Origin of the sequence: Photorhabdus cinerea, assembly GCF_011189575.1 — a bacterium.
GTDB classification, from domain to species: Bacteria; Pseudomonadota; Gammaproteobacteria; order Enterobacterales; family Enterobacteriaceae; genus Photorhabdus; species Photorhabdus cinerea.
Genome location: NZ_PUJW01000008.1, coordinates 57,672 through 115,342, shown reverse-complemented (window position 1 = coordinate 115,342; position 57,671 = coordinate 57,672). Strand labels below are relative to the sequence as shown.

Sequence of the window (57,671 nt, the reverse complement as noted above, 5' to 3'; positions counted from 1 at the left end):
AAAAATTTATGCAATTTATGCTGACTCCGGCTTTCCAACAGGAAATCCCAACCACTAACTGGATGTATCCAGTCATTGATATCCAGCTCCCTGAAGTGTATTCGCAATTTTCAGTACCAAAAAAATCGCTGCAATACAGCGCGGAAGAAGTCGCCAAACACCGTAACAAATGGATTCGTGCATGGCAAAGCGCTGTCAGCCACTAATTGCCGGATGGCTGCTGCCGGGGGCTATCGCCTCCGGTCTTTTACTGTTGGTCGCCTTGCTGGCGTTCGGTACACTTTGGTTTAACGCACCTGAAGGTAGCTGGCACCTACTGACAGAAGATAGCTATTTGTGGCATGTCGTACGTTTTACATTCTGGCAGGCTTTTTTATCAGCGCTGTTTTCTGTTATTCCGGCTATTTTTCTTTCCAGAGCGCTTTACCGACGCCATTTTCCAGGCCGAACCTTGTTTCTGCGCCTGTGTGCTATGACACTGGTTTTACCCGTACTAGTCGCTTTGTTTGGCATTCTGACTGTCTATGGCAAAGTCGGCTGGCTGGCGCAGTTCTGCGAATGGATCGGCATTGATTACCATTTCACACCTTATGGTTTACAAGGGATTTTGCTGGCACATATCTTTTTTAATATGCCACTGGCAACACGACTTTTACTGCAATCACTGGAAAACATTACGGTGGAACAACGGCAGCTAGCGGCTCAGTTAGGTATGAATGAATGGCAACATTTCCGTTTTGTTGAATGGCCTTATCTGCGCCGCCAGATCCTGCCAACTGGTGCACTGATTTTTATGCTCTGTTTCGCCAGTTTTGCCACTGTACTTGCTTTAGGTGGCGGCCCTGCTGCAACAACTGTCGAACTGGCAATCTATCAGGCGCTAAGCTATGACTACGATCTTAACCGTGCTGCTTTGCTAGCCTTGATTCAGCTTACCTGTTGCCTTGGCCTTGTGCTCCTCAGCCAGAAGCTTAACAGCGCTCTGTCTGTCGGCTATAGTAACCAACAGCAATGGCGTAATCCACAAGATACTTTGCCGAGAAAAATCTGTGATAGCCTGTTAATTATCGCGGCCTTATTACTGCTGGTACCACCATTACTAGCTGTCGTCGTGGATGGTCTAAATAGTGGGATATTTAACGTATTACGCCAGCCTGCATTGTGGCAGACATTTATCACATCAATCGTCATTGCTTTAGGCGCAGGGTTTCTGTGTGTTTTGTTCACTATGATGCTGCTGTGGAGCAGCCGCGAGCTATACCTGCGTCATTCCCCCCGTTGGGGACAAGCGATGGAAATGAGCGGCTTGTTGATCTTGGCTATGCCCGGCATCGTGCTAGCAACTGGGGTCTTTCTGTTGCTTAACGACACCGTTGGCTTGCCTCGTTCGCCCTATGGTCTGGTGATTTTAACTAACTCGCTGATGGCAATCCCTTATGCACTGAAAGTTCTAGACAATCCGATGAAAGATTTGGCAGCCCGCTATAACCCTCTGTGTCGATCCCTGAATATTCAAGGAATTAACCGACTGCGCTGGATTGAACTAAAAGCCCTGAAAATCCCGCTGGCACAAGCTTTAGCCTTTGCCTGCGTCCTCTCGATTGGTGATTTTGGCATTGTTGCGCTGTTTGGTAATGAAGATTTCCGTACACTGCCCTTCTATCTGTACCAACAAATAGGGGCTTACCGTAGTCAAGATGGCGCAGTCACCGCCTTATTGCTGTTATTATTATGTTTTATGCTGTTTAGTTTACTTGAACGCTTACCAGGACGACGTAATGCTTAAACTTGAGAATCTGACTTACACCTATGAACATCTGGTGATGCTGTTTGACTTGCAGATTCAGGCTGGGGAGCGTATCGCCATTCTTGGGCCCAGTGGAGCAGGTAAAAGCACATTACTGAATCTGATCGCCGGTTTTCAAACAGCAGAAAAAGGCTCTCTATGGCTGAATGGGGAAAATCACACCAATACGCCACCTTCTCAGCGCCCCGTATCCATGTTATTTCAAGAAAATAACCTCTTCTCTCATCTAACGATTGAACAGAATATTGGGTTGGGATTACATCCCGGACTACGTCTTAATAGCAAACAGAAACAGACGTTACAGCAAATAGTCTCCCAAGTTTCGTTGGAAGATTGCCTTACTCGTTTGCCTGCTCAACTTTCTGGTGGACAACGACAGCGGGCAGCATTAGCGCGTTGTTTAGTGCGCCAGCAGCCAATTCTGTTACTTGATGAGCCCTTTTCTGCTCTTGATCCAGCACTGCGTAATGAAATGCTGGTATTGCTGGAGCAAGTTTGCAATGAACGCCAACTTACTTTGCTGATGGTTTCACATAATCTGGATGATGCCGCCCATATAGCTGACCGCGCTTTATTAGTTGTTGATGGCAATATTCATTATGACGGATTAACAAATGCACTGGTTGCCGGCGCTGTTCCTGAAGCGACTATTTTGGGTAGGAAGGTCGATTCTAATTAGTCGTTACTAATGCCATCGCTATCAGAATAAATGATATATAAAGGGCAGGGAAACCGTCCGCACCGACTGGACGCCTCTGGCGCAAGATTTCCAGAAGCAACTGTATTCACTGATTTTTCATCAGCAACCTTATCGGGAATTTATTCGTCGCTATATTACCAGTACCCTAGAAGGAAAATTTGATGATAAACTAATCTACCGTAAAAGGTTGCGCCATAAACTGTCTGACTATCAGCGTAATGTACCGCCACATGTAAGAGCGGCAAGGCTAGCAGATGAATATAATCTGTAACATAACCGGCCTTTGCAGTATAAAATGGTGGCTGGATAGAATATGTCATGACGCAATCCGGGCCAGAACCATTGGAAAACCTGCATTCATCACCAGATTATGATCACTATATCAATAAACAAATTCAGCCTATCGCTGATGCTATCCTGTCAATTTTACAGGATAATTTTACAACTTTGTTCACCAAACAGATAGTCATGCCTTTTAGCTAATCACTATTTAGTTAATTACTATTTTTTGCAGGTGACGACTGGCTTTGCTTCCATTAACATATCGCCCCTTTAACGAGTGATAAGGGGATTGACGGGGCATCTTTGCTATCTGCCCATTATCTCCGTTAGATCAAATAAAAAGCTGTCGTCCTTCACCTTCAATAACATTTATCTAACAGAAACTGAGTCAAAATTTATGCCATTTACCCTCGGTCAACGCTGGATCAGCGATACAGAAAGCGAACTTGGATTGGGAACCGTTGTTGCATTGGACGCACGAATGGTCACTTTGCTTTTTCCTGCCAGCGGAGAAAACCGCCTTTATGCTCGCAATGATTCCCCTATTACCCGTGTGATGTTTAACTCAGGGGATGTTGTCACCAGCCACGAAGGCTGGCAACTCAAAGTAGATGAAGTCCAACAAGAAAATGGCCTACTTATTTATACAGGTACACGCCTTGATACCCTGGAAGAAAATGTCACTCTGCGCGAAGTATTCCTCGACAGTAAACTCACCTTCAACAAACCACAGGATCGCCTGTTTGCTGGTCAGATTGATCGGATGGATCGCTTTGCCCTGCGCTTTCGTGCCCGTAAATATCAAAGCGAGCAATTTAAACTTGCTGAAAGCGGTCTGCGCGGTATTCGCGCAAGCCTGATCCCTCATCAGCTCCATATCGCTAACGAAGTAGGCAAACGCTATGCTCCAAGGGTGCTGCTGGCTGATGAAGTTGGCTTAGGTAAAACCATCGAAGCCGGGATGATCATCCACCAGCAATTGATGGCTGGTCGTGCTGAACGTATTCTGATTATTGTGCCAGACAGCCTTCAACATCAATGGCTGGTCGAAATGCTACGCCGTTTCAATTTACGCTTTGCCCTGTTTGATGACAGCCGCTATACCGAAGCACGACACGACAGTGATAATCCATTTGAAACAGAACAATTGGTACTTTGCTCACTGGATTTTGTCCGCCGCAATAAACAGCGTTTTGAGCATATGCTTGAAGCCAGTTGGGATCTTATGGTGGTGGATGAAGCTCATCATCTGGCCTGGAGTGAAGATGCACCAAGCCGTGAATATCAGGTCATTGAGCAATTGGCTGAACAGATCCCTGGTGTGCTGCTGTTAACTGCAACCCCGGAGCAATTAGGGCAGGAAAGCCATTTTGCCCGCCTGCGCTTGCTTGATCCAAGCCGTTTTCATGATTATCAGGTTTTTATTGACGAACAACAAAAATACCGCTCGGTTGCTGATGCTGTCACTTTGCTGTTATCAGGTGAACAGCTCAATAATGACCAATTAAATCTAATGGGTGAGCTGATCAGTGAACAAGATATTGAACCTCTGCTGAAAGCAGCCAACAGCAACGGTGATGATAGTGAAACTGCACGCCGCGAATTGATTTCCATGCTGATGGATCGCCACGGTACCAGCCGTATTCTATTCCGTAATACCCGTAATGGCGTGAAAGGTTTCCCTCATCGGGAACTACATCAGATAAAATTGCCCTTGCCAACACAATATCAAACAGCCATTAAAGTCTCCGACATTATGGGTGCTAAAAAATCGCTGGAATCTCGCGCCAAGGATATGCTTTACCCAGAGCAAATCTATCAGGAATTTGAAGGCGAAAACGCCACCTGGTGGAACTTTGATCCTCGTGTAGAGTGGTTACTTGGTTTCCTGATGGCAAATCGTGATGAAAAAGTACTGGTAATTTGTGCTAAAGCAACCACTGCTCTGCAACTGGAACAAGTATTGCGTGAACGCGAAGGTATTCGTAGCGCTGTTTTCCATGAAGGATTATCATTGATTGAACGTGACCGTTCCGCCGCCTATTTTGCTTCTGAAGAGGATGGTGCTCAGGTGCTACTGTGTTCCGAAATTGGCTCAGAAGGTCGCAACTTCCAGTTCGCCAACCAGTTAGTCATGTTCGATTTACCATTCAACCCAGATTTACTGGAACAGCGTATCGGACGTTTGGATCGTATCGGCCAAAGCCGTGATATCCAGATCAATGTGCCATATCTGGAGAATACCGCCCAAGCTGTCTTGATCCGCTGGTATCACGAAGGTCTGGATGCATTCGAGCACACCTGTCCGACAGGCCGTACTATTTACGATCACTATTATGAAACTCTGCTGAACTACCTTGCCAAGCCGAATGAGCAGGAAAAATTTGATGAATTTATTGATCAATGCCGCCAACAACATGAACAACTCAAACAGCAATTAGAACAAGGTCGTGACCGACTGCTGGAAATGAATTCCAATGGTGGAGAGCATGGTTTGCAGTTGGCAGAAAAAATTTCAGAGTATGACAATGATACGGAGTTGGTGAGCTTTTCTCTCAACTTGTTTGATATCGTTGGTATCAATCAGGAAGATCGCAGTGACAACATGATAGTGTTAACACCCTCTGATCATATGCTGGTCCCGGATTTCCCAGGGCTGCCACAAGATGGCTGTACTATTACATTTGATCGGGAGCAGGCGCTGTCTCGTGAAGATGCCCAGTTTATCAGTTGGGAACACCCGATTATCCGTAATGGGTTAGACTTGATCTTGTCTGGTGATACCGGTAGCTGTGCTGTCTCTCTTTTAAAAAATAAAGCATTACCCGTTGGAACGCTGTTGGTAGAGCTAATTTATGTGGTTGAAGCTCAAGCACCAAAACATCTACAATTGACCCGTTTCCTTCCCCCAACCCCACTGCGGATACTGATGGATTTGAAAGGCAACAATCTGGCTGGTCAAGTAGAATTTGAGAGTTTTAACCGCCAGCTTAATGCAGTAAACCGCCATACCGCGAGTAAGCTGGTTAATGCCGTGCAAAAAGAAGTTCACGCTATTTTGCAACAAGCAGAAGGTTTAATAGAAACACAGGCTCAATCATTAATCGAACAGGCGAAGAAGGAAGCTGATGAAAACCTCACTGCTGAACTTTCCCGTCTGGAAGCGCTGAAGGCAGTCAATCCAAATATTCGTGATGATGAATTGGAAGCAATTGAATCCAATCGCCAACAGTTACTGCTTAACCTGAATCAGGCAAGCTGGCGTCTAGATGCAATCCGCCTTGTTGTTGTTACACATCAGTAAGAAAAATTAGAGATACTCGGATTTAGTGCGGGATGGAATGAACGCCATTCCCGCATTTTCCCTGATACCCTGATTTCAATGAGCAAGATACTGTCTTTTACCGGAGTCTCAATGGAAGCTTATAACCCACCCACCGATCCCTGGCTACATGTGCTCTATCAGGATCAGCATATCATTGTGGTCAATAAACCCAGTGGACTGCTCTCTGTTCCCGGACGGGCTGAGGAACACAAAGACAGCATTATGACTCGGATACAGCAACAGTTTCCGGCTGCGGAATCTGTTCACCGGCTGGATATGGCAACCAGCGGCGTAATGGTAGTTGCATTGACCAAAAATGCAGAACGTGAACTGAAGCGCCAGTTCCGTGAACGGGAACCGAAAAAAACTTATATTGCACGCGTTTGGGGATGTCTGAAACCGGAAACCGGCATAGTTGATCTCCCTCTGATTTGTGACTGGCCAAACCGACCAAAGCAGAAAGTTTGTTTTGAAACCGGAAAATCAGCGCAGACTGAATATGAAGTACTCGCTTACGAAGATCAAGCCACCAGGGTGAAACTCTCGCCAATAACAGGTCGTTCACATCAGCTCAGGGTACACATGCTGGCACTTGAGCACCCGATTCTGGGAGACCGGTTTTATGCTCATCAGCAGGCAAGAGCAATGGCACCTCGCCTGCAATTACATGCACAGGAGCTATATATCACCCATCCGGCCTATGGAACTCCAATGCATTTTCAGTGCACAGCCGATTTTTAATCAGTTGACAAATACAGTAATCGAATCTAATGAAGCCAATATCAAGCACAAAGCCACGCCGAACCCTCCCAAGAGAATACGGATATTTGCCATTTTTTGCATCCCTCTTTAGTTAAAGCCAATAAATCATAAAATTTTCTAATATTTTAGAGAAATAAGAAATAAACTCAATGATCATAGGGGACTTTATTCCCCTATGCATTTAATAAAATGTTTTTTAAAAAGAAAAATTGACTACTTAAAACCTTTTTCTTTTTTAATAAGATCATACGCAGCCTGAATTGACTGGGCTTTTTGTTTAGCAATTTCCATCATTTCCGGTGGTAAACCTTTTGCCACTAACTTATCTGGATGATGCTCACTCATCAATTTACGATAGGCACGTTTGATTATCGTCGCATCATCATTTTCACCTACACCGAGTACCTTACAGGCATCTGCCAATGTTGGCCCCTGAGTTGCTCTCCTATAGCCGTCATACTGTTGTTGCCACTCTTCACCACCACCGAAATTGCGGCCACCTTCCATCATGGCAAGGAATTGTTCAAACTGGTGACGAGAGATCCCAAGCTCATCAGCTATGATAAACAGTACTTTCCTCTCATTCGGATGCAACTGACCATCAGAAAATGCAGCCTGTAACTGAATTTCTAAAAACATCCGAACTAAATCAGACCGACCAAAACAGGCACGACGTAATTGTCTCAATGTCTCACGCAAAGGAAAATTGGGTTCTTTACCCTCACGAAAAGCTTGCTGGGCCGCTATTCGGGCTTGCCCGTGAAGTTGCATTCGGTCCATTAACCGGCTGGCAAGCTGGATATCCGTTTCAGTTACCCGTCCTTTTGATTTAGTTATATGCCCCATCACTTGAAAAGTACTGCTGAAAAACAGCATCTGACGGGACTGATTATTTGCAAAAAACCCCTGGCTTCTGCGTACACTGGCCCTATCAAACATATGACCGATAAATAAACCAATGACAATACCCCAGAAACCGGCTCCAGACGTAACACCAAAGATCAGCCCAATCAGTTTTCCCCAATAATGCATATACTCCTCAATTCATCAATGCCCTGAGTGTAGTTTTGCATTATCATACTATTCATTCAGCTCCGTGCCTAACGGCAAGATAAGTAAAGGTGTGACTTTACACTGGCGCATATTCATTGAGTGCGCTAGTCTCTTGAGGTTTGCCGGCACAATGCCACTGATGACGGAACCGCATAAATATCTATGAAGAAATGTTATCCAACTTTGCTGGCCACAACGGTATGGGCCGCACTTTACAGTCAGCATGCACATGCTGATCTCGCAGCACAATGTATGCTGGGTATACCTGTTTATGATCAGCCAATAATTAATGGCGATCTAAATCAATTACCTGTCAATATTCTGGCAGATGATTCACGTGCAGATTATCCGCGCTCTGCTGAATTCATTGGTAATGTCAATATTAAACAAGGCAATAAAACGCTGACCGCAGATAAGGTACAACTCGATCAAACAGAAGATGAAGTTCCATTAAGGACCGTTACGGCAACGGGTAATGTTCATTACAATGATCCCCAAATTATTCTAAAAGGTCCACGCGCCTGGTCTAATTTAAATAATAAAGATACAGATGTTGATCAAGGTGATTATCAGATGGTCGGGCGTCAGGGACGCGGCATCGCAGATAAAATGAAGTTACGCGATGCAAACCGTTATACCATTATGGATAACGGTACTTTTACTTCCTGCCTGCCGGGTAATGATAGCTGGAGCGTTGTTGGCTCTGAAGTCATTCTCGACCGTGAAGAAGAAGTGGCTGAAATATGGAATGCCCGTTTCAGAGTGGTTAATGTTCCGGTATTTTACAGTCCATATCTTCAATTACCGATCGGTAGTAAACGCCGCTCCGGTTTTCTTATTCCTAACGCCAGCTATTCCAAAAGTGACGGCGTTGAATTTCTGCTGCCCTATTACTGGAATATCGCACCAAATTATGATGCTACGATTACACCTCACTATATCAGTCAACGCGGTTTAAAACTGGATAATGAGTTCCGTTACTTAACTAAAGCAGGTACAGGTACGCTTGCTCTCGATTGGCTGAATAATGACAACCAGTATATTAAAGATAAAAATGCGAGAACACGTACCACCAGAGAGAGTGATAATCGCTGGTTATTTTACTGGAATCATAGTGGTGTCATGGATCAAGTATGGCGTTTTAATATCAACTATACCAAGGTCAGTGATCCTGAATATTTTTCTGATTTCTCTTCTCAATATGGTTCCACCACTGACGGCTATGCCACACAGAAATTCAGCCTGGGATATGCTCAACAAAATTGGAATGCCACATTATCAACTAAACAGTTCCAGATTTTTTCTAAAGATACCAGCAGAAAAGCCTACAGAGCCGAACCACAGTTGGATCTGAATTATTATAAAAACAATCTGGGGCCATTTGATCTGCGTGTTTATGGTCAGGCAGTAAAATTCACTAGCGTAGGTAAAAATAACCCAGAAGCCACCCGTTGGCATTTGGAACCATCAGTTAATCTGCCACTCTCCAATGGTTGGGCAAGTATCAATAACGAAGTTAAGCTGATGGCAACCCACTATCAGCAAGATATTCCCAAGGCCAGTGAAAATACTAAATATAAAGAATCTGTTAATCGGACTTTGCCACAGTTTAAAAGTGAAGCCAAAATGGTGTTTGAACGTTCAATGTATCTGAACAACGATTACACCCAAACACTAGAACCGCAGGTTCAGTATCTGTATGTACCGTATAAGAATCAGGATAATATCAACAACTTCGATTCATCTTTACTGCAAACTGACTATACCGGCCTGTTCCGAGATCGCTTTTATGGTGGCCTAGACCGCATTTCATCTGCTAATCAAGTGACTACCGGCCTCACTACCCGAATTTATGATGAGGGTTTAGTTGAACGTTTTAACCTATCGTTAGGTCAAATCTACTACTTTGAACGCCCACGCACCGGTGAGGAAAATATCATTAACAGTAAAGACAGAACAGGTATGATGACCTGGGCAGGTGATACTTACTGGAAAATTAATGATTCCTGGGGTTTGAAAGGCGGTATACAGTACGATACCCGTCTGGACAGCGTAACGATGGGGAATACAATACTGGAATATCGCCGTGATGCAGACCGGCTTGTGCAGTTGAACTATCGTTTTGTTGACAGAGATTATATCCAAGCCACAGCTAAAAATGCTCCAGCTTTCCAGCAAGGGATTTCTCAAATTGGTTTAGTTGCAAGCTGGCCGTTAAATGATCGCTGGGGTTTAGTTGGCTCTTACTACTATGATACCAAGAAACAGCAACCAGCAAGTCAGTTAGTGGGCTTGCAATACAACACTTGTTGCTGGGCAGTTAACGTCGGCTATGAGCGTAAGATAATTGGCTGGAAAGATGATAATAGCGAATATGACGACAAATGGTCATTTAACTTTGAACTCAGAGGCTTAAGTAACAATCATAGTCTGGGTAGCCAGAAAATGTTGCAGTCTGGCATCATGCCATACCAGCGTGCATTCTGATACTAATAACACTTTGATATTAAACACTATAAACCCGCTAACGCGGAACTTACATATGATGGAAAAAGTATGAAGAACTGGAGAACTCTCATTCTCGGATTGATGTTTTCAGTGAGTACTGCCTTTGCTGCACCTCAACAAGTGGATAAAATTGCTGCGGTTGTTAATAACGGGGTAGTTTTGGAAAGCGACATCAACAGCCTCTTACAGTCCGTTAAGCGGGATGCACAACATGCAGGCCAGCAAATACCGGACGAACAAACACTACGTCATCAGATCCTTGAGCGACTGATTATGGATAATATCTTGTTGCAAATGGCAAAGCAGATGGGGAGCACTATTCCTGATCAGGCTCTGGACTCTACCATTGCCAATATTGCAGCCCAGAACCACATAACCGTGGATCAGATGAAACACCGTATCGTTACTGACGGAATGAATTTCGATACTTATCGTAATCAGATTCGTAAAGAGATGCTGATAGCAGAAGTGCGCAACAATGAGGTTCGCCGTCGTGTCACCATTCTGCCTCAAGAAATCGATACCTTAGCTCAACAAATTAGCAACCAAAATGCTAATGATACTGAACTGAATATCAGCCACATTCTTATCCCGTTGCCAGAAAATCCTGATCAGGCACAAATGGAAAAAGCCACTGCTGTGGTACACAAAATTATGTCTGAGCTTAAGAATGGCGTTGACTTTGGTAAACTGGCTATCACCTATTCCGCTGATCCACAAGCCCTGAAAGGCGGTAATATGGGTTGGAGTAAGCTTCAGGAACTGCCAACCCTGTTTGCTGCGAAACTACAATCAGCCCAGAAAAACGCCATCGTTGGTCCAATTCGTTCCGGTGTGGGTTTCCATATCCTCAAGGTAAATGATATCCGGGGCGGTAATACAACAATCGCCGTCACAGAAGTTCATGCTCGCCATATTCTGTTGAGAACTTCTCCTGTCATGACTGATGATCAAGCGCGCGCCAAATTGCAGCAAATCTCCAGTGAAATTAACAGTGGAAAAACTGATTTTGCCGATGCAGCAAAAGAATTTTCAGAAGATCCAAGCTCAGCATTACGTGGTGGTGATCTCGGCTGGAGTACACCTGATATCTTCGATCCTGCTTTCCGTGACGCGTTAATGCGACTAAATAAAGGTGAAATCAGCCAGCCGGTCCATTCGTCTTTTGGCTGGCATCTGATCCAACTGCTGGACACCCGCAAAGTTGATAAAACAGATGTCGCTCAGAAAGATCGTGCTTACCGTATGCTGTTCAACCGTAAATTTACTGAAGAAGCACAAAGCTGGATGCAGGAACAACGCGCCTCAGCTTATGTGAAAATTTTAGATGGTAGCGATGCACAACAATAAACCTATTGTTATTACCCCCGGCGAACCTGCCGGGGTTGGACCCGATTTAATTGTCGCTCTTGCTCAGCAAAGCTGGCCAATACAATTGGTCGCCTGTGCAGATCCAAATCTACTTTTGGGCAGAGCCAAACAACTCAATTTTCCTTTACAGTTACAAGAATATTCTCCGGATAAAACGCCGGAACCGCAAACTGCCGGAACATTGACAATATTGCCAGTCCCTCTTCATGTTCCAACAGTCGCCGGTGAATTGAATCGGGAAAATGGCAGATATGTTACTGAAACTCTGGCAATAGCCTGCGATGGTTGCCTAAATGGGGAATTTTCAGCGTTAGTCACAGGACCGGTTCATAAAGGGAATATCAATGATGCAGGTGTGCCTTTTATCGGCCACACTGAATTCTTTGCTGATCGCAGTGGATGTCAGCGGGTTGTCATGATGCTTGCTACCGAAGAACTTCGGGTTGCTCTGGCAACAACTCATCTACCCATTGTTGATGTGCCAAAATCCATTACTTTCGATAGCCTGCGAGAAGTTATCACGATCCTTAACCATGACTTAAAAACGAAGTTTGGCCTGGCAAAACCCTGTATTTATGTGTGTGGTTTAAATCCCCATGCAGGAGAAAGCGGTCATATGGGGCATGAAGAGATTGATGTCATTATCCCTGCATTAGAAAGTCTGAGGGCAGAAGGCATCGTTCTGGAAGGGCCTTTACCCGCAGACACTTTGTTTCAACCCAAATATCTTCAACATGCAGACGCCGTTCTTTCTATGTATCACGATCAGGGGCTGCCCGTGTTAAAATACCAAGGTTTTGGCAGAGCTGTGAATATTACGTTGGGCCTGCCATTTATCCGCACTTCTGTCGATCATGGCACAGCATTGGAATTGGCTGGTAAAGGTCAAGCTGATGTGGGAAGCTTTATCACCGCATTGAATTTAGCAATTAAAATGATACAAAACAGTAATGAATAACAGAGTCCACCAAGGGCACTTTGCCCGTAAACGCTTCGGGCAAAACTTTTTAACCGATCAGTTTGTCATTGATAGTATTGTTGCAGCTATCAATCCACAACCAGGCCAAGCAGTGTTGGAAATTGGCCCTGGTCTTGGTGCATTGACTGAGCCGGTTGGAGAGCGCATGGATAAAATGACTGTGGTTGAGCTTGACCGCGATCTGGCGGCGCGCCTGCAAGTTCATCCACAACTAAAAGATAAACTTACCATTATCCAACAAGACGCAATGACCGTTAATTTTGGCGAACTGTCTCAGCAAAGAGGGCTGTCGCTGCGGGTCTTTGGTAATTTACCTTATAATATTTCTACACCATTAATGTTCCACCTTTTTAGCTATACTGATGCTATTGCTGATATGCATTTTATGCTGCAAAAAGAGGTAGTGAACCGTCTAGTAGCCGGTCCCGGCAGTAAAGCCTTTGGACGTTTAAGTGTCATGGCCCAATACTATTGCCAGGTTATCCCGGTGCTGGAAGTACCGCCAACAGCATTTACTCCCGCACCTAAAGTCGACTCAGCCGTTGTACGTCTGATACCGCATAAAAGCATACCTCACCCGGTCAGAAATATTCGTATGCTGAGCCGGATCACCACACAGGCTTTCAACCAAAGGCGTAAAACTATCCGTAACAGCCTGGGTGATCTTTTCACTGTAAAACAACTCACCGAGTTTGGTATCGACCCAAGTACACGTGCAGAGAATATTTCTGTTGAACAATACTGCAAAATGGCAAACTATCTATCGGAACAACCTGAAATGCAGTCATAACAGGAGTCAATCATGATTAATGCGCCCAGAGTTTCCATTCAGGTACAAAGTGTTTATATAGAAAGCCAGTCGTGTCCCGAACAACAGCGTTTCGTTTTCGCCTATACAGTCACTATCCGTAATCTTGGGCGCGAATCGGTTCAACTGCTTAACCGTTACTGGCTAATTACCAACGGTGATAACCACCAGACTGAAGTCCAGGGGGAAGGAGTTGTTGGTGAGCAGCCGGTAATCCCGCCAGGCACCGAATACCGTTACACCAGTGGCGCTATATTGGAAACGCCTTTGGGTACGATGGAAGGCCATTATGAAATGGTCGATCACCATGGTGATTTATTCCGCGTTGACATTCCAGTTTTCCGACTGGCTATTCCAACTTTGATTAATTAATTATGTCTACATATCTCGTCGGTGATATTCATGGTTGCTCTCGTGAATTACGTGCTCTATTAACTAAGGCCAATTTTGATCCCAATAGAGATACGTTGTGGCTGACAGGCGATTTAGTTGCCCGTGGCCCAGATTCTCTTGATGTTCTTCGGTATGTTAAACAGTTAGATTCAGCCGTGAAAGTGGTATTAGGTAATCATGATCTCCATCTATTAGGCGTTTATGCCGGGATTAGCCGTAATAAACCCAAGGATAAGCTCAATGAATTACTATCTGCCCCAGATGCCGATGAGTTAATTAATTGGCTACGTAAACAACCATTATTACAGATCGACGATAACCTGAAATTGATCATGACTCATGCGGGACTCACACCTCAATGGGATCTGGAAACCGCTAAAATGTGCGCCCGCGAAGTTGAAACTATGCTCAGCAGTGGCAGCTATCCTCTGTTTCTCGATTCAATGTATGGAGATATGCCAAACAACTGGTCACCAGAACTCTCTGGGTTGGCACGTTTACGTTTCAGTACTAACGCATTGACGCGCATGCGTTACTGCTTTCCTAATGGTCAATTAGATATGGTTTGCAAGGATAGGCCCGAAAATGTTCCTGCGCCCCTGAAACCTTGGTTTAAGCTACCACAGCAGATCCCAGTAGAGTATTCTATTGTTTTCGGTCACTGGGCATCACTGGAAGGTCAAGGAACGCCGGACAGATTTTATGCATTGGATACAGGCTGTTGCTGGGGAGGCGAACTGACAATGCTGCGTTGGGAAGACAAACAATATTTTACTCAACCATCGTTGTCAGCAATAAAATAGCATTAAGACCGGACACGCCGTGAAAAAACTCATCGGCGTGTTTTATCAATCAGATACGGCGCTGTAAAATCTCAAAACAGTAGCTGTGAGAATTCAATTCATCTGCATCATGGTATTCAGTGAATTGAGAATCCCATTCATCCGGTTCATAGTCAGGAAAATGCGTATCACCTATCACTTCTGCATCAATATGGGTCAGATACATACGGTTAGCCAATGAGATAAATTGGTCATAGATTTTACCGCCTCCCATAACCATAATTTCTTCTGCATCACCCGCTACAGCCAGCGCCTCATCAACTGAACTTACCCAAGTTACACGCTCATCATCCCCTGGCTGATTACTCAACACAATATTGAGTCGCCCTGGTAACGGGCGGCCTATGGACTCGTAAGTCACTCGCCCCATGATGACTGGTTTATTCAATGTATTACGTTTAAACCAAGCCAGATCCCCTGGCAGATTCCACGGCATTGTATTATCCATGCCGATGATCCGATCCATAGCTAAAGCAGCGATCAAGCTGATATTCATTAAGTCACCTTATCGGCAAATAGTATAAAAATTGATGACACTATACGGAAAGGGATGTACCCAGTCGATAGGATCAACGCTTTCTTAAGCATAAAAAATTAATTTATACTTAATTTGTTACTTAAGACATTCATTAATCTAAATAATAACAAATCTAATATTAACTATGGGGTACATTATGCTGGACACTGTTAGTCATATTAATCCAGAGTGCACCGGTACGCTGCGGATTAGCTAAGATTCAGAAGATATTGATAAACTGCTTGGCGTTGTTTTGATTGGTTTAGATGTCAAAGTAGCTCTGGGATAAAGACATTCATTCCCTTACTTTCAGGGCCAAAAAATAGATTACTTACATTTTCAATGAATAAAAAAAGTGCGCTTAATGAGACGCACCTTTTTATTACTGCACTTAATCAGAATACAAATTAATCATCAATCTGCGCATGCATTTCCTGTACAGAGATGACTTGCTCTGTCGGATCTTCACTCAGTGCCATTGCGGTCGCAAAACCACCATTCAATGTGGTGTCATAATGCACTTTATATTGCAATGCACTACGACGAATAAGCTTGGAATCCTCAATCGCCTGACGACCTGCGGTAGTGTTCACAATATAGGTATATTCGCCATTTTTGATTCTATCCTGAATATGCGGACGTCCTTCATGAACTTTATTCACCAGACGAGGATTGATACCTGCTTCACCCAACACAATCGCCGTACCATGAGTCGCATCCAGTTCAAAACCCTGTTTCAACAATTTAGCGGCCAAATCCACAACCCGACCTTTATCACCTTCACGCACTGACAGAAGTGCTCTGCCACTTTGCTGCATTCTGGAATTACACCCCAACAATGCTTTTGAGAAAGCTTCCGCAAAAGTACGACCAACGCCCATGACTTCTCCGGTTGACCTCATTTCAGGGCCAAGAATTGGATCTACACCAGGGAATTTGTTGAAAGGTAATACAACTTCTTTCACTGAATAGTACGGCGGAATAATTTCCTCAGTGGCGCCCTGTTCAGCCAGAGACTGACCAACCATCACACGAGCAGCAACTTTCGCCAGTGGTAAACCAGTCGCTTTAGATACAAACGGTACAGTACGAGCAGCACGAGGGTTAACTTCAATCAGATAAACTTCGTCCTTCTTGACTGCAAACTGGACATTCATCAAGCCTCGGACACCCAACTCAAACGCCAGTTTTTCTACCTGTTGACGCATGACATCCTGAATTTCCTGACTCAATGTATAGGCAGGCAGTGAACAAGCTGAGTCACCAGAGTGAACACCTGCCTGCTCAATATGTTCCATAATGCCACCAATCAGCACACGCTCACCATCACAGATAGCGTCAACATCCACTTCCACTGCATCATCTAAGAAACGATCAAGCAGTACCGGAGCATCATTGGACACACTTACCGCAGTCTGGAAGTAACGGCGCAGGTCAGCTTCATCATAGACAATTTCCATTGCACGGCCACCCAGAACATAAGATGGGCGAACCACCAATGGGTAACCCAGAGCATTTCCCTTCTCGACTGCCCGTTCAATCGTCGTCACCGTAGCATTTTCAGGTTGTTTCAGACCAAGGCGATTTACTGCCTGTTGAAAACGTTCACGATCTTCAGCACGGTCAATCGCATCCGGGCTGGTACCAATAATTGGAACACCCGCTATCTCCAATTCACGAGCCAGTTTCAGCGGAGTCTGCCCACCATACTGGACAATCACGCCTTTTGGTTCTTCAACGCGCACAATTTCAAGCACATCTTCCAAAGTCACGGGTTCAAAATAGAGACGATCTGAAGTATCGTAATCCGTTGAAACTGTTTCCGGGTTACAGTTCACCATGATGGTTTCATAACCATCTTCACGCAGTGCCAGTGATGCATGGACACAACAGTAGTCGAATTCGATCCCCTGCCCAATACGGTTAGGACCACCGCCCAATACCATTATTTTTGGCTTGTCACTATTTGGATTGGCTTCACACTCATCTTCATAAGTGGAATACATGTATGCGGTATCGGTCGCAAATTCTGCCGCACAGGTATCAACTCGTTTGTAAACCGGATACAAATTATATTTATGGCGCAGTTTGCGGATCTCTTTTTCAGCCACACCGACCAGTTGCGCCAGACGTGCATCAGCAAAGCCTTTGCGTTTCAAATGACGCAGGAAATCGACAGTCAGGCTGTTAATTCCCTGCTCAGCCACTTGCTCTTCCAGTCGCACCAGCTCTTCAATTTGCACCAAAAACCAGCGGTCAATATCCGTCAGATTGAACACACCATCAACAGACATACCGGCGCGGAAAGCATCGGCGATATACCAGATACGCTCAGCACCAGCATCTTTCAATTCGCGGCGAATTTTGGTCAATGCTTGCGGATCATCCAGGCTGACTTTCGGATCAAAGCCGGTTGCCCCCACTTCCAAACCACGCAACGCTTTTTGCAGGGATTCCTGCTGAGTGCGCCCAATCGCCATCACCTCACCAACAGATTTCATCTGAGTCGTCAGGCGATCATTGGCACCGGCAAATTTCTCGAAATTGAAACGAGGAATTTTAGTCACTACGTAATCAATAGAAGGTTCAAAGGAAGCTGGCGTGCGACCACCAGTGATATCATTCATCAGTTCATCAAGGGTATAACCTACCGCCAGCTTGGCGGCAATTTTGGCAATCGGGAAGCCTGTCGCTTTCGAAGCCAGCGCAGAAGAACGGGAAACGCGTGGGTTCATTTCGATGATAACCAAACGGCCATTTTTCGGGTTCACCGCAAACTGTACGTTAGAACCGCCGGTTTCCACACCGATTTCACGCAATACCGCCATCGAAGCGTTACGCATGATTTGGTATTCTTTATCGGTCAGCGTTTGTGCCGGTGCGACGGTGATGGAATCGCCAGTGTGAATCCCCATAGCATCGAAGTTTTCAATCGAGCAGACGATGATGCAGTTATCATTTTTATCACGCACCACCTCCATTTCATACTCTTTCCAGCCAATCAAAGATTCATCAATCAATAGCTCGTTGGTTGGAGAAAGATCTAAACCACGCTCACAAATTTCTTCAAATTCTTCGCGGTTATAAGCGATACCGCCACCACTTCCTCCCATAGTAAAGGAAGGACGGATAATACAAGGAAAACCGACTTTATCTGCAACGGCCAGCGCTTCTTCCATTGAATGGGCAATACCAGAACGCGGGGTTTCCAAGCCTATCTTTTTCATTGCCATATCGAAACGGCGACGATCTTCCGCTTTATCAATCGCATCTGCGGTTGCGCCAATCATAGCCACGCCAAATTCTTTCAAAACCCCTTGACGTTCCAGTTCCAACGCACAGTTCAGCGCAGTTTGTCCACCCATGGTTGGCAAAACCGCATCAGGACGCTCTTTTTCAATGATTTTACGTACCACTTCCCAGTGGATCGGCTCAATATAAGTGGCATCCGCCATTTCTGGATCAGTCATGATGGTGGCAGGGTTTGAGTTCACCAGCACAACACGATAACCTTCTTCTCGTAACGCTTTACAAGCCTGTGCACCTGAGTAGTCGAACTCACAAGCCTGGCCGATAACAATGGGGCCAGCACCCAAGATCAGGATGCTTTCAATATCCGTACGTTTTGCCATTTTATTTGCTCCTGATTACTTGGCGTTATGACGACGATTTTGCTGGCAATACTGTTTAATCAGTTTGATAAAGTGATCGAACAATGGTGCCGTTTCATGTGGTCCAGGGCTGGCTTCCGGATGCCCCTGAAAACTGAATGCAGGTTTATCTGTTCGATGAACTCCTTGCAAAGTGCCATCAAACAGAGATTTGTGGGTAACCCGCAGATTTGTCGGCAATGATTTTTCATCTACAGCAAAACCGTGGTTCTGTGCAGTAATCATCACAACATTACGATCAAGATCTTTTACCGGATGGTTGCCACCGTGATGACCAAATTTCATTTTCATTGTTTCAGCACCACTGGCCAGTGCTAGTAGTTGGTGTCCAAGGCAAATACCAAAGATCGGAATATCTGTCTCAAGGAGAGTTTTGACCGCTTCAATTGCGTAGCTACAAGGTGCCGGGTCACCCGGTCCATTGGACAGGAAAATACCATCTGGATTAAGTTTCAGTACATCTTCAGCCGGTGTTTGAGCAGGAACAACGGTCAGACGGCAGCCACGATCTACCAGCATCCGCAAGATATTGAGTTTTGCACCAAAGTCATAAGCAACGACATGATAAGGCAGCTCCTGTTCCTGTTTCTCTTTTGGTAATCCGTCTGCCAGAGTCCAACTTCCCTGTAACCACGGGTAAGCCTGTTCCGTTGTCACTTCTTTTGCCAAATCCATTCCTTGCAGTCCCGGAAATATTTTGGCCTTTTCCAACGCAACCTCAGCATCAATCTGCTTACCTGCTATAATACAACCATTCTGTGAACCTTTTTCTCTTAACAAACGAGTCAGTTTACGCGTGTCGATATCCGCTATCGCCACAATATTATGGCGCTTAAGGTAATCAGAAAGGGTTTCTTCGCAGCGGAAATTACTGGTTAACAGTGGTAGATCACGAATCACCAGCCCTTGAGCCTGTACTTTTAATGATTCTTTATCAGCTGAGTTAACACCGACATTACCAATATGGGGATAAGTAAGAGTGACAATTTGGTGGGAATAGGAAGGGTCTGTGAGAATTTCTTGATATCCGGTCATTGAGGTATTGAAAACCACTTCCCCCACTGCCGCCCCTTCTGCACCTATGGCGCGACCATGGAATTGGGTTCCGTCTTCCAGAACCAATATAGCTGACTTAATCAAAACACCCTCCAAAGAATAATTATTCGAAATTATCGCATATTAATTCAGATTTACTCCTCAAAATCAATGCCAAAGCTGCTTTTTAAGCAAAATTTTGGCAAATTGCGCGCATTCTAATGATGAGAGGGGTGGTTGTCTACAAAAAATGTTACTTTTCTTATTTTTTTGCACCTTCACTAGAAAAACTAATAAAATAAGACTAAAAATAGAAGTAAAGTTAGTTGATAAAACGATTACTACCATAGAAGATTTAATTTTCAAATAAAAATTTATAAATCATCATAAAAAGGAGAAAAAAGAAGAAAACAAAGGGTAAAAACAAGGTATAAATGAATAAAATAAACGAAAAATCAATATAATCAAACAAAACAATAAAAAATCGCATAATTTAAAAAATAATCATGCGATATCAATCAGTTACAAAAAAAAATTTAAAGTAAATCGAGGTTTAAAACATCTTTCATATCAAAAAGACCGTTGTTTTTACCATTTAGCCACAATGCCGCCTTTACCGCTCCATTTGCAAACGTCATCCTACTGGAAGCCTTGTGAGTTATCTCCACTCTCTCACCAATATCTGCAAACATAGCGGTATGTTCACCAACAATATCTCCGGCACGGATAGTAGAAAAACCGATACTTTTCAGATCACGTTCACCAGTATAACCTTCACGGGCATATACAGCACATTCTTTGAGATCGCGCCCTAAAGCATGGGCAATAGATTCTCCCATCGCCAACGCGGTGCCTGATGGTGCATCTACTTTGTGGCGGTGATGAGCTTCGATAATTTCGATATCAGTATATTCACCCATCACTTTCGCCGCTTTTTCCAGTAGCTTAAGCACCAGATTTACACCAACACTGAAATTTGCTGCAAATACAATCGGGATATCAGCCGAAGCATCTTTAATCGTCTGCTTAGCTTCGTCATCAAAGCCCGTTGTACCAATAACTATCGCTTTACCATGCTGACGACAGATTTCAAGGTGTGCAAGGGTTCCTTCCGGGCGGGTAAAATCAATAAGAACATCAAAATTATCAACAACATTTTTCAAGTCATCACACACAGTAACACCTGTATGACCAATACCCACCAATTCTCCAGCATCCGCACCAATCAAAGAAGAACTAGAACGTTCCAGAGCTACACCAAGAACTACCCCACTCAACTGATGGACAGCCTGAATTAACTGACGTCCCATACGTCCACCAGCGCCAACAATAGCAACACGAATATCTGTATCAGTCATAATCCCTCACTATGAATAGCCTTTTTCCTGATTTAACACAGGCGCTCAATCAGATGAATGAATGTATTAAGTAAAATGTTTACACGCTGCCTTACTCTTATCTGTCGTCAGATTACTTAACTAATCTCTTTAACTTCGACACGCAGCTCTTTCGGCACTTCGAAAACAATATTTTCTTCCCTGCCATGTAATTCCTCAACCGAATCAGCGCCAAGATTTTTCAGGCGATCAATCACTTGCTGAACTAAGATATCCGGTGCGGAAGCACCTGCTGTCACACCAATCGTAGAAATGCCAGTAATCCATTCCTCTTTTATATCATCAGCAGAATCTATCAAGTAAGCTGGCTTACCCACCCGCTGAGCTAACTCAGCAAGACGATTAGAGTTAGAAGAATTCTTCGAACCAACAACCAAGACAACATCTGCATCAGATGCCAGATCCCGTACCGCTTCCTGACGGTTAGTCGTTGCATAGCAGATATCATCTTTCCGAGGACCCACAATGTTTGGGAATCGTTCATTAAGTGCATCAATCACTTCTGAAGTATCATCAACAGATAATGTTGTTTGCGTCATAAAACACAGGTTATCTTCATCTTTGACTTTCAGATTCCATACATCATCAGGAGACTCAACCAGATACATTCCACCTTCAACATTGTTGTACTGACCCATTGTTCCTTCAACTTCTGGATGCCCGGCGTGACCAATCAGAATAGCTTCTTTACCTTTCCGGCTTGCTCTGGCCACTTCCATATGGACTTTCGTCACTAGAGGACAAGTCGCATCGAACAACATTGTCAGATTACGGGAACGCGCTTCAGCACGAATAGCCTGTGAAACTCCATGAGCAGAAAAAATCAGAATTGCATCATCGGGTACTTCTGAAATTTCTTCAATAAAGATAGCCCCCCGCTCGCGCAGGTTATCTACAACATAACGATTATGAACAACCTCATGGCGAACATAGATCGGCGCGCCATATAATTCCAGAGCGCGTTCTACAATACTGATGGCGCGGTCAACACCGGCACAAAAGCCTCGGGGATTAGCCAGCAATATCTGCATGGTTTTCCTCCAACTGTGGGTCAATTTCCAGCACTTCAATTTCAAAAGTGATGTTCTGATCTGCCAGCGGATGATTAAAATCAACAGTAACAGATTCTTCTGCCACTTCTTTCACTATGCCTGGCATTTCACTGCCATTCATTGCCGTAAATAGCATTATAGTTCCAATTTCAGGAATACCTGTTTCGGCAAAATCACGCGGAGTAAAATATTGGATCAAATCAGGATTTGGTTTACCAAATACAGCTTCACCAGCCAAAGTGAATGTATGTTTATCACCCTCTTTTAGCCCGGTAAGCTGCTGTTCCAAAGACGAAGAAAGCGTTCCATCACCCAGGCGGAATAATGCAGGTTTGCCCTGATTATGGGTGGAATCAGCCATAGAGCCATCTTGCAGCTTTAAAGTGAAATGCAGTAAAACCGCACTGTGCTCTTGTACCTGCTTTGACATATTATTCAGAACCTATTTTATTTGTCATTCTTTGCCATAAAAAGCGAATTTGGCTAGTGCTTAAAAAAAGCACTAGCTTTTACATTTTAATGCAGCCCAAAAAGAATCACTCTTACGCACTATAGTGTACGACTTGGTTTTCGCACACTGCTTAAATCCAAATTATCCACTAAAATAGACTGTTATCCTGCATTGACCTTTTTTTCATCTTGGCTGAAAAAGCTATCAATAATAACTAATGCAGCCCCGATACATATCGCCATATCAGCAATATTAAAGGTTGGCCAATGCCAGTCGCCGACATAAAAATCGATAAAATCGATGACAAAACCATGAACCAACCGGTCAAACAGATTACCCAATGCTCCACCAATAATTAGGGCATAAGCGATATTACTCAGTTTCTTCTTCGCACTGGAGCGATACATCATTACCGTTAACACAACTGAAATACCAACAGCAATTAATGCAAAGAACCAACGCTGCCAGCCGTCCTTATCTGCAAGGAAACTGAAAGCTGCCCCCAAATTCTGGGCATAAGTTAGATTAAAATAAGGTATCAGTGGAACAGATTCATACAGATGAAAATGCTTAAGCACTAACTGCTTACTACTCAGATCCAAAACCAATACCACAACAACTAACCAAAGCCAGCGAAGGCCAGTGGAGCAAATGGGTCTATTCATCAGGCAAACTTACGCTCTTCGCCGTTACCGGCAACATTAGTTACACAGCGGCCACAAAGTTCTGCGTGCTCCGCCACCAATCCCACATCTTTAGCGTAATGCCAGCAACGAGGACATTTTTCACCATCCGCTTTACGGAAAGCAATTTTCAAGCTACCAATTTCGCTTTGCTGTGCATCTTCACCAGCTAACTCATAACCAGCGACAGAAACCTGAGAGGTCAACAGAACGAAACGTAATTCATCCCCCAGACTGTTCAGTTTGTCTGCCAGTTCATTATCTGCATACAGAGTCACCGCGGCTTCCAATGAGCTACGGATATGCTTGTCTGCACGTGCCTGCTCCAATACTTTATTAACTTCACCACGAACAGCCAGTAGATCAGCCCAGAAAGTATCATTCATTTGCTCGCCTGTGGCCAGACCAAACAAGCCGTCATACCACTCTTCTGTAAATACATACTGAGCGCGTTTGCCAGGCAACTCATTCCAAACTTCATCCGCCGTGAAGGAGAGAATAGGCGCCATCCAGCGAACCAGTGCTTCTGCAATATGATACAAAGCTGTTTGGCAACTGCGACGAGCTAAGCTATCGCTCTTAGCTGTGTATTGACGGTCTTTAATAATATCAAGATAGAATGATCCCATTTCCACGGAACAGAATTGCATCAAACGCTGAACAACCGTGTGGAAATCATATTCCTCGTAGCATTTAGCAATGTCTGCCTGAGCCGCCTGAGCACGACCTACAGCCCAGCGATCCAGCACAGCCATCTCTTCTGGCTTAACCATATGCTGTTCAGGATCAAAGCCATTCAAGTTTGCCAGCAGGAAACGTGCCGTGTTACGGATACGTCGATATGCATCAGCAGAACGTTTGAGGATCTCATCAGATACCGCGATTTCACCAGTGTAATCGGTAGAGGCAACCCATAGACGCAGAATATCCGCCCCTAATTTATCCATCACATCCTGCGGACTGACTGTGTTACCGATAGACTTAGACATCTTACGGCCCTGACCATCCACAGTGAAGCCATGCGTCAATACCTGACGATAAGGCGCGTTGCCTTTCATTGCAGTGGAGATCATCAGAGAAGACATAAACCAGCCACGGTGCTGATCTGAACCCTCAAGATAAATATCCGCCGAGTTACCCTGGAATTCAGAACGGGCATCAACAACAGACGAATGAGTTGATCCTGAATCGAACCACACATCCAGCGTGTCAAAGATTTTGACATAATTAGCGGCGTCATCACCCAACAGTTCGGCTGGGTCCAGATCCCACCACGCCTGAATGCCATCAACTTCAACACGTTTTGCAACTTCTTCCATCAGCTCGATAGTACGTGGATGAAGTTCTTCTGTCTCTTTATGGACAAACAGGGACATCGGCGTGCCCCAAGTACGCTGACGTGAAATACACCAGTCAGGGCGGTTTTCAACCATTGCTTCAATACGAGCTTGACCCCAGCCAGGAATCCACTGGACCTCTTTGATCTCTTTCAGAGATTGTTTGCGCAGACCATTTTGATCCATGCTGACAAACCACTGCGGCGTGGCACGAAAAATGATAGGTGTCTTGTGACGCCAGCAGCAAGGATAACTGTGCTGTAATTTTTCCAAATGCAGTAATGCATTGTTTTCACGCAGGATATTCAAAACGACATCATTTGCCTTAAAGACAAATATGCCATCTAAAGAAGGATAAGTCCCAGACAGATAGCAACCGTTCGGCCCAACCGGGTTTGCTACTTCCAAACCATATTTCTGACCAAGAACGAAGTCGTCCGGGCCATGACCTGGTGCAGTGTGAACAGCACCGGTACCCGCATCCAGTGTAACGTGATCGCCCAGTACAACAGGTGAATCAAAGCCCATAAACGGATGTTTGAAGCGTAACAGTTCCAGCGCAGAACCTGCACAATGGCCCAACACTGTCCACGAAGTAATACCTGCACGCTTCATCACACTTTCGACCAAATCAGCTGCCAGAATCAGACACTCACCTTCAATCTGTACTAATTGATAGTCAAATTCAGCATGCAGAGCGATTGCCCGGTTAGCCGGCAACGTCCATGGTGTGGTTGTCCAGATAACCAGAGATACTGGCTGACGCGATGCCTGCACACCAAATTTCTCACAGACAGCAGCCACATCAACGGCGTTAAAACGTACATCAATAGACGGAGACGTTTTGTCGTAATACTCAACTTCTGCTTCAGCCAGTGAAGAACCACAATCAGTACACCAATGAACAGGCTTGGCTCCTTTCAACAGGTGACCATTGGCAATAACACGGCTCAACGCACGAATGATGTTGGCTTCAGTCTTAAAGTCCATCGTCAGATATGGACGTCCCCAGTCACCTAATACCCCCAGACGGATAAAGTCTTCTTTCTGACCTTCGATCTGCTCTTTGGCATATTTACGGCACTCGGCACGGAATTCAGCGGCAGAAAATTTTTCCCCTGGTTTACCAATAATCTGCTCAACCTTAAGCTCAATGGGTAAACCATGGCAATCCCAACCGGGAACATATGGGGAATCATACCCCTCCATCCCTTTGGATTTAATAATAATATCTTTGAGAATCTTATTGACTGAGTGACCAATATGAATGCTGCCATTCGCATAAGGAGGGCCATCATGCAGAATAAATGTTTTTTTACCGGCTTTTGCTTTACGAATTACCTGATACAACTCATCTTTGTACCAACGTTTTAGCATGTCTGGTTCGCGCTTTGCTAAGTCTCCGCGCATTGGAAACCCTGTTTCTGGTAAGTTCAGGGTATTTTTATAGTCACTCATTCGATTCTCAATTCCAATTTTCCGCTAAATACATGACACTGGCTGCTGTTTAAAGAATTCCTTCGCAGCGACCAAATCATTAGCAATTTGCTGCTTGAGTGCATCAAGGGAAGCAAACCGCTGCTCATTACGCAGTTTTTTGCGTAACACCACATCAATATGACGCCCATACAGATCCATTTGGGTATCAATCAGATGTACTTCAAGTTGTTGGCCCTGACCAGAGACGGTTGGACGTGTACCAATATTGGCAACACCCGGTAAAGGCTTATCTCCCAGGCCATAGACTTCAACGACATAAACGCCTTGTACAGGAGCGACTAAACGTTTTAATGGCAAATTAGCTGTTGGAAAGCCAATAGTACTCCCCAGCCGTCTACCATGAACGACCCGGCCACAAATACTATATGGATGTCCCAACAATGTTTCAGCTAATACCAAATCATCATCTTGCAGTGCCTGACGGATAGCGGTGCTGCTGATCCGCAAACCACTATCACAAAAACTTTCGCTGTTGGTCACGTCAAAACCGTATGTTTCACCGGCTTGCTGTAGAAAGGCAAAGTCCCCACTGCGGGATTTGCCAAAACGAAAGTCATCTCCTACCGCCAGAAACTTAACACCCAATTTTTCCACGAGCAACCGCGAAACAAAGGCTTCTGGCGTATTTGCCGCAAAATTCCTGTCAAATTTCACACATAATAAATAATCCACTCCACACTGGGCGAGATATTTGGCTTTATCCCTCAATCTCGTCAGACGCGCAGGGGCATTAACCTTGGCAAAAACTTCCAGAGGTTGTGGCTCAAAAATCATGATCATTACCGGTAATCCCAGACGCTGCCCTTCGCGTTTTAAGTGCTTCAATAGTGCTTGGTGGCCTCTATGGACACCATCAAAATTACCAATCGTCAGCACGCAACCATGGTGACGCGCCCGGATATTACATATACCGCGAATTAGCTCCATAGCTGGCTCAATATCCTGAAAATGACCAAATTATACCTTGTACAAAGCTCAAGGTTAACCCGCCATCATAAGATGGTTTAAATTAATCACCATGATTCATACAACAAAAACGGGCAAGAATCCCGTAAAATATTCATTTTATTTCTTATCTAGACTATTCAATGAGATTTTTATTGTGAAAGACTGTATTCCAGCTAAGTAAGCTGATAAAATCCTGCGCCATCACAACGAAACAAGTGCCGCGGTACAACGGCGCTTATTTGCACAAATCCATTGACAAAAGAAGACCGAACAGGCATATTCCTCGGCCTTTAATTGTCCTCGATAGAATATATTTGGGAGTTGGACCTTGGCTAATATCAAATCAGCTAAGAAACGCGCTATACAGTCTGAGAAACGTCGTCAGCACAATGCTAGCCGCCGTTCTATGGTGCGTACCTTCATCAAGAAGGTAGATGCTGCTATCGCTACTGGTGATAAAGAAGCTGCACAGAAAGCATTCAATGACATGCAACCTATTGTCGATCGTCACGCTTGTAAGGGTCTGATCCACAAAAACAAAGCAGCACGTCATAAATCTAATCTGACAGCTCGAATCAACGCAATGCAATAATTTGCGTTTATTTGAAGCACTAAAAAACCGGCCTTTGCCGGTTTTTTCGTATTTGCAATCATCTATCAGTTATTCTTTAAGTACGCTTCTTAGGTGGCACATTAAACAAAGCAGAAAAATCTTTATTACACACCCTTTGAACAGCCGGATGTTGAATCATGCGTTCAGCAAAAATCACATAATACTCTTCTTGTACTGCATCCAACCGACCAATTTCAGCAATGTCATTGTCAGCAAAAATATCATTAGTATACAAAGACGGCGCAACGAAAATCGCATTATGGTACATACCAAACGCCTTCATTAATGCGGCATCGTCAAACTCACCCAAAACTTCAACCTGAAGATTTTTATTCCGAATCCAAGTCAACAATTTACGCCCCAACATAGAGCGACGTCCTGGAACCAACAAACGACGTTCTTCCAAACATTCAGGAAAAGGCTTTTCCGGGATCGGCTGCCGACAGAAGAAGCTAATGCTACATTCACCCAGTTTTACTGAGAACAATCCTTCCTGCTGGGAAGAATCCACCGGGCAATCAGACAGTATCATATCGAGTTTGTGCTGGCTAAGTTGTTCAAGTAACAATTCATGGGTTGATTCAAAACAACGTAAATGGATCTGCTCATGTTCCACAACCGCAGTTTTCAATACCTGGCTAACCAAACGTTTAGACAGTGCATCCGCAACACCAACATCAAACAAAAGGTTGGATTCACGGCTGTAGTTAACGATATCTAACATCTCCTGACTCAGCATAAACATCTTATCTGCATAGCGGAAGATAAGTTGCCCCAGTTCTGATGGAACCAATCCCCTGCCCTGACGTTTGAACAGCTTCCCTCCTAATCGCTCCTCCAGCGCCTTTATCTGTCCTGTAATCGTCTGAGGTGTTAGATAAAGGGCTTCTGCCGCCCCAACCACAGAGCCTTCCTTGCAAACATGCCAGAAATAATAGAGATGATTAAAATTCAGATGTGACACCCGCATACGTTTTTCCTTATGTATCGCTTTCGTCTGGTAGACAACGCCAGCCATACATTACTAATTCACCGTCTCCCGGCGATTTTCTGTTTTTTCACTACATAAAATATCCGCGATACAATTTTAGTTATTGTACCGCGAGTACAAAAATGATGAGTCAGTTCGGAATTTTCTCTAAAAACGTAGAACTTCATTCGGTTAAATTAATGAATTTATCACCACTCTGCCATCACTTTTTCTTTGGTAAGACCATCCGTAATAAGCCATACCCCATCATAGCCGCTATTGTTGAACCCATCAGAATCCCCAAGCGGGAATAGGTACTGAAAGATTTATCTGCGTCTTCGAAAGCCAATCCTGAAATGAAGATAGACATCGTAAAACCAATGCCACAAAGAACGGAAACAGCGAATATCTGTTTAAGATTAATCTCTTGTGGCAGCTTAGCAAATCCTATCTTGATGGAAATATAGCTGAAAAGAAAAATTCCCAATGGCTTACCAAGAAACAAAGCTATGGCAATACCCAACGGTAACATATCGATCAAACCATCCAGAGTCACTCCACTGAGGATAACTCCTGCATTAGTAAATGCAAATAACGGCAAAATAAGATACGCCACCCAAGGATGCAATCCATGCTCAAGTGATTCAGATGGTGAATGACCATTCTGACAGCGCAAAGGAATAAGAAAACCAACGATGACTCCGGCCAAAGTTGCATGAATACCGGATTTCAGGATGCAGACCCAAAGGATCAAGCCAATAACCAGATAAGCCGATGTTTTTTCAACACCACGCCAATTCATCCACATCAGCAAAGCTATCATCACTGCTGACAATCCAAGGGCCACCAGGGAAACTGTTTTGGTGTAAAACAGTGCGATGATTACGATAACACCCAGATCATCAATAATCGCTAATGCCAGTAGGAAAACCTTCAGTTCAGTTGGTACTCGCTTAGCCAGCAGCGCCATTACACCAAGAGCAAAAGCAATATCTGTTGCAGCAGGAATAGCCCATCCTTGACGGTTAAGCTCATCACTACCATTAAATAATAGATATATCAGTGCCGGAGCGACCATACCACCAATAGCAGCTATTACTGGAAATACAGCTTTATCACGTCCAGCTAAAGAGCCTTCCAATAGTTCACGCTTAACTTCCAGGCCAACAATTAAAAAGAAGACGGCCATTAAACCATCATTAACCCACAATAATAAGGGCTTATTGATCTCCAGTGCAGAGAATTGTATAACCACTGGAATATTAAGAAATTGCTGATAAATACCTTGTAATGGCGAGTTTGCCATTATCAACGCAACAATGGCAGCAATGATAAGAAGAAGCCCTCCAGCCGCTTCTAACTTCAGGAATTGACGAATAATTGCTGTCAAGATGATTAGCCTCTGAAATTGATCGGGCTATGGATAGTACTCTAAGTATAATTTCGAAAAAAATCGATTTTATAGCCAAAATGATTCGTTAAAACCGATCTATTGATGATCTACATCTCAATAAAGTGGATTATCAATCAGAGGAAATCGTTAAATGGGGAAACCCTATTTATCTTACATTAGCACCAATTTCCCGCATCTTAGCCAAAATGCGGTTTAAATCATCTTCTGATAATGTTAACTGTGTCGCTATTTGACATCCTCCTCGCCCAAAGGACGGGGTTTTACGGCGCACCGGATAAAATAAAACAAGACAATAATAACGAGAAAACAGTGTAAATAACTAATAGGTATTGAAATTGATTAGATAGCAATTTTTCAATCCCCGAAAACATTATGAATATAAATTAACAACCAACAAATCATCTTTACACCCAATAACTCTTTTTTTCTTTTTAAGCGTTATTGAGTGGTATTCTTCGCTATTTGTCACAATAATTGGCGATATAATCTGGACTTTATTCTCTTGAAGAAACCCCAGATCAAAATTAACTAATACATCACCAGTCCTCACTCTCTGTCCTTCTATCACTTGTAAATTAAAACCTATTCCTTGCAAACCTACGGTTTCAATACCAATATGAATTAATAATTCAACCCCTTGATCGGAAATTAAACCAACAGCATGTCCAGTTGGCGTAATCATTGAAACCTTGCCATTAAAAGGTGCTTTAACCACCCCTTCCGTAGGAATAATAGCAACACCATCACCAATAATTTTTTCAGAAAAAATGTCATCAGATACACTTGAGAGAGGTGCTATTGTGCCGGTCATCGGAGAAAGTAATGTGATTTTCTTTGTCTTTGAAAAGCGAGGCTTTATTAATACCATAGAATCAACACTGGATTCTAATTTCATTAGTAGTGTAAGTATAAATGCGACTAAGAAACTACTGAAAATGGCAAACAAAATAAAAAGTAAGTTGTTACTATCTTTTTGCACATAAAAAGGTAATGACACCAACCCTGGTAGACTAAAAGCAAATATCTTTATAGAAAGAATACCTACAATAGCCCCACCAACCGCCCCACCAATTAATGCAGCATAAAAAGGTTTTTTTAATTTAAGAGTAACACCATACATTGCTGGCTCGGTTATACCTAAAAACGCAGAGAATGAGGATGAATAAGCTAATGATTTCATCTGCCTATCTTTAATTTTAATTGCAACCGCCAATGTAGCACCAGCTTGGGCAATATTACTGACGAAACTTATTGGTAATAACATAAAATCGTATCCGAGAGACTTAAAGTTAGCAAAAACACTCGGCAAAAAAGCATAATGCATCCCCGTAATCACCAGCACAGGTATAATTCCCCCCAGAAATAATCCGGTAAGAGGGCCAATTACAGAAAATAACATTACGAACACCTGTTCAATATACAAACCCATTGTATTTCCCAACGGAGCAACAACAACCAATATAATTGGCACAGAAATCAATAACACCAATAATGGTGTAAGTATCATTTTTAATACTACAGGAATAAATCTATCTACCCATCGATGGATATAACTAAGCAACCAAACACCTAAAATAATTGGAATAACAGTATAGCCATAATGAATAATCGGAATAGAAATACCAAACACATCAAAATATTCTCCACTAGAGGTACTGACAAGGTTAGATAGTGTTGGATAAATTAAAATACACGCTAACGTTGCAGCAATAAACTCATTAGTTTTAAATTTTCTTGCTGCCGAAAAAGCCACAAGAATAGGTAGAAAATACAGAGGCGCATCAAAAAGAACATATAATAATTTATACTCATTGCTCTCTTCTGAAATCCAACCCATCGTATTGAAAAAAATCAACCCACCTTTAAGTAAACCAGATCCTACGATTGCCGGTAATATTGGAACAAATATACCTGAAATTACATCAAGAATGTGGCTAATGACATTGTTTTTTAACTCATTACGATTTCCCGAAATTTCTTTTAATTGCTTAATTATTTCATTAAATATTTCAATAACTCTATTACCAATAATTATTTGCAACTGTCCACTGTGAAATCGTGCCCCCATAACCCCTTGCATTTTCTTTATAGCGGTAATCTCTACCTTACTATCATCTATAATATTAAAACGCAATCGAGTAACACAATGCCAACTTTTACTTATATTTTCTCTCCCTCCAAGAAATATAATAATATCTCTCGCAAACTCTTCATAATTCATTTTAACCACCACCTATAATTTATTATCAGAAAAATCAAATAAATATAAATATATTAATCTCAGTCATTGCTTAGGTTAATACCTGTCTACACATCCACTTAATGATGCACTTAATGATGCACTTATCATGAATCTTTTGCCTTATAACTATCATTGACCACCCGCTCTATATGAATAACCAAATAAATCAATTCATCATCAGGAACCTTCCATTGATATTTTTCTCTCAAATATCTAATTAGCTTCACCGCACAATTGTAACTTTTGAAGTATTTTTCTTCTATCAATTCTTGCAATGAAAAATCCATTTCAATAGCAGACGAGTGATCATTTTTATTTTGTCTGATTAAGAAATAGCGTAGATGAGTAATAAAACGAGAATAATTTACTGATGTTGGATCAAGATTAACATGAAAATAATAGTGAATAAGTTTAACAGTTTTATTAATTAAGTTCGTTAACTTTAATGTATCCCCCATAGTTTGCCCTTCATATTGAGCATTAACAAAATGCAAGGCAATCAATGAAGCTTCTATCGGCGGTAACGGTTGTTCAATCTGGTTATTAATATGGATAAGTGCCTGTTTACCTACTTCATACTCCAACGGGTAAAGATGCGGGATCTCCCATTGTAAGACATTACCAATCTGGTATCCTTTATTTACACGCTCAAACGCAAAACTTAAATGTTCTGATAACGTAATGAGTAATGAATCGTTAAGCGGTTTGGCAAGAAAATTTTTCCCTAATGTGATAATTTGTTCTGTTAACTCTATAACTGAAACAGGGATAGTAGAAAGGATCTGACTTATCTTATAGTGCTTTTCAACAGTAAAAACTTTTGCAACATCTTGAACATGCAACCTATCCCCTTTTTTCCTATTAAATCCTATACCCTTATCCATGAGAATCATTTCGCTATTATTCTCATCAATAGCAAGGACCACATTATTATTTATGAGTTTTATTATAGTTAACAAAAGATATACCTTACAGGATAAACCATTATCTGCACTAACCTATAGAATAGGCAAAATACATCCGTGACTTGGTTGTGCCTGATCGAGTCAGTGACACTCCTGTACACTATATTCATATAGATATTTCATCCCTCAGGCTAAGACATAATTTTTATAAAGTCAATGACACTGCAATATTCTCAATTTATCTACTATATTTATGATAAGAATCACATTTTTGCTAAAATTAATACTAATGACTTGCAAGAATCATAAAGAGTAACTAGTTTCTAAATATTGATTAATAGGCTTGTTACCGACTTGGTCGCGACCAATGTCGGGCAAAACCTAATCCATCATCTACGATATATCCCTATCCCAGGGCTATTGAAGATCATGGGTTAGGTTTTTTTTTGACTTTAATTCGGCCTTTCGCTGTTTTCAACTTAAAAAAGGGGAAGTCTAATGAAGTACGAAAGTCTGTCTGATGAGATAGTCTGCGCAATAGGGGGGAAAGAGAATATATCGAGCCTTGTCCATTGTGCTACACGTTTACGGTTTAAACTTAAAAATAGAAACTTAGCCAATAGTGAATTACTCAAACGAACTACAGGAATTATTACCGTCGTAGAGAGCGGTGGTCAATACCAAGTGGTTATTGGCAGCCATGTAGGAGATGTTTACGATAATATCAATAATAAATATTTACAAGGTAACGCAGAAAATCCCGAGGTTAAACAAAGTGTAACGTCACAGCAAGAGATAAAAAAAGATAATTCAAAAGGCTTAAAACGCATTCTTAATGTAGCAATTGATATTATTTCCAGTATTTTCACACCACTATTAGGCGTACTGGTCGCTGCCGGATTGATTAAAGGAATACTCGCTTTATCCAGCGTATTTGACTGGATGGACCCAGAAGGTGGCACCTATAAAATTTTATTCGCTACTGGCGATGCGATGCTTTATTTCATGCCTATTCTATTAGGGTATACCGCAGGTAAACGATTCGGTGGAAACCCTTTCATTACCATGGTTATTGGGGCAGCCTTAACCTATCCAACAATGACTGAGGCATTTAAACTTTCGCAAACGACTTCCGCTGTTCATTTAGATTTCCTGGGTATTCCCATTACTTTCATCAATTACAGCTCAACAGTTATTCCCATTATTTTATCAGCATGGTTTAGTTGTTTTCTGGAAAAGAAACTTAATAGCTGGTTTCATTCTTCTTTCAAAGCACTCATTACCCCTTTCCTATGCCTATTGATTACTGTTCCGTTGACCTTCCTGATAATTGGCCCTGTGGCAACGGCACTCAGTAATGGTTTGGCAACAGGATATCTCTTTTTCTATCAACAGAACCCAGTCATTGCGGGTATTTTGATGGGAGCCTTATGGCAAGTTTGCGTTATTTTCGGACTGCATTGGGGATTAATCCCTATAATGATCAATAACATGATGACACAGGGAAAAGATATGCTCTCCCCTCTGCTCCAACCAGCAATATTTGGTCAGGCGGGTGCAACGTTGGGCGTATTGTTACGTACACGCGATCAGAAAATGAAAGCGCTATCAGGAACCGCGCTAATATCAAGTCTCTTTGGCATTACCGAACCCGCAATCTATGGTGTAACACTACCATTAAAACGCCCATTTATCATTGGTTGTATTGGCGGGGCACTTGGTGGTGCTATTGCCGGTTTCTATTCGGGAACAGCACACAGCTTTGGTGGTATGGGCATCTTTGTATTTACCTCATTTATTTCTCCTACCGGGGAACTAGACAGCGCTTTCTGGAGCGTAATATTGGGTTCGCTAGGTTCATTCATCTTCTCTTGTATCGCAACATATTTATTCGGTGTGCCGTCAGAGGCTAAGGGATCACAAATAATATCCCGTACAACAAATTAATTTAAACGTTAACAGAAATAGTCATATTAAGACGATATTTCACAGGTTTAACAAATCATTAAAGAGGAAAATCATGAAAAAACAATTTCCAGAAAACTTCCTTTGGGGAGGTGCATTAGCAGCAAATCAGGCCGAAGGAGCCTATCAAATAGGTGGAAAAGGGTTATCAACCTCAGATATGCAACCACATGGAGTCATTGGTAGCAGTATAGAGCGCAATACGGATGACTTTAATATCAAGAACATCGGCATTGATTTTTATCATCGTTATCCTGACGATATTGCTCTGTTTGCTGAAATGGGATTTAAATGCCTGAGAACATCTATCGCCTGGACACGTATATTTCCTGAAGGAGATGAAGAAGTACCCAATGAAAATGGTCTGGCTTTTTATGATTGCCTTTTTGACGAAATGAGAAAATATCATATTCAACCATTAATTACCCTCTCTCATTTTGAAATGCCTTATGGCTTAGTGAAGAAATATGGTGGTTGGGGAAATCGTAAAACGATTGAATTCTTTGAACGTTATGCCAGAACTGTTTTTGAACGTTACAAACATAAAGTAAAATACTGGCTAACATTCAATGAAATTAACATGTCTCTCTTTTCCTGCTTTACCGGTGTAGGGTTGCCGGAAGGCAGTAAAATTCAGGATATTTATCAAGCCCTACATTATCAGTTAGTTGCCAGTGCCAAAGCCGTTAAAGCCTGCCATGAAATTATTCCAGATGCAAAAATTGGTAATATGGTGGCAGCAACATCTTACTACCCATTAACCTGTCATCCCGATGATATATTAGAATCATTAAAAAAGAATAGAGAATCACTGTTCTTTTTTGATGTTCAAGCTCGTGGCTATTATCCATCTTATATGACACGCCTATTTAAAGAGCAAAATATTACGCTTGATATAACCAATGAAGATAAACAGGCACTAAAAGAAACTGTTGATTTCCTCTCTCTCAGTTACTACATGAGCTGTTGTGCAACTACAGATCCGGATATTGTTAAATCCGCAGGTAATATGATTAATCCGGTGAAAAACCCTCATCTAGCCAGTTCAGAGTGGGGATGGCAAATAGACCCTCAAGGACTCCGTTATCTTCTCAATACGTTATATGACCGTTACCAGATACCACTATTTATTGTAGAAAATGGTCTGGGAGCAAGAGATATTATTCAAGATGATGGCTCTATTATTGATGATTATCGTATTCAATATCTCAACGACCATTTATTCCAGGTACGAGAAGCCATTGAAGATGGAGTCCAGATATTGGGATATACCTCATGGGGGCCAATAGATTTGGTCAGCGCCTCTACAGCCGAAATGTCAAAACGATACGGATTTATTTATGTCGATCGTGATGATCAAGGCAATGGAACACTAGAGCGGCGGCGTAAGAAAAGTTTTAACTGGTATAAAGATGTTATAAGCAGTCACGGAAATATTCTTAAAGCACCGGGAGTAAAAAATGAAAATAGCCAATAAATTTGTTTTATCAACGCTGCCACTTATATTGCTGTATAGCAATATAAGTGTGGCGACAAAAAATAACTGTAGCTCATATGATGCCCTTTTACCGAGAGGGCCGGAAACACCTTCGGTCGCATCTGCATGTGATACTGTATTTCCCGAATGGGGCGGTCTCAGAAAAGAAATGGCAGATCGAGGCTTTTATGCAAATTTTCAAATGCTAACAAACCTAACTTATGACCTTTCAAGAAACTGGAAAAATACACCTAATCCTAATTATGTAGGTCAACGTTTAACCACCGGTAATTTTGTTTCTACAGAACTGACCTATGATTTATCACGGATTGGTTTCACCGATAAGGCGCAACTGCGTGTAGGTCTAAACTACGCCTATAATAACTTTAAAAATAATGGTCAAGATGGGCACCCTTTTATCTCAGCTTTCTCTATTAACCAGCCCTTGTTCAATGATAGGGTGATATTGAATTACGGCTATACAACATTGCTTTCTCATTTCTATGGCTTATTTTTAGGTAGCAGTACCGCATCATCGGCTTTGGGGCCAACCAGCGTCATGTTGTCCCAGGCTGGCTTGCCCAGTACAAAACCCAGCCCATCAATAGATATTCGATTTTTATCGAAAAATAAACGTTGGTATGACCACATTGGGGTTGCCAGAAGCCAAAGCTCGGAAGGTTTAAAAGCAGATTCAAAATACAATACCTACGGTCTGCGCTGGAAAGTTCCTAGTGCGGGTACATTGGTCATTAATGAATTAGGTTATCGTGTTAATGCCGATGAAACGGAAAGTATGATCTGGATTCGTGGCGGCTCGGTGTTTAATAAAACGCCTTATTTTAACTATAACAACTCAAAATATGAAGACTATACCTATTCTCATTATATAGCGGCTACCCGCCAGATAACCAAGCCGGATGCATCGATGCCTTTCCGTGGCTGGTATATTGACGGTAAAGCCAATTACGCCCCAAAGGATCGTAACTTGTTTAACGCCGATGTTTCATTATCACTGTTTAGCATTGGACTACTCAATTCACGCCCAAACGATATGCTTACTCTTGGTTTGTCATACAATAAGTTCAGTGATGATGCGAAAGATTACTTTGCCCGCAATGGTCAAGTTGCTGAAAGTTATAGTGCAACCGCTTCCGCGTCATATTCATATCGTGTTTCCAACGGAATCTATTGGACGAACAGCTTATCGTATACCCACCATCCATCAGTAACACCGAAAGAGGACGATGCTTATAATTTGCTTACACAAATTACCTTTAGCTTATGATCTTCAACCAAGGCAAAAAGTCCTCGTATGAAAACGAGGACTTTAATCAATAACCTAAACTACATTGAGAAATGCAGCTCTATTTACGTGGAAATATTAGCTATTATTTGGTCAAATCATCAAAAAATTTCTTTACGCCATCGAAGAAGCTTTTAGAACGCGGACTATTGGTTTCACCACCTGTACCGCCTAAAGACTCACCCAATTCACGCAGTAATTCTTTCTGCCTTTCGTTCAATTTAACCGGTGTTTCTACTACTACCCGGCACAGCAAATCCCCTTGAACGCCGCCACGAACAGATTTAACGCCTTTACCTTTCATGCGGAACATTTTACCCGTCTGGGTTTCCGCAGGTATTTTCAGTTTCACACGACCATCAAGCGTTGGTACTTCAATTTCTCCGCCCAACGCTGCCATTGCAAAGTTAACTGGCACTTCGCAATAAAGATTATTTTCTTCACGCTCAAAGATATGGTGCCGTTTCACCTGTACCTGAACGTACAAGTCACCAGCTGGTGCGCCATTACTCCCGGCTTCGCCCTCACCACTCAGACGAACACGGTCACCGGTGTCCACACCCGCCGGGATTTTGACAGACAATGTTTTATATTTTTCAACACGCCCATGACCACGACACTTATTACAAGAATCTTTAATGATCTGACCACGGCCATGACAGTGTGGACAAGGCTGCTGAACAGTAAAGAAGCCCTGGCGCATATGAACCTGACCTGCGCCCTGACAGGTTGAACAGGTTACAGGACTGGTTCCTGCTTTAGCACCGCTACCATGACATACATCACAGGTTTCCAGTGTCGGGATGCGGATCTCTTTGGTCACACCACGGACCGCTTCTTCCAGCGTCAATTCCATGCTGTAACGCAAATCAGCACCACGGCTTTGGCGCTGCTGACGGCGACCACCGCCGAAGATATCACCGAAAACGTCACCAAAGATATCACTGAAATCGGCACCACCACCGAATCCACCACCACCCATACCGCCTTGTTCAAAAGCAGCATGACCGTACTGGTCATAGGCAGCGCGTTTCTGATCATCCGTCAGGATCTCGTAAGCTTCTTTAACTTCTTTGAATTTGCTTTCTGCATCTTTATCGCCCTGATTACGATCGGGGTGATATTTCATTGCCAGTCGTTTATAGGCTTTTTTAATCTCTTTTTCGTCCGCTGTTTTGGAAACGCCCAAAACCTCGTAACAATCTCTCTTTGCCATCTCTTATTTTACCCTTAACATACGCGCACGGGCGCAGAGTTCCCTCAACGCCCGTGCCGGTTAATCAGCAACAGTTGTCATAACTGTCACCGCGCCCGCTAAGGGCAATTATTTTTTGTCTTTCACTTCTTCGAATTCAGCGTCTACAACGTCGTCATCTTTTTTCGCACTATCACCAGCATCTGCTGATGCACCCGCCTGAGCCTGCTGCTGAGCAATTTCTAACAGCTTAGCGGAAGCCTGCACCAGAGCCTGAATTTTCGCTTCGATATCAGCTTTATCTTCGCCTTTAGCGACTTTTTCCAACTCAGCAACAGCGCTTTCAATAGCTGTTTTATCTTCTGCTGGCAGTTTGTCACCCGCTTCTTCTACTTGCTTACGAGTACCGTGAACCAGTTGATCTGCCTGGTTACGAATTTGTACCAACTCTTCAAACTTACGATCAGATTCCGCGTTAGCTTCTGCATCACGAACCATCCGTTGAATTTCTTCCTCATTCAGACCGGAAGAAGCCTTGATAGTGATCTGCTGTTCGCGGCCACTATTTTTGTCTTTAGCAGACACATGCAAAATACCATCAGCATCAATGTCAAAAGTCACTTCAACCTGAGGCATACCACGCGGAGCTGGCTGAATACCATCCAAGTTGAACTGGCCCAGAGATTTGTTATCACCGGCACGTTTACGTTCACCCTGCAACACATGGATAGTTACCGCAGCTTGGTTATCTTCTGCTGTAGAGAACACCTGGCTGTGTTTGGTTGGGATTGTGGTATTTTTCGTAATGAGGGCTGTCATCACGCCACCCATAGTTTCGATACCCAGAGACAGAGGCGTTACATCCAGCAACAGCACGTCTTTCACATCACCAGCCAGAACACCGCCCTGTACTGCTGCACCCATGGCTACTGCTTCGTCAGGGTTCACGTCTTTACGTGGCTCTTTACCGAAGAAATCAGCGACCACTTTCTGAACCATTGGCATACGGGTTTGACCACCCACCAAAATCACATCGTTCACATCAGAAACTGACAAACCAGCATCTTGCAATGCAACCCTCACAGGCTCCATAGAACGTTTGACCAGATCTTCTACCAGTGACTCCAGTTTTGCACGGGTCACTTTGATGTTCATGTGCTTAGGACCAGTCGCATCAGCCGTGATGTACGGCAGGTTAACATCAGTCTGCTGTGCAGAAGAGAGCTCGATTTTCGCTTTTTCTGCTGCTTCTTTCAGACGCTGCATTGCCAGCGGGTCATTACGCAGATCAATACCTTGATCTTTCTTAAATTCGTCAACCAGATAGTTGATCATACGGCTATCGAAGTCTTCACCACCCAAGTGAGTATCACCGTTGGTTGCAAGAACTTCATAGGTTTTTTCGCCGTCAACTTCATCAATCTCGATAATAGAAATATCGAAAGTACCACCGCCAAGGTCATAAACTGCGATGGTGCGGTTACCAACTTCTCTGTCCAGGCCATAAGCCAGTGCAGCCGCGGTTGGTTCGTTGATAATACGTTTTACTTCCAGACCAGCGATACGGCCTGCATCTTTTGTTGCCTGACGCTGAGCATCGTTAAAATATGCAGGTACAGTGATTACCGCTTCAGTTACTGGCTCACCCAGATAATCTTCAGCTGTTTTCTTCATTTTTTTCAGAACTTCAGCAGAAACCTGAGGAGGAGCCATTTTCTGGTCTTTCACTTCCAACCATGCGTCACCGTTATCTGCCGCAATGATTTTGTATGGCATGATAGCTACGTCGCGTTGTGCTTCTTCGTCCTGAAAACGACGACCAATCAGACGCTTAATAGCAAACAGCGTATTTTGCGGGTTAGTAACAGCCTGACGTTTAGCCGGTTGACCAACCAGAGTTTCACCATCCTGGGTATATGCAATGATGGAAGGAGTTGTACGATCACCTTCGCTGTTTTCTAATACACGAGCTGTCGTGCCATCCATAATAGCTACACAAGAGTTGGTAGTTCCCAGGTCGATACCAATAATTTTACCCATCTAAACGCCTCCACAAGAAATTCGTAATCAGTCAAGTTGCTAATCAATATGAGGATAAGTATCTACTTTTCAATGGCACCTATTTTTATGCCTTTATGCGATTCCTCACCTTTGCTTATATACATCAGCTGTATAAGACAGCGGTTAGCAACTGCGGTTGATTATAAGATGGGGCCGTTAAAACCAGCATCAAGGGGGGGAGTGAAAAAAAAACCTTTTTATTATTTCACATGTCATTGTTTCCTTGCTGACAGATCATTATGATTCGCCACCTTTGCTATTTATTACTTTTACGATTTTCTTTCAGAGGACTTATGAGCACTAATCAGTTGGCAAATCCCGGCCCTTTAGGTTTGATGGGATTCGGTATGACAACCATTCTGCTTAACCTGCATAACGCAGGTTTCTTTCCACTGGCATCAGTTATCCTGAGCATGGGTATTTTTTATGGTGGCCTGGCTCAAGTAATTGCGGGGCTTTTCGAATATAAGAAAGGTAATACTTTCGCCGCTACCGCTTTCACCTCTTATGGACTGTTTTGGCTCAGTCTGATCGGATTGTTATTCCTACCCAAAATGGGACTGGCAGAAGTCACTAGCAACCAGTATTTAGCGGTATATCTTGGCCTGTGGGGTATTTTTACTCTGTTTATGTTCTTTGGCACCTTTAAGACTAACCGAGTGCTACAATTTATCTTCGGCGGCCTAACACTGCTATTTACTATGTTAGCTATCGGAAACTTTACCGGAAATACCGCTCTGCTAACCATTGCCGGTTATGAAGGGATAATTTGTGGTGCTAGTGCATTTTATCTGGCAATGGCAGAAGTGCTGAATGAGCAATATGGCCGCACTATCCTGCCAATTGGCGAAATAAAACAGTAATAAACTGCGGTTGGAAGAGGGAAAATTTTTTCGGCTCCCTCTTCCCGTCCGATAATGTATTACCATCTTAAGCATCGACAAAAATAAGCATCTGCCATTGCATTGCCTACAGTATTTCAACCAAACCTGCACCATCCGAAGCTTGACACACATAAATAGTCTCTTTCAAACCTGTCGATGCAAAATAGTGTTGATCAACCGTAGCCTTAACAACATCAACCAATGTTTGTGGTACTAAAGCAACGACACAACCACCAAACCCACCTCCAGTCATCCTCACCCCACCTTGTTTACCAATGGCTTGTTTCACAATATCAACCAAGATATCGATTTCAGGAACAGTAATTTCAAAGTCATCACGCATTGATTGATGTGACTGTGCCATGAGTTCAGCTATTAATCGCATATCTCCGCCCACTGTTAACGCTTTTGCCGCCAAAAGCGTGCGTTCATTTTCTTTAATGACATGGCGAGCACGTTTAGCCACTACATCGTCAAGTTCCAAACTGCGCTTTTCAAATTCATTTGATGTCACATCCCGCAAAGCTTTAACGCCGAATAATGCCGCAGCTTGTTCACATTGAGCTCGGCGTATATTATATTCACTGCCAACTAACTCTCGCCTTTTATTTGAGTTTATAATAACAACCGCTATATCTTTGGGAATAGATACAGCTTGTGTAGTTAAATGCCGACAATCAATTAATAATGCATAATGTTCTTTACCTTCTGCTGAAATTAATTGATCCATAATGCCACAATGACAGCCCACAAATTCATTTTCAGCCTGCTGCCCATTTAACGCAATTTCCGTTTGGCTAATCTCTAAGTGGTAAAGGGTTTTAAATGTTTGACCAATAACCGTTTCCAGTGCAGCCGATGAACTTAATCCTGCCCCTTGAGGTACATTACCAGTTACTACAATATCTACCCCTCGAAATATATATCCACGGCTGAGCAAACATGTTACAACACCACGAATATAATTAACCCACATCTTATTCTCGTGAAATGTAATAGGTTGACTAATATCAAATTCATCGAATTGATTGTTATAATCAACTGAGACAATACGAACAAGGCAATCCTCTCGTTTCGCCGCAGCAACGACAATTCGGTAATTAATTGCACATGGCAACACGAAGCCATCATTATAATCAGTGTGTTCTCCAATCAAATTAACCCGGCCCGGTGCTTGAATAATATGTGTCGGTGTATAATGGAATACCGAATCAAAAACATCTTTAACACGATTAATTAAAATTTTCATGGCGTTATTCTCAAATATGGCGTTAGTAACACGATACTATTAATGAAAAATTTCGCCCGACAATTGTCACTGTTGCTCTTTATAATGTACGTCACTCAATGCACGCAGAACCTGAGCCGCTTGCTCTGCCGTTAAATCACGTTGCGTCTCAGCAAACATTTCATAGCCCACCATAAATTTTCGCACAACAGCAGACCGCAATAATGGCGGATAGAAAAGTGCATGTAATTGCCAATGTTCAATATCGGTTCCTTGTTCAAAAAAAGGCGCAAAATGCCAGCCCATAGAATAAGGAAAAGAGCTGAGAAATAAATTGTCATAACGACTGGTGAGTTTTTTAAGCGCGAACGCCAAATCATCACATTGTTCATCCGTTAATTCATTCATGCGACGAACATGAACTTTAGGTAACAACATGGTTTCATAGGGCCATACCGCCCAGTAAGGTACAACCACCAGCCAATGCATTGTATCGACCACTATCCGCTCACCATCATCTAATTCAGCCTGAACATAATCCACCAGTAAGTTAGAACCATGCTCTTGGTAATAGGCACGCAGCTGTTTATCTTTACGTTCAATTTCGTTTGGTAAAAAACTATTTGCCCAGATTTGCCCGTGCGGATGAGGCTGAGAACACCCCATCAACTCTCCTTTATTCTCAAAGAGTTGAACCCAAATATATTCTTTACCTAATGTTTCAATTTGTTGATTCCAGGTATTAATTACCTGACGAATTTGTTCAATGGACAATTCAGGCAATGTCTTGCTGTGATCAGGAGAAAAACAGATCACACGACTTAATCCTCGTACTCCCTGCGCCTTAAATAGCGGATGATGTGATTGCAGTATATCAGGCGAATCTGGCATTAAGGCTGAAAAATCATTATTAAAAACAAAGGCTCCTTGATAATCCGGATTTTGCTCACCGGAAATACGCTTGTTCGACGGGCAAAGGAAACATTGCTCATCATAGTGCGGGATATCGTCTATCAACGGCTGCTCATCGCTCCCATTCCACGGCCGTTTCACCCGATGAGGAGATACTAAAACCCATTGCCCAATCAAAGGGTTATAACGACGATGAGGATGTTCAACCGGATTAAATTCAATCTTAGCCATAGCAATTTCTATTTTTTCAACATCAGTTGTAAAAATCATTGTCAATTCACCAGCTCTAAATGCAGTGTAACAACGAGCATCAATACCAATCTGAGATATCAATCACGCTGATGTACATGATGTTATACAAAGAGTGAAAATAAAGGATATATTGACCTGACTCAGACGACCACAAACTGGTTAATACTGGCTGTATTGAGCAATTATTGCCTTGATTAATGCTCTCTGGTTATTCTGGCTGTGTTGTACACTGTTTTCTGGTGGCCAGTTCCTATGACAGCCCCATCTATTGGGGCTGCCACAAAAAGTCGGCCTTTTTTGCTAAAGAACAAGGGGGGAGTGATTTATTTCAATTTCACCTTCTCAAGTGCAGAGAAAATTTGCTGCTTATCTGAATTCTTTAAGTTATGTTGTTGAATATTTTCCATAAACATTTCCTTATCAGAAGCATTTATCTTTTCTCCGGCTTTGAGCAGAATCGCAATTTGTTGGAGGATTTCAGTACTTAGTCCACTAATTTTAATCCGAACGTCACCCAGCGGCTTAGGTTGCCAACCATTTTCAGGGACAGACAACCAATCAGCACGATAGCGATACTGAATCGCCTTCGCGGCATTCATTTGGATTATAATGAACGGCCTGATAGATTCCCCACTTAACCCGAAAGATTCAGCCTCACTCATTGATTTGGTAAGAACCTTATCTTCCTGCTCCAAGACCTCAACAGGTAGATGGTTTTCAGCCTTGTATCCCGCCACATCTTTCATGTAAGAAAGACGCTGATTAATTAACTGGGCTACCGTCGCCTTTGCTCCTATTGCTAGCGCCGCCATTGGCGCTATTGCGCTCATAACTAATGCCAAGCCAGCAATAAAGCCAATTCTTACTTTTTTTGATCGTTCCATTTTTTCACCCCGAAATTTATTCTAAACAACCAATCAACATACTAAATGAATTATAGGCTTATAATGTTGAAATTGGCTTTCGATAGGTGTCAGATTAAAGCTCGATTTTTTGATTATTTCTACAACTAGTTCATTGCTCAGCGACGAGCATTTTTCGGTCTAAAAGCAGCAACTACCTTGTCATCGGTTTCGACATACGGGCCATCCAGCAACTGGATACAATATGGCACGCTGGCAAAAATGCCGGGTACCAGAACTTCACCATTTTCGCCTTTCAAGCCTTCCAGCGTTTCTGCTATTGCTTTTGGTTGCCCTGGCAAATTTAGGATAAGAGCCTGCTTGCGGATCACACCAACCTGGCGGGACAAAATTGCTGTTGGAACAAATTTTAAGCTAATTTGGCGCATCTGTTCGCCATAACCCGGCATTTCACGGTCTGCAACCGCCAATGTTGCATCAGGAGTCACATCACGGCGAGCAGGGCCAGTTCCACCAGTAGTTAGAACTAAATGACAACCGATTTCATCCACCAATTCACACAGGGTTTGTTCAATAATGATCTGCTCATCAGGGATTAAACGAGTTTCTACACGGAAAGGCGTCGTCATAGCACTTTTCAACCACTCTTCCAGCGCTGGAATCCCTTTGTCCTGATAAACACCGCTCGATGCACGATCAGAGACAGATACCAGACCAATGCGCAACTCATTCATATAAACCTCAATCAACACAATTAACTAATAGCAAAAAGGCGGCTAATTATGCCGCCTTTAAAACTAAAAGAATAGTTTATGACCTATCATTACAGCAGATCAGCGATCATCTTCTCAAGTTTGCCCTGATCTACAGCAAATTTACGGATACCATCCGCCAGTTTTTCTGTTGCCATTGCATCTTGATGGTGTTCCCAATAGAACTGAGCTTCATTCAGTGGCTCTGGACGCGCTTTAACATCACCGGTATAACCCAGTTTACATTCAACCTCACCCTGAGCTTCAGATAATTCTTTCAATAGCGCAGGGGCGATAGTCAAACGGTCACAACCCGCCAATTCCAGGATCTCACCGGAATTACGGAAACTTGCTCCCATAACAACGGTGTCATAACCATGTTGCTTATAATATTGGTAGATCTCGGTGACAGAAATAACACCTGGATCTTCGTGTGGCGCAAATTCTTTTTTATCGCTGTTCGCTTTATACCAGTCAAGGATGCGACCAACGAATGGAGAGATCAGGTAAACGCCCGCTTCGGCACAAGCGCGCGCCTGAGCAAAGGAGAACAACAGAGTCAGGTTACAGTTGATACCTTGTTTTTCTAACTGCTCAGCCGCACGGATACCCTGCCAGGTTGAAGCCAGTTTGATCAGAATACGCTCATTGCTGATACCCGCTTCGTTATACAGCTTTATCAGACGCTTAGCTTTAGCGACGCTGGCTTCGGTGTCATAAGACAGACGAGCATCCACTTCAGTAGAAATACGGCCTGGGATCAATTTCAGAATTTCCAAACCAATATTCACCGCCAGTTTATCGCTGGCATCTACAATTTGCTGCTCACGGGAGTTACTCTGTTCACGCGCCCACGCAATTGCTTCATCGATCAGTTTGCGGTATTCAGGGATCTGTGCAGCGTTAAGGATCAGAGATGGGTTAGTCGTAGCATCTTGTGGCTGATAAAGTTTCATCGCCGCAATATCCCCGGTATCTGCTACTACTGTTGTCAGTTTACGCAGGGAAGTTAGTTTATCGGTCATTTTGTCATATCTCATCGTTATGCGTGAAATTGTGGCATTGTGGCTGCGCCATCCATTGATAATAACACGGTAAGATCTTGCTGCAAGGCGGTAAAAACGATGACTAACCGCTTTTAGAATTAATTATTCTACAGTTAATTTATTTTCAACTTCAGCACTTATTTTTTTCGAAACAAAAACTGAACTTAAAGAACACATTGCAAAAAAGATAAATAAAATACTACTTCCCAGCAAAGGGATTAAACCTATTACTATAATACCAAAAGCTGACTGGTAGCTTCTTGAAATTGCATCCGAAGACGATATTATTTTCGCAAAATATTTTTCTGGAGTCAGTTCTTGCCCTGATGTGTAAAGAGATATCCTTAAAAAAGAAAGTCCGATAAAAATAAGCATAGTTCCCAAGGTATAGTATAACAGGGAAATTCTTGACAAAGGTATAGCCCAAAGAATACTGCCAACTGTAATTAAGAAAGAACCAAGAAAAAAGGATTTTTTTAACTTGTTGATATTAAAATAAGCACCAGACAAATAAGAACCAAATAACATTGAAACAGAAGCCACAAAGGAAAAATAAGCGACTAAATCAGAAAAAGAAAACGAATATAATCCACTAAATAAAGAGACGATTATTGTATAGCTAGAAGTTATTATATAAGTTGAAATCACCTGGTATGATACCATTGCAGTTAAAATACTTATCCTGAACAATAATATATTTCTCTGAGTATTATTCTTGATAATATATTCTAAACCGCCATATTTCATAATAATATCTTTTTTCTCTGTTTTAGTTCCCCAATCGCCGATAAAAAAGAGAAGTATCATTGATAAAAGAAAACATATTGATTCAATAATAAATAAGAAACGTATCGAAGTTATATTTATCAAAAATCCGGCTATCAATGGAGAAGATATAGAGAAGAGACCATAATAGAATTGTTGCTTTGATATAAAAGCAACTCTTTCTTCTGAACTGACAAATACCTGATATGCCACTGACCTTATCGATATATTTAAACCTGAAAGAAATGACAGAAGGAAAGATATGAAAAATAATAAATATATATTATTCACAAACACAGCAAAGAATATTATTACCGCTCGAAATAAATCTGAATAAATACAAATAGTTCGCATATTAAACCGAGCAGTTAGCCCACCAATAACCGCAAAAACTAATATACTAGCTATTAGCCTTACAGATACCATTAAAGACGTATCCATTTCCGATTTCGTGATTGAATATACCAGTGAAATAAGCGCTATTTCACTTATTCCTGTACCAAAGATAGATATTATATCAGAGGATAATAGCTTGTTTTTATTCTGCATATTTTATCCCATTTATATTTTATTTATCCAATCGATTTCATTAATGGCATTTCCCCGATTTCAATTAAATAAGAACAATGATTACAAACGTGCCTAAATTTCCTATTATCAAAATCATCACCGTAAGCATGTGTATATGTAATTCCACAATTATCACATATATCATATTTAGGATTTTCTATATTATAATTTTTATATAATCGCTCAAGTGACTCAAAAAAATTGAATCCCAACCCTGGCCAAACACCCGATAATAAATCAGCTATAAAGTAATTTATATCCCTATTATGATCTCCTCTATCATAGTCTGTAGGCGATCCCTGTTTCGAATGATGTTCAGGAGCCACAATTTTAAGATATAATGTCAATTCTTTTTTAGTTATTGTCCATAATGGTGATACATGCGTAAACTCCCCCCATGTTTTCAATGGAGCCGACTCACCCAAATTTGCGATAGCCTCAGCAGCCACTTTAACATCTGCGCCTGATGCTGCCGTATCAGCAACAGTAACTCCAATTAACTCATGCTTTGGCAATTTATCCACATTTCTTCTCAAAAGATATAATAATGCCAGACTATCTCTACCTCCAGATAAGGCAAGTATAATTTTATCATTTTCCTTAATCAAAGACTTAGTAAGAATCCCTTGAACAAACATGTCATCAATATATTTTACGAAACTATCCTCATTAAATTGTGTTTGTTTTAGATCGCAAATACCATTCTCTTTAAACCAGAGTATTCTCTTAGTATAAATTGAATCTGTATTTTCCTGTGTTACCTCAACGCCATCATCTTCCCATAAACGTAAAGTTCTGCAATATTCTGGGAGTTGGTATGCCCTTACCATATCCAAAACTATTTTATCGCTTTCTTTTACTACATAGCTTTGATCATCTGTTATTTTATCATTTACATAGCAAAGTATAGAATCTTGGGGTATGTAATTCTCCTTCAGGAATCTTCTCAACGGGACCCCAGACTTTGCAGAAAGCACATGAATTTTATCTAACCTATCTTTAAGCAACACGGTGTGTTTTTTCATAATAATCTCTTACAAGAAAGAGCCTGTTGTTAGATACAACAGGCTTCTATTTTAAATATGGGCGATACTCTCACCGACACTCATGAGCAAGTCAGCATCACGTTTAATACGTCCAATAATCATTTGATTGATTTCTTCGAAACCAATTTCATCCTGCGAAACACTAAATAACCTTATAGGTTCAGCTTTACGAGTAAATATAGGCTGAAATAGCTTTTAAGCTGTTGATTGCATCTCTATTCCTCCAATTTTATAAAAACAAATTTGCAAGAAGTATTCTCACTTTTAGAATAATTACACTATTACAATCTAAAAAAATCGATCAAACGCACAGAAATTAACATTTAAATAACTAAAATAAACTTAATTTAAATATTATTATCATTTAAGGTGATATTGAACAATAAAATGGAATGCAAAATTATCAGCTGGTTACGCCGCAGATACTACGTACACAGTTTCTGCTATCGTTGCTATTCATTCTTTATTATCCTATCTTTTGTTAAAGTCACTTAATCTGAATAACCGGGATGACATTATGCTTATCACTATTTCACCTGCAAAAACCCTTGATTATGAAAGCCCGCTTGCTACGGAAAAATATAGTCAGCCAGCATTACTCGGCCAGTCAGAACAACTAATTAGCATCTGCCGTAAACTCACACCAACCCAAATTGCCAGTTTGATGGGTATCAGCGATAAACTTGCCGGTTTGAATGCAGCCCGATTTGGCGAATGGCATGCTGATTTCACGCCAGAAAATGCACGTCAGGCTATTCTGGCATTTAAAGGTGATGTGTATACCGGTATGCAAGCTGAAGATTTTTCCGACAAGGATTTTGATTTTGCTCAGGATCATCTGCGTATCCTGTCTGGCCTTTACGGTGTGCTCCGTCCTTTGGATCTGATGCAACCTTACCGGCTGGAAATGGGAATTAAACTGGAAAATAAACGTGGTAGAGATCTTTATTCTTTTTGGGGAGATCTGATCACAGAAAAACTTAATGAAGCCCTAGAGCAGCAAGGCGATAATGTATTGGTTAATCTGGCTTCCGATGAATATTTCAAATCCGTTAATACGAAAAAATTAGCCGGTAAGATTATCAAGCCCGTATTTCTTGATGAGAAAAACGGTAAATATAAGATTATCAGCTTCTATGCGAAAAAAGCCCGTGGGTTGATAAGCCGGTTTATTATTCAGAATCAGTTAACGCAAATTGACCGTCTAGTGGAATTCAATCTGGATGGCTACGTTTTTGATGAATCGTTATCTAAAGGAAACGAGCTGGTATTTAAACGACCGGAACAACATTAAAACTTTTATTATCAATCATAAACGCCGCATAATTTATGCGGCGTCTACTCTTATCGCTATTCAGGTGCTCTTGCCACCAGGAAAGCACGTAATTTAGCAAAATCTGCCGGCAAATGATGGGATAACAAGTTTAAATCAGCTCGTTCTGCCAGAGCTTCAGGCAGTGGTAATTCCTCCCCCAAAATCTGTTCCACACTCTCTTTAAATTTCGCCGGATGAGCTGTACCGAGAAATAATCCGTATTCATCTTCCTGTAATTGATCACGCAAAACTCGGTAAGCAACGGCTGCATGAGGTTCAGAGATATAACCCAATTTAGCCAATTCCTTAATAGTCCCTTTAGTCACATCATCACTGACTATGCCATACCCCAATTCACTTAATTTCCAGGATCGACGACAAAATAGTTCTTCAATACGCGGCCAGTTGTTTGGCTGACTCACATCCATTGCGTTAGAAAGCGTGGCAACCGTCTGATGAGGCAGCCATTTTCCATCCGCCAGATAACGAGGAACCGTGTCGTTAACATTCGTCGCCGCGATAAAACGTTTTACCGGTAAACCCATTGATTTTGCCAATAAACCGGCAGTTAAATCACCAAAATTCCCACTGGGCACAGAAATAACCAATTTTTCGCGTTTATCTTCTGGTACCTGAGCCACCGCCTCAAAGTAATAGCAAATTTGTGCCAGCAAACGACTGATGTTAATTGAGTTAGCTGAATTGAGATACAGAGCCTGTTTCAACTCTTGATCATCAAATGACTGTTTAACCAACGCCTGGCAATCATCGAAATCGCCATCAATTGCAACTGTGTGAATGTTACCGCCCAATGTACAAAAAAGTTTTTCCTGTAACGGGCTAATTTTACCCTGCGGATAGAGAATAACCACCTGTACATTATCCAACCCATAAAAGGCATGCGCTACTGCTGCACCAGTATCGCCAGAAGTCGCGGTTAAGATAGTCACAGGCTGCTCACCAGCAACCTGTGCCAGTATTTGTGCCATAAAACGGCCACCAAAATCTTTGAATGCCAGAGTCGGACCGTGGAATAATTCCAGCGTTGCAATATCATCTGCCACTTTTGCAACAGGTGCTGGAAAAATAAAAGCACTCTCAATTCGTGCCGCCAGTTGTTCTGGCGGAATTTCATCGCCAATAAACGCTGAAAGAATGCGACCGCTGCGGGTAACAAAATCCAGTTTCAACAGTTGGTCAATTTCTTCACGACTGAATTCGGGTAAATCTTGCGGGAAGAAAAGTCCTTGCTGTTTACCTAACCCCTGTTTTACTGCCTGCGCAAAACTCACCTGCTCGCTGTTGTCTTTTAAGTTATACAGTTTCATTAGTTACCCTATCTGTCGAGCGCCTGCGAGATCCAGACGGCAAATGTGTACAAAACCTTCATCATTCTGAACATAATGCTGTTGCAGCCACTCAGCCATTTTCTCTGCGGTAGCCATATCGTTACAAATAGAAAACAACGTCGGGCCGGAACCAGAAATACCACAGGCCAATGCGCCTATCTCTTTTGCTGCTTCACGAGCGTTAGTAAAACCTGGTAACAGTTGTCTGCGGTATGGCTCAGCAACAACATCTTTCATCAATTTGGCGGCCAGCTCAGGTTGCCGTGTATGACAAGCATGAATAAAGCCAGCAAGAAAACGCCCATGGTCGATAACATCCCGCTTCGAATACTTAGCAGGTAAAATTGCTCTGGCTTCTGCGGTAGAAACTTTAATGCCCGGATAAGCCATCACCCAGAGCCATTCATCAAATGAAGGCACTGACTGACAGATAATATCCCCTTGTTCCATAATCAGTTGCAAACCGCCAAGGTAACATGGCGCGACGTTATCATAGTGGATGCTGCCTGAAATACGCCCTTCCAACTCGCCCATCATTTCCAGTAATTGACCTTCGCTGAACGGACATCCCGTAAATTCATTGAGTGCCATTAAACCAGCCACAACAGAACAAGCGCTGGAACCAAGACCAGAACCAATTGGCATATTTTTTTCTAGCGTCATCTCCACAGGTAATTGTTTACCTAAACGCTGGCAGAATAACTGCCAACATTGATAAACGATGTTGTACTCCTGTTTCTCAGGTAGCTTCCCCACAAATCGTCCTTCATTACGCAAACTGAAACTATCCGCCGCACGAACAGCAACACAGTCACCTAACAAAGTCCCATCAACTGGAGAAACTGCGGCTCCCAGTACATCAAACCCAACACTGACATTCCCAATAGATGCGGGAGCATAGACTTTAATCACAATTAAACTCCCTGTTTCCAGGATAAAGTACGCAGCATATCGGCAAAAACACCGGCGGCTGTGACATCATTACCGGCTCCGTAACCACGCAGTACCAACGGTATCGGCTGATAGTAACGAGTGTAGAATGCCAGCGCATTTTCGCCATTTTTAACTTTATAAAGCGGGTCATTGCCATCTACAGCCACAATTTTCACTCTGCAACGACCATTCTCAATCATGCCAATATAACGTAACACTTTCCCGTGAGCTTTCGCTTCTGCTACACGCTGGTTGAAAACCTGATCAAGCGAGGATAAACGTTCAAGGAAAGTCTCCACGTTGCCGCTATCATCAAAGGAAGCAGGTAGCACTGGCTCCACATCAATATCATCTAATTCCAGCTCACAACCTGACTCACGTGCGAGGATTAACAGCTTACGGGCAACATCCATACCAGAGAGATCATCACGAGGATCTGGCTCGGTATAACCTTTCTCTTTCGCCAGTAAAGTTGCCTGAGATAATAATATCCCTTCATCCAACATACCGAAAATAAAGGAAAGAGAGCCGGAAAGAATGCCATTAAACTGAACCAACTCATCACCCGCATTCAGCAAATTCTGTAAGTTTTCAATAACAGGTAGACCCGCTCCCACATTGGTGTCATACAAGAATTTACGTTTGGATTTTTCTGCTGCTTTACGGATCTGATGGTAATAAGCCATTGATGCAGTGTTAGCTTTCTTATTCGGCGTTACTACATTAAACCCATCACTCAGGAAGCTAGCATACTGATCTGCAATTTGCTGATTAGAGGTACAATCCACTATCACCGGATTAAGCAAATGATACTCTTTCTCTAGGCGGATCAGACGACTCAGGCTAAATGGCTCTTCAGCTTCTGACAAACATTGCTGCCAATTATCGAGACAAATACCTCTCATATCCGTCAGCATAGCTCGTGAATTAGCGATACCACATACCCGTAAATCAATGTGTTTTTGTTTTAACCATGCTTGCTGGCGACGGATCTGCTCAATTAAAGCGCTACCAACACCACCGACGCCGACAACAAAAACCTCGATCACCTGATCAGTGTTAAATAACATCTGATGGCATAGACGAACTGCGGTAGTAGCAGCTTCATTGTCGATAACCGCCGAGATAGAACGTTCAGAAGACCCTTGTGCAATGGCGACAATATTGATGTTACCACGAGCAAGAGCCGAGAAAAAACGGGCAGAAATGCCGCGCAGAGTACGCATACCATCACCCACAACCGAGATGATAGAGAGATTTTCCATCACATCCAAAGGATCAAGTACACCATCTTTCAGTTCTAGATAGAATTCTTCACTCAATGCCTGACGTGCACGTTCCAGTTCACGTTGAGGCACACAGAAACTGATGCTGTATTCTGAAGATGATTGAGTGATTAACACAACAGAAATCCCTTTGCGAGACATAACCGCAAATACTCGTGCGGCCATACCAACCATACCCTTCATTCCGGGACCTGATACGTTAATCATGGCCATATTGCTGAGGTTGGTAATACCTTTCACTGGTGTACTTTCATCTTTCTGCCCATCACCGATAAGTGTTCCCGGCGCATCAGGATTGGCTGTATTTTTAATCAAACAAGGAATCTGAAATTGAGCAATCGGAGCAATAGTCCGCGGATGGAGCACTTTAGCCCCAAAATAAGAGAGTTCCATTGCTTCCTGATAGGACATTCCTTTTAATAAACGTGCATCTGGCACAATTCTTGGGTCACAGGTATAGACACCATCGACATCAGTCCAGATTTCACAACATTCAGCACGCAAACAAGCCGCCAAAACAGCGGCAGAATAATCAGAACCATTACGTCCTAAGACAACCAACTCTCCTTTACCATTCCCGGCGGTAAAACCCGCCATAAGGACAATATGATCATCAGGAATATTCAGAGAAGAAATGCGCGTTGTAGACTCACTAATATCTACCGTAGATTCAAGATAATGGCCTTGTGCCAACAGATTTTTTACCGGATTAATCACTGTGACCTTATGACCACGCGCCTGTAATACAGATGCCATGATGGCGATAGAGAGTTTTTCACCACGGCAAATCAGAGAAGCGTTAATACTATCCGGGCACTGGCCCAATAATGAGATACCATGCAAAACCTGTTTTAATTGAGCAAATTCTTGCTCAACCATCATTTTTAACCGTTCATAATCAAAACCGGGTTGCGCCTGTACTAGCCCCTGCAATAAATCAGCAAAGATCTGTTCAGCATCGTGCATATGGGTAATAACGTCTTGCCCAGCCACAGTTTTTTCGATCATTGCGACTAAATGATTAGTCATTTTTGCCGGGGCAGAAAGCACTAACGCAACCCCTCCTTGAGAAAGCTTTTTCTCAACGATATCAGCGACACTCAGCACACGCTGGCAGTTAGCGACCGAAGTCCCTCCAAATTTAAGCACTAGCATTGACATTTTTCTCCTGATTCAGCGCCAAAAAAAAACCCGCATCTGATTTAGATGCGGGCTTTTTTATCTGTTTTGTGTATGCGTCAGCCCGCCCCGCAACTTGTAGTTCCGGTGGTAGTAATAATTGTGGTTTTCAGGCTGATTGTTTGCATAAGTTCCTGTCTGTCATTTAATAAGTTCGACCCTATATTGGTTAAAGGAATCTGTGCGCAAAGTCAAACATTTTCTTTAGACAACCTTATATTTTCGATATTTCTTGCATTGAAATAATTTATTCTATAGTCACCAATGCAAACAAATATATCCAATTTAATGCCTTCTTTCAGTTGTTAACCCTATTTTTAACAAAATTAACAATATGTTTTGTCTTTTAATAAAAATCAGGTATTTTTGTTCACCGGCAAGCACAAGGAAGACTGTTTTTTATACAAAAGTATTTTGTGTGTTAACAGAAATTTTTCATTTTCCTGCATAATACAAAGTATAAAATAACAAATATAAATAATATTAACGTGCTACAATCAATTTTGATGTACGTCAATAAAAGGTAGTTTTTTTAGATGGTAAATGCATTGCAAGCTGTTATATTGCTGTTAATAGACTAACATAACACTGTTTAACCAGTTTTTTCGGGTACATGCCCACCAAAGGAAAAACAACTTTTACTTTCAGTGTAAAACATATCAATAAATGTTATTACTGACTTAAGCTATAATTTCAGTGATGACAAACAATAACCAGTAAATATCCTGAGATAAGAGTAGTTTGAGTCATTCTGATTTTATTTTTAAGCGATTTTAGGTAGCAACCATGCAAACCCCGCACATTTTGATTGTTGAAGACGAAATTGTCACTCGCAACACCCTGAAAAGCATTTTCGAGGCTGAAGGGTATGTTGTTTATGAAGCCACCGATGGTTCAGAAATGCATCATATTCTGTCAGACAACGACATTAACCTGGTGATTATGGATATCAATCTTCCAGGCAAAAATGGCTTGTTACTTGCCCGCGAATTGCGTGAACAAGCGAACGTTGCTTTGATGTTCCTGACCGGCCGTGATAATGAAGTGGACAAGATCCTTGGGTTGGAAATTGGGGCAGATGATTATATCACCAAACCATTTAACCCACGTGAACTGACCATTCGCGCCCGTAACCTGCTTTCTCGCACCATGAATCTGAGTAACGTCAGCGAAGAACGCCGCCAGGTTGAAAGCTACAAATTCAATGGTTGGGAATTAGATATCAATAGCCGCTCTCTGATCAGCCCTGCTGGTGAACAATATAAATTGCCACGTAGTGAGTTCCGCGCCATGCTTCATTTCTGTGAAAATCCGGGCAAAATCCAGACTCGCGCAGACTTGCTGAAAAAAATGACAGGCCGTGAACTGAAGCCCCATGATCGTACTGTTGATGTGACAATTCGTCGTATCCGTAAGCATTTCGAATCTACCCCAGATACTATGGAGATCATTGCCACTATTCATGGTGAGGGTTATCGTTTCTGTGGTGATTTGGAAGCGTGATTTGAATTAAATGACAGGATGGGATGTCTTTGTAGAAACCCCATCCTATTCTCTCAATTTTCCGCAACCTTCCACGGCATAATTGGCACAGCACTGAGTGCGTTCTTCGGCGAACCATCAATTACTTTGTCTGAATAAGTCAGATAAACAAGTGCATCACGGTTTGCATCATAGAAACGGACAACCTGGAGTTTTTTAAACACCAATGAAGTTCGCTTC

The 57,671-nt window shown here is 42.4% G+C and carries 45 protein-coding genes, 2 pseudogenes and 1 other annotated feature (2 of these 48 cut by a window edge); of the genes and pseudogenes, 20 read left to right on the top strand and 27 right to left on the bottom strand.

The window, feature by feature from the left end; translation table 11 throughout:
- The 6 genes and pseudogenes from thiB to rluA form a co-directional block, all read left to right on the top strand.
- Positions 1–206, top strand: the 3' end of a protein-coding gene (gene thiB / locus C5469_RS09630; RefSeq protein WP_166305424.1) for a thiamine ABC transporter substrate binding subunit. It extends 808 nt beyond the left edge of the window; the window shows 206 of its 1,014 coding nt (coding positions 809–1,014); the start codon falls outside the window, past its left edge; the stop codon is at positions 204–206.
- Positions 182–1,786: a thiamine/thiamine pyrophosphate ABC transporter permease ThiP gene (gene thiP / locus C5469_RS09625; RefSeq protein ID WP_166305421.1), complete on the top strand. Its 1,605-nt coding sequence runs from the start codon at positions 182–184 to the stop codon at positions 1,784–1,786. The genes thiB and thiP overlap by 25 nt, the downstream gene beginning before the upstream one ends.
- Complete coding sequence (gene thiQ / locus C5469_RS09620) at positions 1,779–2,486, top strand: thiamine ABC transporter ATP-binding protein ThiQ (RefSeq protein WP_166305418.1); 708 nt, start codon at positions 1,779–1,781, stop codon at positions 2,484–2,486. Before thiP ends, thiQ begins: the two co-directional genes overlap by 8 nt.
- Positions 2,487–2,526: 40 nt before the next feature.
- A pseudogene (locus C5469_RS23560) lies at positions 2,527–2,990 on the top strand (DNA polymerase domain-containing protein); the annotation flags it as partial.
- Positions 2,991–3,186: 196 nt separating this feature from the next.
- Positions 3,187–6,093 (top strand): RNA polymerase-associated protein RapA, encoded by a 2,907-nt coding sequence (gene rapA / locus C5469_RS09610; RefSeq protein WP_166305415.1) that lies wholly within the window; start codon positions 3,187–3,189, stop codon positions 6,091–6,093.
- Between the two features lie 111 nt (positions 6,094–6,204).
- Positions 6,205–6,855 carry a bifunctional tRNA pseudouridine(32) synthase/23S rRNA pseudouridine(746) synthase RluA gene (gene rluA, locus C5469_RS09605; RefSeq protein WP_166305412.1) on the top strand — a complete coding sequence of 217 codons (651 nt, stop codon included), beginning with the start codon at positions 6,205–6,207 and terminating at the stop codon, positions 6,853–6,855.
- 234 nt (positions 6,856–7,089) lie between these two features.
- On the opposite strand, the gene djlA is transcribed toward rluA, so the two are convergent.
- Positions 7,090–7,908, bottom strand: coding sequence for a co-chaperone DjlA (gene djlA, locus C5469_RS09600; RefSeq protein ID WP_166305409.1), 819 nt, complete (start codon positions 7,906–7,908; stop codon positions 7,090–7,092).
- A gap of 183 nt (positions 7,909–8,091) precedes the next feature.
- Between djlA and lptD the strand changes: the two genes are divergently transcribed.
- The 6 genes from lptD (at position 8,092) to apaH (ending at position 14,791) form a co-directional block, all read left to right on the top strand.
- Positions 8,092–10,416, top strand: a complete 2,325-nt coding sequence (lptD, locus tag C5469_RS09595; RefSeq protein ID WP_166305406.1) for an LPS assembly protein LptD — start codon at positions 8,092–8,094, stop codon at positions 10,414–10,416.
- 69 nt (positions 10,417–10,485) lie between these two features.
- Positions 10,486–11,787 (top strand): peptidylprolyl isomerase SurA, encoded by a 1,302-nt coding sequence (gene surA, locus C5469_RS09590; RefSeq protein ID WP_166305403.1) that lies wholly within the window; start codon positions 10,486–10,488, stop codon positions 11,785–11,787.
- Positions 11,774–12,766 carry a 4-hydroxythreonine-4-phosphate dehydrogenase PdxA gene (gene pdxA / locus C5469_RS09585; protein ID WP_207628876.1) on the top strand — a complete coding sequence of 331 codons (993 nt, stop codon included), beginning with the start codon at positions 11,774–11,776 and terminating at the stop codon, positions 12,764–12,766. Before surA ends, pdxA begins: the two co-directional genes overlap by 14 nt.
- On the top strand, positions 12,759–13,577 hold the full coding sequence (gene rsmA / locus C5469_RS09580; RefSeq protein ID WP_166305397.1) for a 16S rRNA (adenine(1518)-N(6)/adenine(1519)-N(6))-dimethyltransferase RsmA: 819 nt from the start codon (positions 12,759–12,761) through the stop codon (positions 13,575–13,577). Before pdxA ends, rsmA begins: the two co-directional genes overlap by 8 nt.
- A gap of 12 nt (positions 13,578–13,589) precedes the next feature.
- Positions 13,590–13,967 (top strand): Co2+/Mg2+ efflux protein ApaG, encoded by a 378-nt coding sequence (gene apaG, locus C5469_RS09575; protein ID WP_166305394.1) that lies wholly within the window; start codon positions 13,590–13,592, stop codon positions 13,965–13,967.
- A 2-nt stretch (positions 13,968–13,969) separates the two neighbouring features.
- Positions 13,970–14,791, top strand: coding sequence for a bis(5'-nucleosyl)-tetraphosphatase (symmetrical) ApaH (gene apaH, locus C5469_RS09570; protein WP_166305391.1), 822 nt, complete (start codon positions 13,970–13,972; stop codon positions 14,789–14,791).
- 49 nt (positions 14,792–14,840) lie between these two features.
- Here apaH and folA read toward each other — a convergent pair whose 3' ends face one another.
- The gene (folA, locus tag C5469_RS09565; RefSeq protein ID WP_166305388.1) at positions 14,841–15,326 is read right to left on the bottom strand and encodes a type 3 dihydrofolate reductase; all 486 of its coding nucleotides are present in this window, start codon (positions 15,324–15,326) and stop codon (positions 14,841–14,843) included.
- Positions 15,327–15,508: 182 nt separating this feature from the next.
- On the opposite strand from folA, the pseudogene C5469_RS09560 reads away from it, so the two are divergent.
- Positions 15,509–15,636 (top strand): annotated as a pseudogene (locus C5469_RS09560) (LysE family translocator); the annotation flags it as partial.
- Positions 15,637–15,754: 118 nt separating this feature from the next.
- Here C5469_RS09560 and carB read toward each other — a convergent pair.
- The 8 genes from carB to ribF all read right to left on the bottom strand — a co-directional run bounded on the left by carB (position 15,755) and on the right by ribF (position 27,400).
- On the bottom strand, positions 15,755–18,979 hold the full coding sequence (gene carB, locus C5469_RS09555) for a carbamoyl-phosphate synthase large subunit (protein ID WP_166305385.1): 3,225 nt from the start codon (positions 18,977–18,979) through the stop codon (positions 15,755–15,757).
- 15 nt (positions 18,980–18,994) lie between these two features.
- Entirely contained in the window at positions 18,995–20,158 is a 1,164-nt protein-coding gene (carA, locus tag C5469_RS09550; protein WP_166305382.1) for a glutamine-hydrolyzing carbamoyl-phosphate synthase small subunit, read from the bottom strand.
- A 431-nt stretch (positions 20,159–20,589) separates the two neighbouring features.
- Entirely contained in the window at positions 20,590–21,411 is an 822-nt protein-coding gene (gene dapB / locus C5469_RS09545; RefSeq protein ID WP_166305379.1) for a 4-hydroxy-tetrahydrodipicolinate reductase, read from the bottom strand.
- A gap of 116 nt (positions 21,412–21,527) precedes the next feature.
- The gene (gene ispH / locus C5469_RS09540; protein WP_054477383.1) at positions 21,528–22,481 is read right to left on the bottom strand and encodes a 4-hydroxy-3-methylbut-2-enyl diphosphate reductase; all 954 of its coding nucleotides are present in this window, start codon (positions 22,479–22,481) and stop codon (positions 21,528–21,530) included.
- A complete protein-coding gene (gene fkpB, locus C5469_RS09535; protein ID WP_166305376.1) occupies positions 22,462–22,932 on the bottom strand; it encodes an FKBP-type peptidyl-prolyl cis-trans isomerase in 471 nt (156 codons plus the stop codon). Before fkpB ends, ispH begins: the two co-directional genes overlap by 20 nt.
- A 182-nt stretch (positions 22,933–23,114) precedes the next feature.
- The gene (lspA, locus tag C5469_RS09530; protein ID WP_166305373.1) at positions 23,115–23,618 is read right to left on the bottom strand and encodes a signal peptidase II; all 504 of its coding nucleotides are present in this window, start codon (positions 23,616–23,618) and stop codon (positions 23,115–23,117) included.
- Positions 23,618–26,431, bottom strand: coding sequence for an isoleucine--tRNA ligase (gene ileS / locus C5469_RS09525; protein WP_166305370.1), 2,814 nt, complete (start codon positions 26,429–26,431; stop codon positions 23,618–23,620). The genes lspA and ileS overlap by 1 nt, the downstream gene beginning before the upstream one ends.
- A gap of 24 nt (positions 26,432–26,455) precedes the next feature.
- Positions 26,456–27,400 (bottom strand): bifunctional riboflavin kinase/FAD synthetase, encoded by a 945-nt coding sequence (ribF, locus tag C5469_RS09520; protein ID WP_166305367.1) that lies wholly within the window; start codon positions 27,398–27,400, stop codon positions 26,456–26,458.
- A gap of 349 nt (positions 27,401–27,749) precedes the next feature.
- Here ribF and rpsT point away from each other — a divergent pair, with 349 nt between their 5' ends.
- On the top strand, positions 27,750–28,013 hold the full coding sequence (rpsT, locus tag C5469_RS09515; RefSeq protein WP_054477376.1) for a 30S ribosomal protein S20: 264 nt from the start codon (positions 27,750–27,752) through the stop codon (positions 28,011–28,013).
- Positions 28,014–28,089: 76 nt separating this feature from the next.
- Here rpsT and nhaR read toward each other — a convergent pair whose 3' ends face one another.
- From nhaR to C5469_RS09495, 4 genes are all read right to left on the bottom strand, one after another.
- A complete protein-coding gene (gene nhaR, locus C5469_RS09510; RefSeq protein WP_166305626.1) occupies positions 28,090–29,004 on the bottom strand; it encodes a transcriptional activator NhaR in 915 nt (304 codons plus the stop codon).
- 223 nt (positions 29,005–29,227) lie between these two features.
- Positions 29,228–30,394 carry a Na+/H+ antiporter NhaA gene (gene nhaA, locus C5469_RS09505; RefSeq protein ID WP_166305364.1) on the bottom strand — a complete coding sequence of 389 codons (1,167 nt, stop codon included), beginning with the start codon at positions 30,392–30,394 and terminating at the stop codon, positions 29,228–29,230.
- A gap of 394 nt (positions 30,395–30,788) precedes the next feature.
- Positions 30,789–32,639 (bottom strand): beta-glucoside-specific PTS transporter subunit IIABC, encoded by a 1,851-nt coding sequence (locus tag C5469_RS09500; RefSeq protein ID WP_166305361.1) that lies wholly within the window; start codon positions 32,637–32,639, stop codon positions 30,789–30,791.
- 125 nt (positions 32,640–32,764) lie between these two features.
- Complete coding sequence (locus C5469_RS09495) at positions 32,765–33,619, bottom strand: PRD domain-containing protein (RefSeq protein WP_166305358.1); 855 nt, start codon at positions 33,617–33,619, stop codon at positions 32,765–32,767.
- Between the two features lie 444 nt (positions 33,620–34,063).
- Between C5469_RS09495 and C5469_RS09490 the strand changes: the two genes are divergently transcribed.
- The 3 genes from C5469_RS09490 to C5469_RS09480 all read left to right on the top strand — a co-directional run bounded on the left by C5469_RS09490 (position 34,064) and on the right by C5469_RS09480 (position 38,295).
- The gene (locus C5469_RS09490) at positions 34,064–35,512 is read left to right on the top strand and encodes a PTS transporter subunit EIIC (protein ID WP_166305355.1); all 1,449 of its coding nucleotides are present in this window, start codon (positions 34,064–34,066) and stop codon (positions 35,510–35,512) included.
- A 73-nt stretch (positions 35,513–35,585) separates the two neighbouring features.
- Entirely contained in the window at positions 35,586–37,007 is a 1,422-nt protein-coding gene (gene ascB / locus C5469_RS09485; RefSeq protein ID WP_166305352.1) for a 6-phospho-beta-glucosidase, read from the top strand.
- A complete protein-coding gene (locus C5469_RS09480) occupies positions 36,991–38,295 on the top strand; it encodes a carbohydrate porin (RefSeq protein WP_166305349.1) in 1,305 nt (434 codons plus the stop codon). The genes ascB and C5469_RS09480 overlap by 17 nt, the downstream gene beginning before the upstream one ends.
- Positions 38,296–38,398: 103 nt before the next feature.
- Here C5469_RS09480 and dnaJ read toward each other — a convergent pair whose 3' ends face one another.
- Positions 38,399–39,529: a molecular chaperone DnaJ gene (gene dnaJ, locus C5469_RS09475; protein ID WP_149616085.1), complete on the bottom strand. Its 1,131-nt coding sequence runs from the start codon at positions 39,527–39,529 to the stop codon at positions 38,399–38,401.
- A gap of 108 nt (positions 39,530–39,637) precedes the next feature.
- Positions 39,638–41,548, bottom strand: a complete 1,911-nt coding sequence (dnaK, locus tag C5469_RS09470; protein WP_166305346.1) for a molecular chaperone DnaK — start codon at positions 41,546–41,548, stop codon at positions 39,638–39,640.
- A 314-nt stretch (positions 41,549–41,862) separates the two neighbouring features.
- Here dnaK and satP point away from each other — a divergent pair, with 314 nt between their 5' ends.
- Positions 41,863–42,432, top strand: a complete 570-nt coding sequence (gene satP, locus C5469_RS09465; RefSeq protein WP_166305343.1) for an acetate uptake transporter — start codon at positions 41,863–41,865, stop codon at positions 42,430–42,432.
- Positions 42,433–42,538: 106 nt separating this feature from the next.
- On the opposite strand, the gene galK is transcribed toward satP, so the two are convergent.
- The 7 genes from galK to C5469_RS09430 all read right to left on the bottom strand — a co-directional run bounded on the left by galK (position 42,539) and on the right by C5469_RS09430 (position 49,866).
- The gene (gene galK, locus C5469_RS09460) at positions 42,539–43,702 is read right to left on the bottom strand and encodes a galactokinase (RefSeq protein ID WP_166305340.1); all 1,164 of its coding nucleotides are present in this window, start codon (positions 43,700–43,702) and stop codon (positions 42,539–42,541) included.
- A 66-nt stretch (positions 43,703–43,768) separates the two neighbouring features.
- On the bottom strand, positions 43,769–44,824 hold the full coding sequence (locus tag C5469_RS09455) for a UDP-glucose--hexose-1-phosphate uridylyltransferase (protein ID WP_166305623.1): 1,056 nt from the start codon (positions 44,822–44,824) through the stop codon (positions 43,769–43,771).
- 344 nt (positions 44,825–45,168) lie between these two features.
- Complete coding sequence (locus C5469_RS09450) at positions 45,169–45,729, bottom strand: chorismate mutase (protein ID WP_166305337.1); 561 nt, start codon at positions 45,727–45,729, stop codon at positions 45,169–45,171.
- 137 nt (positions 45,730–45,866) lie between these two features.
- Positions 45,867–46,442: a molybdopterin adenylyltransferase gene (mog, locus tag C5469_RS09445; RefSeq protein WP_166305334.1), complete on the bottom strand. Its 576-nt coding sequence runs from the start codon at positions 46,440–46,442 to the stop codon at positions 45,867–45,869.
- Between the two features lie 89 nt (positions 46,443–46,531).
- Positions 46,532–47,485, bottom strand: a complete 954-nt coding sequence (gene tal, locus C5469_RS09440) for a transaldolase (RefSeq protein WP_166305331.1) — start codon at positions 47,483–47,485, stop codon at positions 46,532–46,534.
- A gap of 123 nt (positions 47,486–47,608) precedes the next feature.
- Positions 47,609–48,820: an MFS transporter gene (locus tag C5469_RS09435; protein ID WP_166305328.1), complete on the bottom strand. Its 1,212-nt coding sequence runs from the start codon at positions 48,818–48,820 to the stop codon at positions 47,609–47,611.
- A 23-nt stretch (positions 48,821–48,843) separates the two neighbouring features.
- Positions 48,844–49,866 carry a tRNA lysidine(34) synthetase gene (locus tag C5469_RS09430; protein WP_166305325.1) on the bottom strand — a complete coding sequence of 341 codons (1,023 nt, stop codon included), beginning with the start codon at positions 49,864–49,866 and terminating at the stop codon, positions 48,844–48,846.
- 538 nt (positions 49,867–50,404) lie between these two features.
- On the opposite strand from C5469_RS09430, the gene yaaA reads away from it, so the two are divergent.
- The gene (gene yaaA / locus C5469_RS09425; protein ID WP_166305322.1) at positions 50,405–51,181 is read left to right on the top strand and encodes a peroxide stress protein YaaA; all 777 of its coding nucleotides are present in this window, start codon (positions 50,405–50,407) and stop codon (positions 51,179–51,181) included.
- Between the two features lie 56 nt (positions 51,182–51,237).
- Here yaaA and thrC read toward each other — a convergent pair whose 3' ends face one another.
- Genes thrC through thrA form a run of 3 tightly spaced genes read right to left on the bottom strand, consistent with a single transcriptional unit; the run spans position 51,238 to position 55,925 of the window.
- A complete protein-coding gene (thrC, locus tag C5469_RS09420; protein ID WP_166305319.1) occupies positions 51,238–52,530 on the bottom strand; it encodes a threonine synthase in 1,293 nt (430 codons plus the stop codon).
- A gap of 3 nt (positions 52,531–52,533) precedes the next feature.
- Positions 52,534–53,463 (bottom strand): homoserine kinase, encoded by a 930-nt coding sequence (gene thrB / locus C5469_RS09415; protein WP_166305316.1) that lies wholly within the window; start codon positions 53,461–53,463, stop codon positions 52,534–52,536.
- A gap of 2 nt (positions 53,464–53,465) precedes the next feature.
- On the bottom strand, positions 53,466–55,925 hold the full coding sequence (gene thrA, locus C5469_RS09410) for a bifunctional aspartate kinase/homoserine dehydrogenase I (protein WP_166305313.1): 2,460 nt from the start codon (positions 55,923–55,925) through the stop codon (positions 53,466–53,468).
- Between the two features lie 25 nt (positions 55,926–55,950).
- Positions 55,951–56,070 (bottom strand) — a sequence feature (Thr leader region).
- Positions 56,071–56,735: 665 nt separating this feature from the next.
- Between thrA and arcA the strand changes: the two genes are divergently transcribed.
- Positions 56,736–57,452, top strand: a complete 717-nt coding sequence (gene arcA, locus C5469_RS09405) for a two-component system response regulator ArcA (protein WP_166305310.1) — start codon at positions 56,736–56,738, stop codon at positions 57,450–57,452.
- A 53-nt stretch (positions 57,453–57,505) separates the two neighbouring features.
- Here arcA and creA read toward each other — a convergent pair whose 3' ends face one another.
- On the bottom strand, positions 57,506–57,671 hold the 3' portion of the coding sequence (creA, locus tag C5469_RS09400) for a protein CreA (RefSeq protein WP_166305307.1). Its footprint extends 320 nt past the window's final position; the window shows 166 of its 486 coding nt (coding positions 321–486); its start codon lies beyond the right edge, outside the window; the stop codon is at positions 57,506–57,508.

What these genes read in the sequence shown, in the direction of transcription:
- apaG (WP_166305394.1), top strand. Translation starts at nt 13,590, where the DNA reads ATGATTAATGCGCCCAGAGTTTCCATTCAGGTACAAAGTGTTTATATA.
- djlA (WP_166305409.1), bottom strand. Translation starts at nt 7,908, where the DNA reads ATGCATTATTGGGGAAAACTGATTGGGCTGATCTTTGGTGTTACGTCT.
- surA (WP_166305403.1), top strand. Translation starts at nt 10,486, where the DNA reads ATGAAGAACTGGAGAACTCTCATTCTCGGATTGATGTTTTCAGTGAGT.
- rsmA (WP_166305397.1), top strand. Translation starts at nt 12,759, where the DNA reads ATGAATAACAGAGTCCACCAAGGGCACTTTGCCCGTAAACGCTTCGGG.
- C5469_RS09430 (WP_166305325.1), bottom strand. Translation starts at nt 49,866, where the DNA reads ATGAAAAAACACACCGTGTTGCTTAAAGATAGGTTAGATAAAATTCAT.
- lptD (WP_166305406.1), top strand. Translation starts at nt 8,092, where the DNA reads ATGAAGAAATGTTATCCAACTTTGCTGGCCACAACGGTATGGGCCGCA.
- dnaK (WP_166305346.1), bottom strand. Translation starts at nt 41,548, where the DNA reads ATGGGTAAAATTATTGGTATCGACCTGGGAACTACCAACTCTTGTGTA.
- arcA (WP_166305310.1), top strand. Translation starts at nt 56,736, where the DNA reads ATGCAAACCCCGCACATTTTGATTGTTGAAGACGAAATTGTCACTCGC.
- mog (WP_166305334.1), bottom strand. Translation starts at nt 46,442, where the DNA reads ATGAATGAGTTGCGCATTGGTCTGGTATCTGTCTCTGATCGTGCATCG.
- C5469_RS09480 (WP_166305349.1), top strand. Translation starts at nt 36,991, where the DNA reads ATGAAAATAGCCAATAAATTTGTTTTATCAACGCTGCCACTTATATTG.
- tal (WP_166305331.1), bottom strand. Translation starts at nt 47,485, where the DNA reads ATGACCGATAAACTAACTTCCCTGCGTAAACTGACAACAGTAGTAGCA.
- dnaJ (WP_149616085.1), bottom strand. Translation starts at nt 39,529, where the DNA reads ATGGCAAAGAGAGATTGTTACGAGGTTTTGGGCGTTTCCAAAACAGCG.
- yaaA (WP_166305322.1), top strand. Translation starts at nt 50,405, where the DNA reads ATGCTTATCACTATTTCACCTGCAAAAACCCTTGATTATGAAAGCCCG.
- carB (WP_166305385.1), bottom strand. Translation starts at nt 18,979, where the DNA reads ATGGCAAAACGTACGGATATTGAAAGCATCCTGATCTTGGGTGCTGGC.
- pdxA (WP_207628876.1), top strand. Translation starts at nt 11,774, where the DNA reads ATGCACAACAATAAACCTATTGTTATTACCCCCGGCGAACCTGCCGGG.
- thrC (WP_166305319.1), bottom strand. Translation starts at nt 52,530, where the DNA reads ATGAAACTGTATAACTTAAAAGACAACAGCGAGCAGGTGAGTTTTGCG.
- dapB (WP_166305379.1), bottom strand. Translation starts at nt 21,411, where the DNA reads ATGACTGATACAGATATTCGTGTTGCTATTGTTGGCGCTGGTGGACGT.
- ribF (WP_166305367.1), bottom strand. Translation starts at nt 27,400, where the DNA reads ATGGAGCTAATTCGCGGTATATGTAATATCCGGGCGCGTCACCATGGT.
- galK (WP_166305340.1), bottom strand. Translation starts at nt 43,702, where the DNA reads ATGAAAATTTTAATTAATCGTGTTAAAGATGTTTTTGATTCGGTATTC.
- satP (WP_166305343.1), top strand. Translation starts at nt 41,863, where the DNA reads ATGAGCACTAATCAGTTGGCAAATCCCGGCCCTTTAGGTTTGATGGGA.
- C5469_RS09435 (WP_166305328.1), bottom strand. Translation starts at nt 48,820, where the DNA reads ATGCAGAATAAAAACAAGCTATTATCCTCTGATATAATATCTATCTTT.
- ascB (WP_166305352.1), top strand. Translation starts at nt 35,586, where the DNA reads ATGAAAAAACAATTTCCAGAAAACTTCCTTTGGGGAGGTGCATTAGCA.
- nhaR (WP_166305626.1), bottom strand. Translation starts at nt 29,004, where the DNA reads ATGCGGGTGTCACATCTGAATTTTAATCATCTCTATTATTTCTGGCAT.
- ispH (WP_054477383.1), bottom strand. Translation starts at nt 22,481, where the DNA reads ATGCAGATATTGCTGGCTAATCCCCGAGGCTTTTGTGCCGGTGTTGAC.
- C5469_RS09490 (WP_166305355.1), top strand. Translation starts at nt 34,064, where the DNA reads ATGAAGTACGAAAGTCTGTCTGATGAGATAGTCTGCGCAATAGGGGGG.
- thrA (WP_166305313.1), bottom strand. Translation starts at nt 55,925, where the DNA reads ATGCTAGTGCTTAAATTTGGAGGGACTTCGGTCGCTAACTGCCAGCGT.
- thiP (WP_166305421.1), top strand. Translation starts at nt 182, where the DNA reads ATGGCAAAGCGCTGTCAGCCACTAATTGCCGGATGGCTGCTGCCGGGG.
- C5469_RS09450 (WP_166305337.1), bottom strand. Translation starts at nt 45,729, where the DNA reads ATGGAACGATCAAAAAAAGTAAGAATTGGCTTTATTGCTGGCTTGGCA.
- C5469_RS09500 (WP_166305361.1), bottom strand. Translation starts at nt 32,639, where the DNA reads ATGAATTATGAAGAGTTTGCGAGAGATATTATTATATTTCTTGGAGGG.
- lspA (WP_166305373.1), bottom strand. Translation starts at nt 23,618, where the DNA reads ATGAATAGACCCATTTGCTCCACTGGCCTTCGCTGGCTTTGGTTAGTT.
- ileS (WP_166305370.1), bottom strand. Translation starts at nt 26,431, where the DNA reads ATGAGTGACTATAAAAATACCCTGAACTTACCAGAAACAGGGTTTCCA.
- folA (WP_166305388.1), bottom strand. Translation starts at nt 15,326, where the DNA reads ATGAATATCAGCTTGATCGCTGCTTTAGCTATGGATCGGATCATCGGC.
- rluA (WP_166305412.1), top strand. Translation starts at nt 6,205, where the DNA reads ATGGAAGCTTATAACCCACCCACCGATCCCTGGCTACATGTGCTCTAT.
- thiQ (WP_166305418.1), top strand. Translation starts at nt 1,779, where the DNA reads ATGCTTAAACTTGAGAATCTGACTTACACCTATGAACATCTGGTGATG.
- apaH (WP_166305391.1), top strand. Translation starts at nt 13,970, where the DNA reads ATGTCTACATATCTCGTCGGTGATATTCATGGTTGCTCTCGTGAATTA.
- fkpB (WP_166305376.1), bottom strand. Translation starts at nt 22,932, where the DNA reads ATGTCAAAGCAGGTACAAGAGCACAGTGCGGTTTTACTGCATTTCACT.
- rapA (WP_166305415.1), top strand. Translation starts at nt 3,187, where the DNA reads ATGCCATTTACCCTCGGTCAACGCTGGATCAGCGATACAGAAAGCGAA.
- C5469_RS09455 (WP_166305623.1), bottom strand. Translation starts at nt 44,824, where the DNA reads ATGGCTAAGATTGAATTTAATCCGGTTGAACATCCTCATCGTCGTTAT.